At 71.6% G+C, this 55,727-nt stretch carries 52 protein-coding genes, 1 tRNA gene and 1 other RNA gene (2 of these 54 cut by a window edge); 30 read left to right on the forward strand and 24 right to left on the reverse strand.

The window, feature by feature from the left end:
• The 3 genes from lpdA to LQF12_RS08965 form a co-directional block, all read left to right on the forward strand.
• Nucleotides 1-1,114 carry the 3' portion of a dihydrolipoyl dehydrogenase gene (gene lpdA / locus LQF12_RS08955; protein ID WP_231052596.1) on the forward strand. It extends 281 nt beyond the left edge of the window, so only the last 1,114 of its 1,395 coding nucleotides appear in the window; its start codon lies off the left edge, out of view; the stop codon is at nt 1,112-1,114.
• 33 nt (nt 1,115-1,147) lie between these two features.
• A complete protein-coding gene (gene sucB / locus LQF12_RS08960; RefSeq protein WP_231052597.1) occupies nt 1,148-3,025 on the forward strand; it encodes a 2-oxoglutarate dehydrogenase, E2 component, dihydrolipoamide succinyltransferase in 1,878 nt (625 codons plus the stop codon).
• 128 nt (nt 3,026-3,153) lie between these two features.
• Nucleotides 3,154-4,059 carry a TIGR01777 family oxidoreductase gene (locus LQF12_RS08965; protein ID WP_231052598.1) on the forward strand — a complete coding sequence of 302 codons (906 nt, stop codon included), beginning with the start codon at nt 3,154-3,156 and terminating at the stop codon, nt 4,057-4,059.
• Here the strand turns inward: LQF12_RS08965 and LQF12_RS08970 are convergent.
• Nucleotides 4,056-5,366: a protein kinase domain-containing protein gene (locus LQF12_RS08970; RefSeq protein WP_231052599.1), complete on the reverse strand. Its 1,311-nt coding sequence runs from the start codon at nt 5,364-5,366 to the stop codon at nt 4,056-4,058. The genes LQF12_RS08965 and LQF12_RS08970 overlap by 4 nt on opposite strands.
• A gap of 117 nt (nt 5,367-5,483) precedes the next feature.
• Between LQF12_RS08970 and lipB the strand changes: the two genes are divergently transcribed.
• The 3 genes from lipB to LQF12_RS08985 all read left to right on the forward strand — a co-directional run bounded on the left by lipB (nt 5,484) and on the right by LQF12_RS08985 (nt 7,957).
• Nucleotides 5,484-6,152, forward strand: coding sequence for a lipoyl(octanoyl) transferase LipB (gene lipB / locus LQF12_RS08975; RefSeq protein WP_231052600.1), 669 nt, complete (start codon nt 5,484-5,486; stop codon nt 6,150-6,152).
• 26 nt (nt 6,153-6,178) lie between these two features.
• Nucleotides 6,179-7,180, forward strand: a complete 1,002-nt coding sequence (gene lipA / locus LQF12_RS08980) for a lipoyl synthase (RefSeq protein ID WP_231052601.1) — start codon at nt 6,179-6,181, stop codon at nt 7,178-7,180.
• 66 nt (nt 7,181-7,246) lie between these two features.
• On the forward strand, nt 7,247-7,957 hold the full coding sequence (locus LQF12_RS08985; protein WP_231052602.1) for a DUF4191 domain-containing protein: 711 nt from the start codon (nt 7,247-7,249) through the stop codon (nt 7,955-7,957).
• A 9-nt stretch (nt 7,958-7,966) separates the two neighbouring features.
• On the opposite strand, the gene LQF12_RS08990 is transcribed toward LQF12_RS08985, so the two are convergent.
• Nucleotides 7,967-8,320, reverse strand: a complete 354-nt coding sequence (locus tag LQF12_RS08990; protein ID WP_231052603.1) for an RDD family protein — start codon at nt 8,318-8,320, stop codon at nt 7,967-7,969.
• Nucleotides 8,321-8,485: 165 nt separating this feature from the next.
• Between LQF12_RS08990 and glnA (LQF12_RS08995) the strand changes: the two genes are divergently transcribed.
• Nucleotides 8,486-9,910 carry a type I glutamate--ammonia ligase gene (glnA, locus tag LQF12_RS08995; protein ID WP_231052604.1) on the forward strand — a complete coding sequence of 475 codons (1,425 nt, stop codon included), beginning with the start codon at nt 8,486-8,488 and terminating at the stop codon, nt 9,908-9,910.
• Between the two features lie 75 nt (nt 9,911-9,985).
• Here the strand turns inward: glnA (LQF12_RS08995) and LQF12_RS09000 are convergent, their stop codons facing one another.
• Complete coding sequence (locus tag LQF12_RS09000; protein ID WP_231052605.1) at nt 9,986-12,508, reverse strand: polysaccharide lyase family 8 super-sandwich domain-containing protein; 2,523 nt, start codon at nt 12,506-12,508, stop codon at nt 9,986-9,988.
• 340 nt (nt 12,509-12,848) lie between these two features.
• Here LQF12_RS09000 and LQF12_RS09005 point away from each other — a divergent pair, with 340 nt between their 5' ends.
• Genes LQF12_RS09005 through LQF12_RS09015 form a run of 3 tightly spaced genes read left to right on the forward strand, consistent with a single transcriptional unit; the run spans nt 12,849 to nt 16,385 of the window.
• Complete coding sequence (locus tag LQF12_RS09005) at nt 12,849-14,552, forward strand: glycoside hydrolase family 3 protein (RefSeq protein WP_231052606.1); 1,704 nt, start codon at nt 12,849-12,851, stop codon at nt 14,550-14,552.
• A gap of 30 nt (nt 14,553-14,582) precedes the next feature.
• On the forward strand, nt 14,583-15,917 hold the full coding sequence (locus LQF12_RS09010) for an exo-beta-N-acetylmuramidase NamZ family protein (protein ID WP_231052607.1): 1,335 nt from the start codon (nt 14,583-14,585) through the stop codon (nt 15,915-15,917).
• Between the two features lie 57 nt (nt 15,918-15,974).
• Nucleotides 15,975-16,385 (forward strand): hypothetical protein, encoded by a 411-nt coding sequence (locus tag LQF12_RS09015; protein ID WP_231052608.1) that lies wholly within the window; start codon nt 15,975-15,977, stop codon nt 16,383-16,385.
• 22 nt (nt 16,386-16,407) lie between these two features.
• On the opposite strand, the gene LQF12_RS09020 is transcribed toward LQF12_RS09015, so the two are convergent.
• The 3 genes from LQF12_RS09020 to LQF12_RS09030 all read right to left on the reverse strand — a co-directional run bounded on the left by LQF12_RS09020 (nt 16,408) and on the right by LQF12_RS09030 (nt 22,999).
• Nucleotides 16,408-19,452, reverse strand: coding sequence for a bifunctional [glutamine synthetase] adenylyltransferase/[glutamine synthetase]-adenylyl-L-tyrosine phosphorylase (locus tag LQF12_RS09020; RefSeq protein ID WP_231052609.1), 3,045 nt, complete (start codon nt 19,450-19,452; stop codon nt 16,408-16,410).
• 43 nt (nt 19,453-19,495) lie between these two features.
• On the reverse strand, nt 19,496-20,830 hold the full coding sequence (glnA, locus tag LQF12_RS09025; protein ID WP_231052610.1) for a type I glutamate--ammonia ligase: 1,335 nt from the start codon (nt 20,828-20,830) through the stop codon (nt 19,496-19,498).
• A gap of 63 nt (nt 20,831-20,893) precedes the next feature.
• Nucleotides 20,894-22,999 carry an NAD(+) synthase gene (locus LQF12_RS09030; RefSeq protein WP_231052611.1) on the reverse strand — a complete coding sequence of 702 codons (2,106 nt, stop codon included), beginning with the start codon at nt 22,997-22,999 and terminating at the stop codon, nt 20,894-20,896.
• Nucleotides 23,000-23,038: 39 nt separating this feature from the next.
• Here LQF12_RS09030 and panB point away from each other — a divergent pair, with 39 nt between their 5' ends.
• A complete protein-coding gene (gene panB / locus LQF12_RS09035; protein WP_231052612.1) occupies nt 23,039-23,893 on the forward strand; it encodes a 3-methyl-2-oxobutanoate hydroxymethyltransferase in 855 nt (284 codons plus the stop codon).
• A gap of 68 nt (nt 23,894-23,961) precedes the next feature.
• On the opposite strand, the gene LQF12_RS09040 is transcribed toward panB, so the two are convergent.
• Together LQF12_RS09040 and LQF12_RS09045 are read right to left on the reverse strand one after the other, a co-directional pair.
• Nucleotides 23,962-24,762 (reverse strand): N-acetylmuramoyl-L-alanine amidase family protein, encoded by an 801-nt coding sequence (locus LQF12_RS09040; RefSeq protein ID WP_231052613.1) that lies wholly within the window; start codon nt 24,760-24,762, stop codon nt 23,962-23,964.
• 52 nt (nt 24,763-24,814) lie between these two features.
• The gene (locus LQF12_RS09045; protein WP_231052614.1) at nt 24,815-25,036 is read right to left on the reverse strand and encodes an SPOR domain-containing protein; all 222 of its coding nucleotides are present in this window, start codon (nt 25,034-25,036) and stop codon (nt 24,815-24,817) included.
• A gap of 118 nt (nt 25,037-25,154) precedes the next feature.
• Here LQF12_RS09045 and ppgK point away from each other — a divergent pair, with 118 nt between their 5' ends.
• On the forward strand, nt 25,155-25,943 hold the full coding sequence (gene ppgK / locus LQF12_RS09050; RefSeq protein WP_231052615.1) for a polyphosphate--glucose phosphotransferase: 789 nt from the start codon (nt 25,155-25,157) through the stop codon (nt 25,941-25,943).
• A gap of 37 nt (nt 25,944-25,980) precedes the next feature.
• Here ppgK and rnpB read toward each other — a convergent pair.
• An RNA gene (gene rnpB / locus LQF12_RS09055) (RNase P RNA component class A) lies at nt 25,981-26,348 on the reverse strand.
• Between the two features lie 63 nt (nt 26,349-26,411).
• On the opposite strand from rnpB, the gene LQF12_RS09060 reads away from it, so the two are divergent.
• Nucleotides 26,412-27,200, forward strand: a complete 789-nt coding sequence (locus LQF12_RS09060) for a YaaA family protein (protein WP_231052616.1) — start codon at nt 26,412-26,414, stop codon at nt 27,198-27,200.
• A gap of 13 nt (nt 27,201-27,213) precedes the next feature.
• Here LQF12_RS09060 and LQF12_RS09065 read toward each other — a convergent pair whose 3' ends face one another.
• From LQF12_RS09065 to LQF12_RS09080, 4 genes are read right to left on the reverse strand one after another with little or no spacing between them, the layout of a single operon-like run.
• A complete protein-coding gene (locus LQF12_RS09065; RefSeq protein WP_231052617.1) occupies nt 27,214-27,957 on the reverse strand; it encodes a DUF1353 domain-containing protein in 744 nt (247 codons plus the stop codon).
• Nucleotides 27,957-28,616 carry a histidine phosphatase family protein gene (locus LQF12_RS09070; protein WP_231052618.1) on the reverse strand — a complete coding sequence of 220 codons (660 nt, stop codon included), beginning with the start codon at nt 28,614-28,616 and terminating at the stop codon, nt 27,957-27,959. The genes LQF12_RS09065 and LQF12_RS09070 overlap by 1 nt, the downstream gene beginning before the upstream one ends.
• Nucleotides 28,617-28,618: 2 nt before the next feature.
• On the reverse strand, nt 28,619-29,350 hold the full coding sequence (locus tag LQF12_RS09075) for a zinc ribbon domain-containing protein (protein WP_231052619.1): 732 nt from the start codon (nt 29,348-29,350) through the stop codon (nt 28,619-28,621).
• Complete coding sequence (locus tag LQF12_RS09080; RefSeq protein ID WP_231052620.1) at nt 29,347-30,504, reverse strand: Nif3-like dinuclear metal center hexameric protein; 1,158 nt, start codon at nt 30,502-30,504, stop codon at nt 29,347-29,349. Before LQF12_RS09080 ends, LQF12_RS09075 begins: the two co-directional genes overlap by 4 nt.
• A 31-nt stretch (nt 30,505-30,535) precedes the next feature.
• On the opposite strand from LQF12_RS09080, the gene LQF12_RS09085 reads away from it, so the two are divergent.
• From LQF12_RS09085 to LQF12_RS09105, 5 genes are all read left to right on the forward strand, one after another.
• Nucleotides 30,536-31,381, forward strand: coding sequence for an endonuclease/exonuclease/phosphatase family protein (locus LQF12_RS09085; protein WP_231052621.1), 846 nt, complete (start codon nt 30,536-30,538; stop codon nt 31,379-31,381).
• A gap of 116 nt (nt 31,382-31,497) precedes the next feature.
• Nucleotides 31,498-31,845, forward strand: a complete 348-nt coding sequence (locus LQF12_RS09090) for a PadR family transcriptional regulator (protein WP_231052622.1) — start codon at nt 31,498-31,500, stop codon at nt 31,843-31,845.
• Between the two features lies 1 nt (nt 31,846).
• Nucleotides 31,847-32,212: a DUF1048 domain-containing protein gene (locus tag LQF12_RS09095; RefSeq protein WP_231052623.1), complete on the forward strand. Its 366-nt coding sequence runs from the start codon at nt 31,847-31,849 to the stop codon at nt 32,210-32,212.
• Nucleotides 32,209-32,997 carry an ABC transporter ATP-binding protein gene (locus LQF12_RS09100; RefSeq protein ID WP_231052624.1) on the forward strand — a complete coding sequence of 263 codons (789 nt, stop codon included), beginning with the start codon at nt 32,209-32,211 and terminating at the stop codon, nt 32,995-32,997. Before LQF12_RS09095 ends, LQF12_RS09100 begins: the two co-directional genes overlap by 4 nt.
• Entirely contained in the window at nt 32,994-33,758 is a 765-nt protein-coding gene (locus LQF12_RS09105) for an ABC transporter permease (RefSeq protein WP_231052625.1), read from the forward strand. Before LQF12_RS09100 ends, LQF12_RS09105 begins: the two co-directional genes overlap by 4 nt.
• A 24-nt stretch (nt 33,759-33,782) precedes the next feature.
• Here the strand turns inward: LQF12_RS09105 and LQF12_RS09110 are convergent, their stop codons facing one another.
• Nucleotides 33,783-34,808 carry a sodium:calcium antiporter gene (locus LQF12_RS09110; protein ID WP_231052626.1) on the reverse strand — a complete coding sequence of 342 codons (1,026 nt, stop codon included), beginning with the start codon at nt 34,806-34,808 and terminating at the stop codon, nt 33,783-33,785.
• Nucleotides 34,809-34,854: 46 nt separating this feature from the next.
• Entirely contained in the window at nt 34,855-35,904 is a 1,050-nt protein-coding gene (locus LQF12_RS09115) for a zinc-binding dehydrogenase (protein ID WP_231052627.1), read from the reverse strand.
• A gap of 67 nt (nt 35,905-35,971) precedes the next feature.
• On the opposite strand from LQF12_RS09115, the gene LQF12_RS09120 reads away from it, so the two are divergent.
• Together LQF12_RS09120 and LQF12_RS09125 are read left to right on the forward strand one after the other, a co-directional pair.
• Nucleotides 35,972-36,565 carry a TetR/AcrR family transcriptional regulator gene (locus LQF12_RS09120; protein WP_231052628.1) on the forward strand — a complete coding sequence of 198 codons (594 nt, stop codon included), beginning with the start codon at nt 35,972-35,974 and terminating at the stop codon, nt 36,563-36,565.
• Nucleotides 36,562-37,350: an SDR family NAD(P)-dependent oxidoreductase gene (locus LQF12_RS09125; RefSeq protein WP_231052629.1), complete on the forward strand. Its 789-nt coding sequence runs from the start codon at nt 36,562-36,564 to the stop codon at nt 37,348-37,350. Before LQF12_RS09120 ends, LQF12_RS09125 begins: the two co-directional genes overlap by 4 nt.
• 14 nt (nt 37,351-37,364) lie before the next feature.
• On the opposite strand, the gene LQF12_RS09130 is transcribed toward LQF12_RS09125, so the two are convergent.
• A complete protein-coding gene (locus tag LQF12_RS09130; RefSeq protein WP_231052630.1) occupies nt 37,365-38,243 on the reverse strand; it encodes an alpha/beta fold hydrolase in 879 nt (292 codons plus the stop codon).
• 66 nt (nt 38,244-38,309) lie between these two features.
• On the opposite strand from LQF12_RS09130, the gene LQF12_RS09135 reads away from it, so the two are divergent.
• The 3 genes from LQF12_RS09135 to LQF12_RS09145 all read left to right on the forward strand — a co-directional run bounded on the left by LQF12_RS09135 (nt 38,310) and on the right by LQF12_RS09145 (nt 40,123).
• On the forward strand, nt 38,310-38,834 hold the full coding sequence (locus LQF12_RS09135) for a CGNR zinc finger domain-containing protein (RefSeq protein ID WP_231052631.1): 525 nt from the start codon (nt 38,310-38,312) through the stop codon (nt 38,832-38,834).
• Nucleotides 38,835-38,916: 82 nt separating this feature from the next.
• Complete coding sequence (locus LQF12_RS09140; protein ID WP_231052632.1) at nt 38,917-39,255, forward strand: nuclear transport factor 2 family protein; 339 nt, start codon at nt 38,917-38,919, stop codon at nt 39,253-39,255.
• A 40-nt stretch (nt 39,256-39,295) separates the two neighbouring features.
• Nucleotides 39,296-40,123 carry a MerR family transcriptional regulator gene (locus LQF12_RS09145; protein ID WP_231052633.1) on the forward strand — a complete coding sequence of 276 codons (828 nt, stop codon included), beginning with the start codon at nt 39,296-39,298 and terminating at the stop codon, nt 40,121-40,123.
• A gap of 25 nt (nt 40,124-40,148) precedes the next feature.
• Here the strand turns inward: LQF12_RS09145 and LQF12_RS09150 are convergent, their stop codons facing one another.
• The gene (locus LQF12_RS09150) at nt 40,149-40,598 is read right to left on the reverse strand and encodes a hypothetical protein (protein WP_231052634.1); all 450 of its coding nucleotides are present in this window, start codon (nt 40,596-40,598) and stop codon (nt 40,149-40,151) included.
• Between the two features lie 181 nt (nt 40,599-40,779).
• Complete coding sequence (locus tag LQF12_RS09155) at nt 40,780-42,264, reverse strand: cryptochrome/photolyase family protein (protein ID WP_231052635.1); 1,485 nt, start codon at nt 42,262-42,264, stop codon at nt 40,780-40,782.
• Between the two features lie 220 nt (nt 42,265-42,484).
• Between LQF12_RS09155 and LQF12_RS09160 the strand changes: the two genes are divergently transcribed.
• Genes LQF12_RS09160 through LQF12_RS09170 form a run of 3 tightly spaced genes read left to right on the forward strand, consistent with a single transcriptional unit; the run spans nt 42,485 to nt 47,156 of the window.
• On the forward strand, nt 42,485-43,507 hold the full coding sequence (locus tag LQF12_RS09160) for a 3-oxoacyl-ACP synthase III (RefSeq protein ID WP_231052636.1): 1,023 nt from the start codon (nt 42,485-42,487) through the stop codon (nt 43,505-43,507).
• On the forward strand, nt 43,504-46,188 hold the full coding sequence (locus LQF12_RS09165; protein ID WP_231052637.1) for an alpha/beta fold hydrolase: 2,685 nt from the start codon (nt 43,504-43,506) through the stop codon (nt 46,186-46,188). The genes LQF12_RS09160 and LQF12_RS09165 overlap by 4 nt, the downstream gene beginning before the upstream one ends.
• Complete coding sequence (locus LQF12_RS09170; protein WP_231052638.1) at nt 46,185-47,156, forward strand: NAD-dependent epimerase/dehydratase family protein; 972 nt, start codon at nt 46,185-46,187, stop codon at nt 47,154-47,156. The genes LQF12_RS09165 and LQF12_RS09170 overlap by 4 nt, the downstream gene beginning before the upstream one ends.
• A gap of 8 nt (nt 47,157-47,164) precedes the next feature.
• Here LQF12_RS09170 and LQF12_RS09175 read toward each other — a convergent pair whose 3' ends face one another.
• On the reverse strand, nt 47,165-47,734 hold the full coding sequence (locus tag LQF12_RS09175; RefSeq protein WP_231052639.1) for a dihydrofolate reductase family protein: 570 nt from the start codon (nt 47,732-47,734) through the stop codon (nt 47,165-47,167).
• A gap of 79 nt (nt 47,735-47,813) precedes the next feature.
• Here LQF12_RS09175 and LQF12_RS16490 point away from each other — a divergent pair, with 79 nt between their 5' ends.
• Nucleotides 47,814-47,987: a VOC family protein gene (locus tag LQF12_RS16490; RefSeq protein ID WP_354004707.1), complete on the forward strand. Its 174-nt coding sequence runs from the start codon at nt 47,814-47,816 to the stop codon at nt 47,985-47,987.
• Between the two features lie 15 nt (nt 47,988-48,002).
• On the opposite strand, the gene LQF12_RS09180 is transcribed toward LQF12_RS16490, so the two are convergent.
• From LQF12_RS09180 to LQF12_RS09195, 4 genes are all read right to left on the reverse strand, one after another.
• Nucleotides 48,003-48,076 (reverse strand) — tRNA-Val (locus tag LQF12_RS09180).
• 31 nt (nt 48,077-48,107) lie between these two features.
• Nucleotides 48,108-48,875, reverse strand: a complete 768-nt coding sequence (locus tag LQF12_RS09185; RefSeq protein ID WP_231052640.1) for a glycerophosphodiester phosphodiesterase family protein — start codon at nt 48,873-48,875, stop codon at nt 48,108-48,110.
• Nucleotides 48,872-49,357 carry a redoxin domain-containing protein gene (locus tag LQF12_RS09190; RefSeq protein ID WP_290370673.1) on the reverse strand — a complete coding sequence of 162 codons (486 nt, stop codon included), beginning with the start codon at nt 49,355-49,357 and terminating at the stop codon, nt 48,872-48,874. Before LQF12_RS09190 ends, LQF12_RS09185 begins: the two co-directional genes overlap by 4 nt.
• On the reverse strand, nt 49,354-49,782 hold the full coding sequence (locus LQF12_RS09195; protein WP_231052642.1) for a DUF3052 domain-containing protein: 429 nt from the start codon (nt 49,780-49,782) through the stop codon (nt 49,354-49,356). Before LQF12_RS09195 ends, LQF12_RS09190 begins: the two co-directional genes overlap by 4 nt.
• Before the next feature lie 283 nt (nt 49,783-50,065).
• Here LQF12_RS09195 and aceE point away from each other — a divergent pair, with 283 nt between their 5' ends.
• Complete coding sequence (gene aceE / locus LQF12_RS09200; RefSeq protein WP_231052643.1) at nt 50,066-52,825, forward strand: pyruvate dehydrogenase (acetyl-transferring), homodimeric type; 2,760 nt, start codon at nt 50,066-50,068, stop codon at nt 52,823-52,825.
• Between the two features lie 123 nt (nt 52,826-52,948).
• Here the strand turns inward: aceE and LQF12_RS09205 are convergent, their stop codons facing one another.
• Nucleotides 52,949-53,626, reverse strand: a complete 678-nt coding sequence (locus LQF12_RS09205; protein WP_231052644.1) for a hypothetical protein — start codon at nt 53,624-53,626, stop codon at nt 52,949-52,951.
• 120 nt (nt 53,627-53,746) lie between these two features.
• Here LQF12_RS09205 and LQF12_RS09210 point away from each other — a divergent pair, with 120 nt between their 5' ends.
• Nucleotides 53,747-54,922, forward strand: coding sequence for a PucR family transcriptional regulator (locus LQF12_RS09210; RefSeq protein ID WP_231052645.1), 1,176 nt, complete (start codon nt 53,747-53,749; stop codon nt 54,920-54,922).
• Nucleotides 54,923-55,037: 115 nt separating this feature from the next.
• Nucleotides 55,038-55,727 carry the 5' portion of an ACP S-malonyltransferase gene (locus LQF12_RS09215; protein WP_231052646.1) on the forward strand. Its footprint extends 273 nt past the window's final position, so 690 of the gene's 963 nt are visible here — the first part of the coding sequence; it begins with the start codon at nt 55,038-55,040; the stop codon falls past the right edge of the window.

Here is a 55,727-nt window from a genome sequence, read left to right on the forward strand (position 1 = left end):
CGCCCGGCTGCACCGTGGGCTGCAGGGCCTGATCCGCGCCGGTGGGATCGAGGTGGTCCGGGGCACCGGTCGCCTGGTCGCACCGGACACCGTCCGTGTCACCACCCCCGACGGCGCAGCTCACGACCTGCTCGGCCGTCACCTGGTGCTGGCCACCGGTTCCCGCAGCAAGGTCCCGGACGTGTTCCCCCGCGGCGCGCGGATCCTCACCTCCGAAGACGCGCTGCGCCTCACCGACATCCCGCGGCGCGTGGTCGTGGTGGGCGGCGGTGTCATCGGCGTGGAGTTCGCGAGCCTGTGGCGCTCCTTCGGCGCCCAGGTCACGATCCTGGAGGCACTGGAGCGGCTTCTGCCGGCCGAGGACCCCGCCATCTCGCGCGGGCTGGAGCGAGCGCTGCGGGCCCGGGGCATCGAGGTGCGCACCGGCGCGCAGGTGCGCAGCACCGAGGAGACCGGAGACGAGGTCCGCGTCCTGCTGGCGGAGGGTGAACTCACGTGCGACACGCTGCTCGTCGCCGTCGGCCGCGAGCCCGTCACCGACGGCCTGGGCCTGGCTGAGGCGGGGATCGCCCTCGAAGGCGGATGGGTGCGCACCGACCAGCACCTGCATACCGGTGTCGGCGCCGTCTACGCGGTCGGGGACCTGGTCGCCGGACCACAGCTGGCGCACCGGGGCTTCGCGCACGGGATCGCCGTCGCCGAGCGGATCGCCGGGATGGAGCCGGTCGTGGTCCCGGACGAGCAGATCCCGCGGGTCACCTACAGCGACCCCGAGGTCGCCTCGGTGGGTCTGACCGAGCCCGCCGCTCGCGAGCGGTTCGGCACCGACGGCGTCGAGACGATCGAGCACTCCCTGGCCGGCAATGGCAAGAGCCAGATCCTCGGGACGTCCGGGATGGTGAAGCTGGTACGGCAGACTGGTGGACCGATCGTCGGTGTGCACCTGCTCGGCAGCCGGGTGGGAGAGCAGATCGGCGAGGCACAACTCTGGGTGGGCTGGGAGGCCTACCCTCAAGACATCACCCCGTTCGTGCACGCACACCCCACACAGAACGAGGCGCTGGGCGAGGCCGCACTGGCCCTGGCCGGTCAGCCGCTGCACGCTCACTCGTGAGAAAGACCCTTCGAGAAGGAGACTGAAGAGGCCATGTCCCAATCCGTACAGATGCCAGCCCTCGGTGAGAGCGTCACCGAAGGCACAGTCACCCAGTGGCTGAAGTCCGTGGGTGACACGGTGGAGGTGGACGAGCCGTTGCTTGAGGTCTCCACCGACAAGGTCGACACCGAGGTCCCCTCCCCCGTGGCCGGTGTGCTCGAGAAGATCCTGGTCGAGGAGGACGAGACCGTGGAGGTGGGCGCCGACCTCGCCGTCATCGGCTCCGGCGAGGAATCCTCCGACTCCGGTTCCGACTCCGGTGAGCAGTCCGAGCCCGAGGACGCCCCGGCCGCGGAGTCGAGCGACCAGGCGCAGGCCGAGGAGGACGAGCCGGCCCCCACCCAGGAGTCGCCCCAGGCGAGCGCCGAGGACTCCGAAGACTCCGAGGACGCTGCCGAGGAGTCCTCCTCCGAGCAGGCCTCGAGCGGGTCCGACGACGGTGAGCGCACCGCGGTGACGCTTCCGGCACTCGGCGAGAGCGTGACCGAGGGAACCGTCACCCAGTGGCTGAAGTCCGTGGGCGACACGGTCGAGGTGGACGAGCCGTTGCTGGAGGTCTCCACCGACAAGGTCGACACCGAGGTCCCCTCCCCGGTCGCCGGCACCCTCCTGGAGGTCGTCGTCTCCGAGGACGAGACGGTCGAGGTGGGCGGGACGCTCGCCTACGTCGGGTCCGGGCAGCCGGCGTCCGCGTCCGAGGGCCAGCCCGAGGAGAAGGCGGAGCAGAAGTCCGAGCCCGAGCCGAAGGCCGAGGAGAAGGCTGAACCGGAGCCCGAGCCGGAGCCGCAGGAAGAGGCGGAGCCGCAGGAGAAGTCCGAGCCGGAGCCGCAGGAGAAGCCGCAGCCGCGTGCCGAGCAGGCACCTGAGTCCAAGGCCGACGAGAAGCAGGGTCCGGGTGAGGAGGGCGGCTCCCGCGACAGTGGCACCCCCTACGTCACTCCCCTGGTCCGCAAGCTGGCCGCCGACAAGGGCGTGGAGCTGAGCAGCCTGACCGGTACCGGCGTCGGGGGCCGGGTGCGCAAGCAGGACGTCCTCGACGCGGCCGAGAAGGCAGCGGCACCGTCCGAGTCCGCTCCCACCGAGCAGGCCTCGTCCGAGCAGTCCGAGGGCCAGCGCTCCCAGGCGCCGGCACCGAAGGTGGAGGTCTCGCCGCTGCGCGGCACCACCGAGAAGATGTCCCGGCTGCGCAAGATCGTGGCGCAGCGGATGGTGGAGTCCCTGCACACCTCCGCCCAGCTGACCACCGTGGTCGAGGTCGACGTCACCAAGGTGGCGCGGCTGCGGGCGCGCGCCAAGGACGATTTCCAGGCCCGCGAGGGCGTCAAGCTCACGTTCCTGCCGTTCTTCACACTGGCGGCGACCGAGGCGCTCAAGCAGTTCCCGAAGCTCAACGCGAGCATCGACGGTGACGAGGTCATCTACCACGGCAGCGAGAACGTGGGTATCGCGGTCGACACCGAGCGCGGTCTCCTCGTGCCCGTGATCAAGGATGCGGGCGACCTCAACATCGCCGGGATCGCCCGGAAGATCTCCGACCTGGCCGCGCGCACCCGCGACAACAAGGCCACCCCGGACGAGCTCGGCGGTGGGACGTTCACGATCACCAACACCGGTTCGGGTGGTGCGCTGTTCGACACCCCGATCCTGTTGCAGCCGCAGGTCGGGATCCTGGGCGTGGGCACCATCGTCAAGCGTCCGGTCGTGGTGAGCGACGCGGACGGAGCCGAGGTGATCGCCATCCGGTCGATGGTCTACCTGGCCCTGTCCTACGACCACCGCCTGGTCGACGGCGCCGACGCCGCCCGCTTCCTCACGGCGATGAAGGGCCGCCTCGAGGAGGGCCGGTTCGAGTCGGCCCTCGGCCTGTAGTTCCGCCGCCTCCGGGCGGATGAGCGACTGAGCATCAGGGTACCCGCGGCCGGCGCCGCGGGTACCCTGACTCATGTCACCGCCGCCCGGGAACCCGACGGTTCGGTGACCGACGCTGGGAGGATGTCGTGGCAGTAGTACTCATGGCCGGATCGTCGGGATTCCTCGGCACGTCACTGATCGAGCGGTTGCGCGCAGGCGGGCACGAGGTACGCCGGCTCGTGCGCCGCGAGACCCGCGAGCCGGACGAGATCCGCTGGGACCCGGCCGCGGGTTCCCTCGACGCGGCTGCGCTCGAGGGCGTCACCCATGTGCTCAATCTCGCCGGTGCCGGCGTCGGCGATCGCCGGTGGACGCCCGCGCGCAAGCAGACCATCCTGTCCTCGCGCGTGAGTTCGACCACGCTCCTCGCCCGGCGCATCGCCGAGTGCGGCAACCGCGAGCTCGCCCTGGTGAACGCCTCGGCAGTCGGCTTCTACGGTGACGCCGGAGAGCAGGTCTGCACCGAGGACACGCCAGCCGGGGACTCGTTCCTGGCCGAGGTCTGCCGAGCCTGGGAACAGGCGGCCGACCCCGCGCGCGCGGCCGGGAACCGGGTGGTGCACCTGCGCACCGGCATCGTGCTGGACCCCTCCGGTGGCGCGCTCGCGAGGATGATGCCGCTGATCCGCTTCGGGCTCGCCGGTCCCCTGGGCAACGGGCGCCAGTGGTGGCCCTGGATCACGCGCGAGGACGTGCTCGGGGCGATCGAGCACCTGCTCCTGAGCACCGAGACCGCGGGACCGGTCAACCTCAGCGCACCCGAGTCCCTGCGCAACCGGGAGGTCGTCGCCGCGCTGGCCGCTGCGGCCGGGCGGCCCGCCGTACTTCCCGCACCACGGCCCGCGCTGCGACTCGCGCTCGGTGAGTTCGCCACCGAGCTCACGGCCTCCCAGCGGGCGGTGCCGGCGGCCCTGCAGCAGTCCGGGTATGAGTTCGTCTGGCCGGAGATCGGCCCGGCCGCCGCGCACCTGATGTCGGCGCGGTCCACCTAGCAGTCGCGCACCTCGGCCACCCGCCACGCCCCCTGGAGCCGGGAGAGCTCCATGGTGGCGCAGCGGGGCTGCGTGGCGTCGACCGTCTCCGAGCGTCCGCCCGGTGCATCTCGGCGGTAGTCGCTGTGCGCCACCTCCAGCCGCACCCGGGCCGAGGCACTACCGAGCTCGAGGAGCTCGACCTCGCTCACGTGGCTGGTCAGCCCGTCGAGCTCCACGCCGGCCGCGACCAGGCGGGCCAGCACCGCCGCATCCGCCTCGGCGGCAGCCGAGCCGGGCACGGAGACCTCGGTGAGCAGCTCCCGGTCTCCGCTCTCGAGCGCCCGGTCACGCAGGTCGGTCAGCTCCACGACGCGCTCGAGGACGTCTCCCGGCGACGAGGGCACCACGACCTGGCGAGCAGCCGGAGCCGGGTCGGTGGTCTCGGAGGCGACCAGGGCGCCGACGGCGATGACGACCGCGGCCAGGATCGCCACCGGGCGGACCGCCCGCCGGCGGTGGCGGGCCCGCCGTCGCCGGGCCGGCGCCCTCGTGGTGCGGGTGCGAGACGCGTGACTGCGCAGGGTCGCGGCGGCGAGGAGACGAGCCTCGGCGGCACGGACCGGCGCCTGCTCGGTGGCGAGTGAGCGGGCCGCGTCCCGAGCGCTCGGGCGTGAGCTCGGGTCCTCGCTGAGCAGGAGCTGCAGCGCCTCGTGCACCCGCGGCCGGTCGGCCGGCCGCGCGGCACCGACGGCGAGGGCACCCACGGCGTAGACGTCCGCCTGGGCGCTCAAGGCCCTCCCCTGGGCGAGCTCGGGGGCCGTGAAGCCGGGAGTGCCGCGCTCGCAGCCGGGTATCGGGGCGACGTCGATGAGGACGGGTCGCACCGAGGCGGGATCGCCCTCCTCGGGCGCGAGCACCACGTTCGACGGCGCGACGTCCCCGTGCACGAGGCCGGCCGCGTGCATCGCGGCCAGCGCGCTCAGCAACCGGCGGGCCAGGGCCAGACACTCCCCCTCCGTCAACCCCTGACGGGCGGTCAGCATCGTTCCCAGCGTCGGACCGTCGATGTGCTGGCAGACGGTGGCAAGCTCCCCACCGGACATGTCCACGCAGGCGAGTGCCCGCGCCACGCCGTCGGAGGCGACCGAGGCGAGCGCCTGCCAGCGGCGTTCGAGGCGCTCCCGCTCGGGTGCGGTGGCAGGCCGGACGATCCGGATCACCACGCGCTCACCGTTCGCGGCACGAGCGGACCAGACGGCCTGGCCACTGCCGGCACCGGCCACCCCGGTCACCTGGTAGCCGGGGACCTGCGGATGCCTGTTCATGCTGCACAGCCCACCACAGCCGCGACTGATCCCGCTGCGGCCATCCACAGGGCCGCATGGCGGACGGCGCGCGGGCGGCGCGAGCGTGGGCGCGGCGGTCGGCCTAGAGTGGTCGGCATGCGCACCTACCGGTGGGATCTGGGAACGCGTCTCGTCCCGTACCGCGAGGCATGGGCCCACCAGCGTCGGGTGCACGCAGGCGTCGTCGCGGGCCAGGGCGAGGAGCTGGTGCTGGTCGAGCACGAGTCCGTCTACACGGCCGGTCGCCGCACCGCCTCCTGGGATCGTCCGGGCGGTGATCTCGAGGTCGTCGACGTCGATCGTGGTGGCCGGATCACCTGGCACGGGCCGGGTCAGCTCGTCGTCTACCCGATCGTCCGGCTGCGCGAGCCGGTGGACGTCATCGCCTACGTCCGCGCCCTCGAGCAGGCGGTCATCGATGCGCTGGAGCAGCAGTGGGGGATCCGCGCGACCCGCGTGGAGGGCCGGTCCGGGGTCTGGCTACCGGGCGCCCGGGGCGAACAGGATCGGAAGCTGGCCGCCGTCGGGGTCCGCGTGGCGAAGGGGGTGACGATGCACGGGGTGGCGCTCAACGCCTGTCCGGACCTGGGGTCCTTCTCCGCCATCGTGCCGTGCGGGATCAGCGATGCCGGCGTGACCTCGATCTCCGAGCTCACCGGTGCGCACGTGAGTGTGTCGGCGTGCGCGGACGTACTCGAACTCCATCTGCGCGACCGGCTCGCGCCGCTGCGGTCCCAGCCGCGCCTGCCCCACCCCATAGGCTGACAGCACACGCGACGAAGGGAGCGCCGGTGGCACTCGCCCCGGAAGGACGACGGATGTTGCGCGTGGAAGCACGCAACGCCGCCGTACCGATCGAGAAGAAGCCGTCCTGGATCAAGACCCGGGCCACGATGGGCCCGGAGTACAACGAGCTGCAGTCGCTGGTGCGGCGGGAGGGCCTGAACACCGTCTGCCAGGAGGCCGGCTGTCCCAACATCTTCGAGTGCTGGGAGGACCGGGAGGCCACCTTCCTCATCGGAGGGGACCAGTGCACCCGCCGATGCGACTTCTGCCAGATCGACACCGGCAAGCCCGCCGCTTTCGATGCCGACGAGCCCCGCCGGGTCGCGTCCTCGGTGCAGGCGATGGGTCTGCGGTACTCGACCGTCACGGGTGTGGCGCGGGACGACCTCGAGGACGGCGGAGCCTGGCTCTACGCCGAGACCGTGCGCCAGATCCACCAGGTGAACCCGGGCACCGGCGTCGAGCTCCTCATCCCGGACTTCAACGCCGACCCGCAGCAGCTCGCCGAGGTGTTCTCCTCCCGCCCGGAGGTCCTCGCGCACAACCTCGAGACGGTGCCACGCATCTTCAAGCGGATCCGCCCGGGGTTCCGCTACGACCGCTCACTGAGTGTGCTGACCTCGGCGCGTGCCGACGGCCTGGTGACCAAGTCGAACCTCATCCTCGGCATGGGTGAGACGGTCGACGAGGCGGCCGAGGCACTGCAGGACCTCCATGACGCGGGCTGCGACCTCGTGACGATCACCCAGTACCTGCGACCGAGCCCTCGTCACCATCCCGTCGACCGGTGGGTCCGGCCCGAGGAGTTCGTCGCGCTGTCGGAGGAGGCCGAGCGCATCGGTTTCGCCGGCGTCATGGCCGGACCGCTGGTGCGATCGTCCTACCGGGCGGGGCGGCTGTGGGCACAGGCCAAGACGCGCCGGGGCGAGACGGTCCCCGACTCTCTGGCCCACCTGACCGAGCCCGGCAGCGCCCGTCAGGAGGCGGCCACCCTGCTCGGCCGCTGAGCGCGGCCGGCGACGACCGGCCGGGGGACACTGCAGCGTCCCCCGGCCGGTAGGCTGTGGGCCATCATGGCGAAGAACACCTCAGACTCGGCCACGCCGAAGCCCAAGAAGCGCCGCTGGTACCACCAGATCTGGGAAGTCTTCCAGATGGTCCGGCGGGCTCAGCCCTCGATCGTGCTCTGGCTGGCGCTGGTGCTGGTCGGTGTGGTGGCGATCGGTGTGCTCATCGGTCTGCTCTTCGATCAGGTGCTCTACTTCTCCCTGCTCTCCGTGCCGTTCGGCCTGCTGGCTGCGATGTTCCTGCTGGCACGACGTGCCGAGACCGTGGCCTATGCGCGCATCGAGGGCGAGCCCGGCGCCGTCTCGGCTGCGCTGGGCACGATCCGGCGCGGCTGGAACGTCCAGGAGGAGCCGGTCGCCGTCGATCCCCGGACGCAGGACATGGTCTTCCGCGCCGTCGGTCGTCCCGGCGTGGTGCTCATCGGGGAGGGCCCGGCGCATCGTGTCCCCAAGCTGCTCGAGGGTGAGCGCAAGCGCGTCGCACGCGTGATCCCGAACGTGCCGATCATCCTGCTGCAGTGCGGCAACGACGAGGGCCAGATCCCGCTGACGAAGATCGCGAACAAGGTGCGGCGGCAGAAGGCCACGCTCACCCGCAACGAGGTCGCCGAGGTCTCCAAGCGGCTGCGGGCGCTGCGCTCCAACACCCTGCCGATCCCCAAGGGCGTCGACCCACGCCGCGCCCGGCCCGACCGCAAGGGCATGCGCGGACGCTGACGCCCGCGGTCACAGCCGCCGGATAGTGGTGCCGGCCGCCCGGTCGTGAACTCCGCGTCCGTCGGGGCCGGTCACGACGGCCGGGATCACCAGGCAGAGCAGGAGCGTGCGGACCAGCCCCCGCAACGGTCCGGGCAGCCCGCCCCCGGGCCCGCGCACGCCCAGACCCAGCAACCGGTGCCCGATCGAGGACCCGAGGCTGCCGACGAGCAGGAACGTCATGGCGGCGAACACCGCGACGGTCGCCAGCGGGTGGTAGTCGAAGAATCCTGCGCTGATCGCCGAGGCGATCAGCCAGTCGATGGCCAGGGCGGCGACCCTGCGCCCCCAGAACGTCTCGTGGCGCTGGTCATGGGTGGTCACCGCCTCAGCGTACGTGGCCGGGCCGGTCCAGATGCAGGACGTGCCCGCGGCGCAGGAGGGCCACCGTTTAACATGGCCGACACATTGCGGTCACGGTGGAGAAACGACCGACCCCTACCGTGATGGCGTCGAGGATACGTGTGTCCCACCATCAAGGAGCAATGGATGTTCAGTAGTGCCGAGGAAGCCATCGCCTATACCAAGGAGCAGGACGTCAAGTTCGTCGACGTGCGCTTCTGCGACCTGCCGGGGGTGATGCAGCACTTCAACATCCCGGTCGAGGCGTTCAACGAGGACGCCTTCAAGGACGGCTTGATGTTCGACGGCTCGTCGATCCGCGGATTCCAGGCCATCCACGAGTCCGACATGAAGCTCGTGCCGGATGTCACCAGCGCCTTCATCGACCCGTTCCGCAAGCAGAAGACGCTCGTGGTGAACTTCTCGATCGTCGACCCGTTCACGGACGAGGCCTACTCCCGCGACCCGCGCAACATCGCCGCCAAGGCCGAGGCCTACCTCGCCTCGACCGGGATCGCGGACACGGTCTACTTCGGCGCGGAGGCCGAGTTCTACATCTTCGACGACGTGCGCTTCCAGACGACGCAGCACTCGTCGTTCTACTACATCGACTCCAACGAGGCCGCCTGGAACACCGGCCGCTCCGAGGAGAACGGCAACCAGGGGTACAAGACCCGCTACAAGGGCGGCTACTTCCCCGTGGCGCCGAACGACCAGATGGCCGACCTGCGCGACAGCATGGTCACCGTCATGCAGCAGAACGGCCTGGAGGTCGAGCGCGCCCACCACGAGGTCGGGACCGCGGGCCAGCAGGAGATCAACTACCGCTTCAACACGTTGCGCTCGGCCGCCGACGATCTGATGAAGTTCAAGTACATCGTCAAGAACGTGGCCTGGGAGGCCGGCAAGTCCGCCACCTTCATGCCGAAGCCGCTGTTCGGTGACAACGGCTCGGGCATGCACTCCCACCAGTCCCTGTGGAAGAACGGCGAGCCGCTCTTCTACGACGAGCGCGGCTACGGTGGCCTCTCGGACATTGCCCGGTGGTACATCGGTGGTCTGCTCGCGCACGCCCCGTCCCTGCTCGCGTTCACCAACCCCTCGCTGAACTCCTTCCACCGGCTGGTGCCCGGGTTCGAGGCTCCCGTGAACCTGGTCTACTCGGCGCGCAACCGCTCCGCCTGCATCCGCATCCCGGTCACGGGCAACTCGCCGAAGGCCAAGCGCGTCGAGTTCCGCGTGCCGGACCCCTCGTCGAACCCGTACCTGGCGTTCTCCGCCATGCTGATGGCCGGACTCGACGGCATCAAGAACCGCATCGAGCCGCCGGAGCCGGTCGACAAGGACCTGTACGAGCTGCCGCCGGAGGAGCACGCGCAGATCGCCCAGGTGCCGGACTCCCTGCCGGGCGTCCTCGACGCGCTGGAGGCCGACCATGACTACCTCACCGAGGGCGACGTGTTCACGCCGGACCTCATCGAGACCTGGATCGACTACAAGCGCACGAACGAGGTGGACGCGATCCGGTTGCGTCCGCACCCGCACGAGTTCGAGCTGTACTACGACCTCTGAGTCGTCACCAGCACCCTCTGAGGAGTGAGCGCAGCGAGCCCCCGGATCCCTCGACGGATCCGGGGGCTCGCTGTGTCAGGACAGTCGCGCGGTGAAGGTGGCGCCGTAGGCCTGATGGGTCCGAGCGCTCACCCTGGTCCCGCCCGGTACCCGGCTGACCGTGACGCCGTCGTCAGCGATATCGAGGCCGAGCGGGCGGCCGCGCACGATCACGGACACGCTCTCGCGCGCCATCGTCGGGTCGGAGAGCGCCAGCTCGACCGCCCCTGCGTGACGCCGCATGATCACCGAGGCCGGGCCCTCGACGGAGAGCCGTTCGGCCTGCTGGTTGCCGGCCACGAACACGTTCGCGGCCACGAGGTCGAGTCCCGTGTGCTTGATGGCCTGGATTCGCGGGGTGTTCCGCAGGACGGACAGCGGCCCCGGGTAGGAGGTCAAGGTGCGCTCGTCCGCGTGCGGGACCAGCGCATAGGCGATCGCCGCCGGGCGGGCGGCGGCGGGATGGTCCACGCTGAGGCCGAAGACCTGCTTGGTCACCCGCGTGTTGGGGTTCGTGAGCCGGATGGCTCGCCGGCTCCGCGTGACCGAGTCCAGGGTGAGGTCCACGTCCTGCTCGTCGAGCAGGACGTACCCGACGGCGGAGCCCTGGGTGGCGTTCAGGTAGCGCACCCATGCCAGGGGTGCGCTGCCGGTACCGGACCAGGGGCTCCCGTCGCGGTGCGCCCCGCTGATCTCGACCTCGTCCTCCGGCGCGGCGATCCGGGAGTCGAGGGTGGTGACCGCGTCCCGGCGGGAACGTCCCTCGATGCCGGCCGCGAGCACGACGATCTCCTCGTCGAGCATGAACCAGGACTTGGTGGCCCGGACGTTCTCATACACCACGAAGTCCTCCGGGAGGATCCCGGCCTGCTTGTCCACGTACGGGACGTCGTCGGAGATCACCATGCCCGCGATCCCCAGCCCGCCGAGCGTGGCCCCGCCGGAGTGCGGGTTCGTCGCCTGCGGGAAGTAGACGTAGGTGTTCTGCGACTCGGAGGAGGAGGTGAAGCCGAGCGGGTGGTCGGGGTTCTCGTACCAGCGCTCACCGTAGAGCTCGGGGATGCTCTGGCGTTGCTCCACGGGTGCGGTCACGCCGGCGAGCCTGTCCGGCGCCACGGTCGTGTAGTGATCCACGCCGTAGCACTCACGCTGGTCCATGCCGCTGAGGTAGAGCTGGTAGGCCCCATCACCCTGGAACCAGGGCAGGAGGTTCTCGCCGTTCATGTACTCGTACTTGCTGATGCGCTCGGAGCTGCGCGCCAGTGCGAAGGCGTAACCCGGACGACGATGCACGGTGCGGTCCATCGCGTCGAAGCCGACCGAGTGCTCGTCGGGGTTCAGGTCCGCGGCCGCGATGGATGTGTCGCCGACGATGTCCGCGAACCGGGCGATGCTGACCGGGGAGGCGAACCCGCTCGAGTCGAGCGTCTCCGGCGAGCTCTCGTCCAGGTGCTTGACGTAGGCCGCCAGGGCGCGGGCGTCCTCGGCCGGCGCGTAGGCGCTCAGGTCGACGATGGCCTCGGCGACGATGCGCACGTCCGTGTACCCGGTGGTGGTCCGGGAGACGGCTCGTCCCTTGACCGCCTCCATCATCCAGCCTTCGTAGATCACGGGAGCGAACCCGTGGCGCACCCAGCCGGTGACGACCTGGACCAGGTCGGCGCTGCTGGAGCGGGAAGCGCCGTCGAGGATCTTGACCGTCTGCACCACGCGGGTGAGCAGGCCCTTGCCGTAGGAGCCGGTGTAGGCCACGGAGTGGTGCTGGATGAACGACCCGTCCGCGTAGTAGCCGTCGGTGACACCGTGCCGGAGGTCGTAGGGGTCGATGGTGGCGAAGACCGTCGCCTGGTCCGTGATGGCCTTCGCGATCCGGGCGTCGTCCCCGGTCAGCGCGCCCTGCAGGATCCGGTTCGTGGTGATGTCGGCCAGGTTCGCACCGGTGTGGAACCGGGAGTCGAGGTCGACGTCACCGTCGACGCCGGCGCGCAGATAGGCATCCATGGTGGCGACATAGGTGCCCACGAGCCCGGGCCGGTGGGCGTCGACCTCCTCGGCGAGCAGCACGAGCGCGCGGGTGACATCGGTCGGGAACCCGATCTCCCAGGTGAACCAGTTCCCGTAGTAACCGGCGTCATGGTCGGCGAGGTGGTGCTCGTGCAGCCACGCGAGGCCGTCGATCACCTGCCGCTGCACGGCGAGGTCGCCGTAGAGCTCCGAGCCGGGTGCGCGGGTGGCCAGAGCGATCTCGTACAGGAAGGTGGTGGTACGGCGCAGCGTGGTGTCGTCGGAGCCGAGGGGCACACCCTCGAAGAGCTCATCCGGCCCGGCGGCGGACAGCGCCGCCAGTCGGCTGCGGGCGGTGGACTCGATGGCTGCCACCTTCGCAGCCACCTCCGGGCGCGCATTGGTGGCGGTGGTTCCCGCCAGCATCGCCACGGCGTTGGTCAGCAGCCGGGCGTGGTCGGCCGGTGCCTCGGCGTGCGCGGCCAGCGGTGCGCCCACCCCCAGCGCTCCTGCGGCGGGGATCATGGCGAGTACCTGGCGGCGGGTGAGCTGCATCGTTGCGGTTCCCTGGGTAGTCCGGTGCGGCGGGTGAAGCCTCTGTTCATTCAACCAGGTCGGGCCGCCCCGCCCAAGGCTTGACGACTCTGCCGTGGACGACCCGCTCCATCACGCTGCACGCTCTTGCGCCGACGAAAATCATTCTCAGCCGCAGCCGATCGACACGGTAGACCTTGACAGTGACCTACCTCACACCTAGCGTGCCTGTCAGTGGTGCACGGGCGCAGCCGCACTCGGAGCAGGTCTGCTGCTCAGCGGTATCGCACCCGCACATGCGGACGCGGACCCACCGCCACCGGAGCCCACGGCTCACGACGTCACTGCGATGGTCGAGGCCATGACAGTACGGCAGAAGATCGGCCAGATGACGTGGACCCACGTCTACGGCTCGTCGGCCGACGACAGCTCGATGGCCGCCAGCAACCAGGCCCGGTACGGCGTGGATACGCCGGCGCAGGTGGTCGAGAAGTACGACCTCGGTGGCGTGCTCTACTTCTCCTGGTCGGGGAACACGAGCAGCCCCTCCCAGGTCACTGCCCTCTCCAACGGACTGCAGGACGCGGCGCTGGGAGAGGACGGCCCCGGCGTCCCGCTCGCGGTGACGATCGACCAGGAGGGCGGGCTCGTCGCCCGGATCGGGCCGCCGGCAACCGAGCTACCGGGGAACATGGCACTGGGGGCCACCTTCGACACCGACCTGGCCCGGGCCCAGGGCGAGATCCTGGGTTCGGAGATGCACGCCATGGGCATCAACGTCGACTTCGCCCCGGTCATCGACATCAACTCCAACCCGGACAACCCGGTGATCGGGATCAGGTCGATGGGAGAGGACCCCGACGCCGTGAGCAGGCTCGGCGTCGCGCAGATCGAGGGCATCCAGCAGTACATCGGCGCCACGGCCAAACACTTCCCCGGCCACGGTGACACCGAGACCGACTCCCACCTCGGGCTGCCCGTCGTCAGCTACGACCGCGCGACGCTCGACGACCACCTGGAGCCGTTCGAGGCGGCGATCGACGCCGGGGTCGACATGATCATGACGGCGCACATCATCGTCGAGGCGATCGACCCCGACCTGCCGGGAACCCTCTCGCCGGAGGTGCTCACCGGGCTGCTGCGCGAGGACATGGGCTTCGAGGGGATCATCACCACGGACGCCCTCGACATGGGGGCCATGACCGATCACTGGTCCCAGGAGGAGATGGCGGTGCTGGCGATCCAGGCCGGCTCGGACATCCTGCTGAACTCGCCCGACGTCGATGCCTCGATCGGTGCGGTGGAGCAGGCCGTCGCCGACGGTGTCATCTCCGAGGAGCGGCTGGACGAGTCGGTCACCCGGATCCTGGAGTGGAAGGCCGAGCGCGGCGTTCTCGACGATCCCCACGCCGACCCCGGTGCGGTGGACTCGGTGGTCGGCAGCGCCGAGCATCTGGTCACCGCAGCGACGATCGCGGGCCGGTCGATCACGCTGCTACGCAACGAGGACCGTGCCCTGCCGCTCGATGCCGACTCGGATACCGTTCTGGTGGTCGGAGCCGGGTCCGCCTGGCCGGAACGGCTGGGGCCGATGCTGGCCGATCGAGGATTCGACGTGATCGAGGAGTACGAGAACGGCAACTCGCCCTCGGCGGCCTACCGGGCGCGGGCCGTCGAAGCGGCTGCCGGGGCGGACGCCGTCGTCTTCACCTCCTACAACGCCGGCGCCAACAGCGCACAGCAGCAGATGGTGGCCGAGCTCGGCGTCACGGGCACACCGGTGATCGTCGTCGCCGCGCGTAACCCCTACGACATCAATGCCTTCGACGAAGCCGACGCGGTACTGAACAGCTACGGCTACAATCTCGTCAACTATGCGGCAGTGGTGCGCGCAATCGCCGGTGACATCAATCCTTCCGGTGAGCTCCCGGTGGACGTACCGACGGCGGACGGCACCGAGACGCTCCTGCCGCTGGGCTATGGGCGTCACTACCCCGGCCCACCCGACCACGCCGGCCCACCCGACCACGCCGGCCCACCCGACCACGCCGGACGTGGACACTGATTCCGCCGACCTCAGCGGAGAGGAGATGTGATGAGCAGACGTACCTGGCGAGGACTCGCGGTAGGCGCAGCGCTGGCCATCGGCGCGGCGGGATCGCTCGCGCCCATGACACCGGGCGGGCGACCCGAGACGCCGCCCGGCCTCGACCGGCCGCTCGAGCTCGGGGTGGAGGTCCTTCTCGACGACCTCAGCGAGCTGGAGGACCAACGGGTCGGCATCATCACCAATCCGACGGGTGTCACCTCGGACCTCACGCACACTGTCGACGCCCTCATCGCCGGCGAGGCCTCCGGCGGGTATGAGGTCACGGCCCTGTACGGCCCGGAGCACGGAGTGCGCGGCGGTGTGCCGGCCGGCGCTTACGTGGAGAGCTACGTCGACGAGCGCACCGGTCTCCCGGTGTACTCCCTCTACGGCCCCACGCGGAAGCCCTCGCCGGAGATGCTCGCCGACGTCGACGTGCTGGTCTTCGACATCCAGGACATCGGTGCCCGTTTCTACACCTACATCTGGACGATGTACTACGCCATGGAGGCCGCCGCGGAGAATGACTTGCAGTTCGTGGTCCTGGACCGGCCCAACCCACTCGGCGGCCGTATGGACGGCCCGGTGCTGGAGTATCCCGAGCTCAGTTCCTTCGTCGGACTGCGCGAGATCCCGCTCCAGCACGGGATGACGGTGGGAGAGCTCGCCCAGTACTTCAACGGCGAGCTGCTCGAGGCCCCGGCTGATCTCCGCGTGGTGGAGATGTCCGGATACCAGCCGGACGAGATCGTGGCCGACTGGGACCTGCCGTGGGTCCTCCCCTCGCCCAACATCCCGACGCGCGAGACGGCTCTGGTCTACCCAGGTACCGGCCTGATCGAGTCGATCAACGTCTCGGAAGGCCGCGGCACGACCAAGCCGTTCCTCTGGTTCGGCGCGCCCTTCATCGACGAGACCGAGTCGTGGGAGTTGGCCGAGGACCTCAACTCGCGTGGTCTGGAGGGCGTGACGTTCCGACCCGCGTCCGCCACCCCGTCCTCGAGCAAGCACGCCGGGGAGTTCTCCGGCGGTCTGGAGATCCACATCACGGACATGGCCACCTATGAACCTCTGCGGGTGGGCATCCACGTTCTGGATGCTCTGTTCGCCCACATCGAGGAGGTGGACTGGCGTGAGGGCGGTGAGTGCCGCACCGCGCAGGACAGCTGCTGGATCGACCTTCTCTCGGGGACCAAGGACCTCCGCGCCCAGGTGGAGGCCGGGGTGGACCCTGATGAGATCGTCGACGGATGGGACGAGGAGTTGGCCGCCTTCGCGGCCACCGCCGAGCCCTACCGGCTGTACACCGACGATCATCCGGGCAGGGGCCGCAACCACTGACCATGAGGTGGGGAGTCCGCGCGCCCAGTGCCCGGGCTCCCCGCTAGCATGGCCGCCGTGACCGACGCAGCGGACCTGGTGACCCTAACGGTGACGATGGCGGCCTCGCCGGTGGTCCTGGTCCTTACCAACCTGCTGTGGGTGGTGGTCGTCGTTGGGGCCATCGTCGGCAGCGTCATCGTCCTGCGCCGCCGGCGCAATCGGCCCGACCCATCTTTCGTCGGCGCACCGCTCGCCCACGCCGTCGTGATCGAGCAGAAGTTCCGGTACCGGATGGTGGGTGAACGGCGCTTGTACCGGATCACCTATCAGGTCCACACCGCCGACGGGCGGGGCTTCCTCGGCTGGGAGCAGAAGTATCTCTCGCTGCTGCGGGACCAGCCGAGGTTTGCGGCCGGCACACAACACCGGGTCGCCTACCTTCCGGCGGGCACCGACGAGGTCAGGTCGACGACGCCCACCAGCTGACCACCGAGCCCGTCGGGCAGGCTCAGCCGTAGAAGACGCGTTCCATGACGGCGCGCGCCCGCCGGGCCGCGCGCAGCCAGTCCTCCTCGAGGTCCACCGCGTGCCCCGGTTCGTAGCCGAGCAGCCGGGAGACGGCTGACAGCGACTGCCGCTCCTCGGGGAGCACATCCACCCGCTGGCCTCGCACGCGGCCGGTGGCCAGGACGATGGCATTGCGCAGCCGGGTGGCTAGCTCCCACGCCTCGATCAGCCGATCGGCGTCGGATCCGGAGAGCAGTCCCTCGTCCCGGGCGGCCAGCAGCGCCTCACGGGTCCCCGTCACGCGGAGCGCCTCGTACCGGCCGGCGTGCTGGAGCTGCAGCAGCTGCGCGGTCCACTCCACGTCCGAGAGGCCGCCACGGCCGAGCTTGAGATGGTGCGTGGCCGGCACGCCCCGGGGCAGCCGCTCGGACTCCACCCGCGCCTTGATGCGCCGCAGCTCGCGCAGCTCGGTGGTCTCGATCCCCTCCTGCGGGTAACGGTGGGGCGCGATGAGGTCGGCAAATCGCGCGGCGAGCTCGTCATCCCCGCACGCCACCCGGGCGCGCAACAGCGCCTGCCGCTCCCATCCCAGCGCCCAGCGCTGGTAGTACTTCGCGTAGGAGTCCAGGGTGCGCACCATCGGGCCCTGCTTGCCCTCCGGCCGCAGCGCGGCGTCGACCTGGAGCTGCGGCTCGCTGCTCATGGTGCCGAGCAGCGAGGTGATCGATCCGGCGACCTCCGCCGCCCACTCGTTCGCCACCTGCGGATCTGCCCCGGCCACCGGCTCGTGGACGAACATCACGTCCGCGTCACTGGCGTATCCGATCTCCTCGCCACCGAGTCGGCCCATCGCCACCACCAGGAACGCCGACGGCGCCCGGTCCAGCCCGCGCTTGGTGTTGGCCTCGTAGGTGGCCACCCGTAGCGCTCCGTGCAGTGCCATGTCAGCCGCGGGCGAGATCACCTCGCGGCAGGTGCTGACCGGCACGGTCTCGAGCACGTCCCGGATCGCTCCCCGGGTCAGCTCCCGGCGGCGCAGGAACCGGATCGCCGAGGCCGCGGCCTTCGCCTCATGCCGGCGCACCAGCATGGCGTCCATGTGCCCGGCCAGGACCTCCGGCGAGCGTGGGGCGAGGTCGGCGTCGTCGTCGAGCCAGGCGATCGCGTCGGTGAGCCGGGCCAGGTTCTCCGCCACATAGCCGGACGCCGAGAGCAGGTGCGCGAGCCGGTCGGCCGCGGCGCCGGAGTCGCGCAGCAGCTTCAGGTACCAGTAGGTACTGCCCAGCGTGTCGGAGAGCTTGCGGAAGGCGAGCAGGGCGCCGTCGGGGTCGCTGCCCTCGCCGAACCAGCCCAGCATCACCGGCAACAGCTGGCGCTGGATCGAGGCACGCCGGGAGACGCCTTCGGTGAGGGCCTTGATGTGGCGGGTGGCGCCCTCGGGGTCGCGGTAGCCGATCGCCCGCAGTCGCGCGCCCGCGGCGGGCGCGTCGAGGGAGGCGTCGTCGGCCGACAGTCGTGCGGTGGCGGGCAGCAGCGGGCGGTAGAACAACTCCTCGTGCAGGCGCCGGACCTGACGCCGCGTCGCCCGCCACCTGCTCTCGATCCCGTCGCCGCCCTCGACCGGGACCCGCGCGGCGCGGGCCAGGCGGCGCAGATCGTCGGCGCCGGTGGGCATCAGGTGGGTGCGGCGCAGCCGCGCGAGCTGGACCCGGTGCTCGAGCACGCGCAGGAACCGGTAGCAGCCGGCGAGCTCGGCGGCGTGGTCGCGGCCCACGTACCCGGCCGCGGAGAGCGCAGACAGCGCCTCGAGGGTGTTCGCGGACCGGATCGTCTCGTCCACCCGGCCGTGCACCAGCTGCAGCAGCTGCACGGTGAACTCCACGTCCCGCAGCCCACCGCGACCGAGCTTGATCTGCCGCTCGGTCTCGGCGACCGGCACGTGCGCCTCCACGCGCCGCCGCATGGCCTGGGCGTCCTCGACGAAGTTCTCCCGGCCGACGGCGTCCCACACCATGGGGCGGGTCGCCTCCAGGTAGGCGCTGCTCAGCTCCGCGTCGCCGGCCACGTGCCGGGCCTTGAGCAGGGCCTGGAACTCCCAGGTCTTGGCCCACCGCTCGTAATAGCTGACGTGGGAGTCCAGGGTGCGCACGAGCGGACCGTTCTTGCCCTCCGGCCGCAGGGCGGCATCGACCTCCCACAGCGGCGGCTCGTGCGCGGGCATCGAGCACATCCGCGCCATCGTCCCGGCGAGCTTGGCTCCGGTCCGCAGCGCCTCCCCCTCCTCCACGCCGTCGGCAGGTTCGGCCACGTAGATGACGTCGACGTCGGAGATGTAGTTCAGCTCCTGCCCGCCGGTCTTACCCATGCCCAGCACGGCGAGCCGCACCTGCCCGGCGCGGTCCCCGATCTCGGCCCGCGCCAGCGCCAGGGCCGCCTCGAGCGAGGCGGAGGCGAGGTGGGCGAGGGTGGCGGAGACGGCCGGGAGCACGGTCTGCGGGTCGGTGCTGGTGAGGTCCTCGGTGGCGATGGCCAGCAGGATGCGCCGGTAGGCCCGCCGCATCTCGTCGAGGACCCCGGTGGCGGCGGTCCCCGAGGCCACGGGCGCCTCAGCCTGCGGGTCCGCTCCCACCGCAGCGAGCATCCGGGCCCGCACGGCCGGTGCCGTGGCGCCGACGCCGATCCCGTCGACGCGGGCCGAGGCGACGATCTCGACGTCCGTGGGGTGGGAGATCAGCCAGTCGCCGAGGGCCTGGGAGGCTCCGAGTACGGCGATCACGCGCTCGCGCTCGGGCCCGTCCGTGGCGAAGATCTCGGCGAGCCTGGCCCCGTCGACGCCATCGGCCTCCCCCAGGCGCACGAGCGCAAGCAACGCGCGGTCGGGGTCGGCGGCGCGGCCGAGGGCGCTGACCAGCGCCGTCCTGCCCGCGGCGTCGGCGTCGTCGTAGACCGCGGCGAGGAACGAGGAGCACAGCAGATCGGCGTCGCGCTCGGCGTCGTCGAATCCGGCGCGCGCCAGCATCCCGGTGAGTGACACCGCCCGGCTCATCTCGACCGCCCTTCGGATCGCAGGTGGGCTGATGGCGTCCGGCTCAGATCAGGCCGACCCGTGCCAGCTCGTACGGGGTCACCTGCGCCCGGTAGTCGGTCCACTCCTGGCGCTTGTTGGCCAGGAAGTGGGTGAAGACCTGTTCCCCGAGCGTCTCGGCCACCAGCTCGGAGCGCTCCATCACGGCCACGGCCTCGTTGAGGCTACCCGGCAACGGCTCGATGCCGAGGGCTCGGCGTTCGTTGTCGGAGAGCTCCCAGACGTTGTCCTCGGCCTCCTCGGGCATCTGGTAGTTCTCCTGCACGCCCTTCAGGCCCGCGCGGAGCATGACGGCGAAGGCCAGGTAGGGGTTGGCCCCGGTGTCCAGCCCGCGGTACTCCACCCGCGCCGACTGACCCTTGTTGGGCTTGTACATCGGCACCCGCACCAGCGCGGAACGGTTGTTGTGCCCCCAGCACCGGTAGCTCGGCGCCTCCTGCCCGCCCCACAAGCGCTTGTAGGAGTTGACGAACTGGTTCGTCACGGCCGTGATCTCGGGTGCGTGGTGCAGCAGGCCGGCGATGAAGGCGCGGCCGGTGGCGGAGAGCTGGTACTCGCCGCCGGGCTCGTAGAAGGCGTTCGTGTCCCCCTCGAACAGGGACAGGTGCGTGTGCATGCCCGAGCCGGGCTGGCCGGCGAGTGGCTTGGGCATGAACGAGGCGGTGAAGCCCTGCTCGATCGAGACCTCCTTGACCACCGAGCGGAACGTCATGATGTTGTCGGCCGTGCTCAGCGCGTCGGCGTAGCGCAGGTCGATCTCGTTCTGCCCGGGCCCGGTCTCGTGGTGGGAGAACTCCACCGAGATCCCCATCGACTCCAGCAGCGTGATCGCAGCGCGCCGGAAGTCGTGCCCCTGGCCGCGCGCGACGTGGTCGAAGTAGCCGGCGTTGTCGATCGGGATCAGCGGATCGGTCTCGCTCTCGAGCGCCTTGAACAGGTAGAACTCGATCTCCGGGTGGGTGTAGAAGGTGAAGCCAGAATCGGCGGCCACCTCCAGGGAGCGCTTGAGCACGTTGCGCGGGTCGGCCGGCGAGGATTCACCATCGGGAGTGAGGATGTCGCAGAACATCCGCGCCGTGCCGTGCTTGCCACCTCGCCACGGCAGGATCTGGAACGTGCTGGGATCCGGGCGCAGGATGAGATCGGACTCGGAGACGCGGGAGAGTCCTTCGATGGAGGATCCGTCGAACCCGATGCCCTCGATGAAGGCCCCTTCGAGCTCGGCCGGCGCGATCGCGACCGACTTGAGCACACCCAGGACGTCGGTGAACCAGAGCCGGATGAACCGGACGTCCCGCTCCTCGATCGCCCGGAGGACGTACTCCTGCTGCTTGTCCATGCGACTGCTCCCGATCGTCTGGCCTTCGGACCGCCCGGGCGCCATCGCTCCCGGGTGGCCCCATCATGTCAGGTTCGCCGGGCCGCCCGGGCCGTCAGGTCCGGCGTCCGCCGTCGGGACACGCTCGAGGTCGGCCAGCCAGGCGGCGGCGTTGCCGTCGGACGGGGCGCGCCACTCCCCCCGCGGCGAGAGCGCTCCCCCGGCCATCACCTTGGGACCGTTGGGCAGCGCGCTGCGCTTGAACTGACTGAAGCCGAAGAAGCGGCGCACGAAGACCTCGAGCCACCCTCGGATCGTCGCCAGGTCGTACCCGTAGCGGTCCTCGGCCGGGAATCCCGGTGGCCAGGCCCCGCGCTCGGGATCCGACCAGGCGTGGTGGGCGAGGAAGGCGATCTTGCTGGGGGTGAAGCCGTACCGCAGCACGTAGAACAGGCTGAAGTCATGCAGGGCGTACGGGCCGATGGCGTCCTCGGTGCTCTGCACCTCGCCGTCCTCGCCGCTGGGCACCAGCTCCGGCGTGATGCGGGTGTCGAGCACCGAGCGCAGCACCTCGCTGGTGTCCGCACTGAACTCCTCGGAGGAGATCACCCAGCGGATCAGGTGCTGGATGAGGGTCTTGGGCACCCCGACGTTGACGGCGTAGTGCGACATCTGGTCACCCACGCCGTAGGTGCACCAGCCCAGCGCCATCTCCGACAGGTCGCCGGTGCCGACCACGATCCCGCCCTCGGCGTTCGCGAGGCGGAACAGATAGTCGGTGCGCAGCCCCGCCTGTACGTTCTCGAAGGTGACGTCGTAGACCGGCTCACCCCCGGCGAAGGGGTGACCGATCTTCGCGAGCATTTCCTGGGCGGCTGGCCGGATGTCGATCTCGGCGAACGACACGCCCAGCGCCTCCCCGAGCCTCCAGGCGTTGGAGCGGGTGTGCTCACCGGTCGCGAACCCGGGGAGGGTGTACCCGAGGATGTCGGTGCGGGGGCGGCCCAGACGGTCCATCGCCTGGGCGGCCACCAGCAGGGCGTGCGTGGAGTCCAGGCCGCCGGAGACCCCGATCACGAGTTTCGGGCTGCCGATCGCGCGCATCCGCTGCTCCAGGGCGGCGACCTGGATGTTGAAGGCCTCGTAGCAGTCCTGGGCGAGCCGTTCAGCGTCGTCGGGAACGAACGGGAACCGGTCGACCGCGCGGCGGAGGCCGATGTCGCCCTCGGGCGGGTTCAACCGGAACCGGACGCTGCGGAAGGCGTCGGTCCGGGACGCATGCGTGCGGCGGTTGTCGTCGAAGGTCCCTTGCCGGATCCGCTCCTGGCGCAGCAGGTCCAGGTCCACATCCGCCACGGCACGCTCGGGGACCTCACTGAACCGGGGCGAGCGGGCCAGCAGCGTCCCGGCCTCGTAGATCATGGTCTGACCGTCCCAGGCGAGGTCGTTGCTGGACTCCCCGCGACCGGCCGCGGCGTAGACATAGGCGGACAGGTATCGCGCGGACGCCGACCGGCACATCAGGTGACGATCGGCGGCACGGCCCACCGTGACCGGGCTGCCGGAGAGGTTCGCGATCACGGTGGCGCCCGCCAGGGCGGCCTCCGCGCTCGGTGGGACCGGCACCCAGACGTCCTCGCAGACCTCCACGTGCAGGACCAGGCCGGGCTGGTCCTCGGCCTCGAAGAGCAGGTCCGGGCCGAACGGCACGCGGTGCCCGTCGATGGTGCACTCCTGCCCGCGCTGGTCGTCGCCGGGCGCGAAGTGCCGGCGCTCGTAGAACTCGCGGTAGGTCGGCAGCAGCGATTTCGGCGCCACCCCGAGCACGCGGCCCCGGTGGATCACCACGGCGGCGTTGTAGAGGCGGCTGCGGTGACGCAACGGCGCGCCCACCACCAGCACCGGGGTCAGCGAGGCGCTGGCCGTGACCAGCTCGCCGAGCGCCTCGTCGGTGGCCAGCAGCACCGGATCGGCCAGGAACAGGTCCTCGATGCTGTAGCCGGTGAGGCAGAGCTCGGGGAAGACCGCCACGGCCACACCGTCCTCGTGACAGGCACGCGCCTGCTCCAGCACCGCCTGGGCGTTGCGGGCGGGGTCGGCCAGGGTGACGTCGATGGTGCACGTGGCTACGCGGGCGAAGCCGTGACCGTAGGAGGAACCGAACGACGGGGCGCGGGTACCAGCACTCATGGCTCCAGTCTGTCAGCATCCGGCAGATACGCTGAGTGCATGGAACAGCCCGCAGGAGCCGACCGTCCGTCAGCGCTGCCCGAGGTGGGTGGTGACCGGCGCGTGCGGGTCCACCACCTGGCGGCGGCGAAGGCTGCCGGCGAGCGGCTGACGATGCTGACGGCCTATGACGCGCCCACGGCGCGGATCTTCGATGCCGCCGGGATCGACATGCTCCTGGTGGGCGATTCGATCGGGGACAACATGCTCGCCCTCGAGAGCACCATCCCGGTCACGGTCGACGAGCTCGTTCCGGCGGTGCGGGCCGTGACCCGCGCGACCCGCCGTGCCCTGGTGGTGGCCGACCTGCCGTTCGGCTCCTACGAGGCCGGCCCGCAGCAGGCGCTCGGCAATGCCGTGCGGATGCTGAAGGAGGGGGGCGCGCACGCGGTCAAGTTCGAGGGCGGGGTGCGGGTGGCCGAGCACGTGCGGCTGCTGACCAATGCGGGCATCCCCGTGGTCGGGCACATCGGCTTCACGCCACAGTCGGAGAACATGCTCGGCGGCAAGCGCGTCCAGGGCCGAGGCGATGATGCCGCGGAGCGGCTGTGCGAGGACGCCGTCGCCCTCCAGGACGCCGGGGCGGTGGCGGTGGTGCTCGAGATGGTGCCCGCACCGGTCGCGGCCAGGGTCTCCGAGATCCTGCACATCCCGACGATCGGTATCGGCGCCGGCCCGCAGTGCGATGGTCAGGTTCTCGTGTGGCTGGACATGGCCGGGATGGGTGACTGGTCACCCCGGTTCGCCAAGCAGTTCGCGCGCCTGGGTGCCGCCCTGCAGCAGGCGGCCTCGGACTACGCCGGCGAGGTGCGCTCCGGCACATTCCCGGCGCCCGAGCACTCCTACGAGGCCTGAGCAGAGCGCCGGCACGAACGGGGCGCGAACGCCACGAAGCCGGCCCCCTCCGCCGCTGCGGGGGTGGGTCAGTCGCGGTTCTCGATCCACTCCGAGACGCCCTGGGCGAGGGCGTCGGCGTAGGCGTGCCGGCCCTCCTCGCTCTCCATCTGGGCGGCGTCCTCGGCGTTGCGCATCTCCCCGAGCTCGAGCTGCACGGCGGGCCGGCGGGAGAAGTTCAGCGTGGCCAGGTCATCGCGCTCCAGCAGCCCGTCGGTGCCGATGTCGCTGGGCTCGAACCCGCCGTCCACCAGCGCCTCCACCATGGTCTGCGCGAGATCGTGGCTGGGCTCGGCCTGCGACTGCGACAGCGGCGGGTCGGCCACCACCGCATGGAACCCGGAGTCCTCGGCGTCGGTCGAGGCGTTCGCGTGCAGGGAGAGCAACAGCTCGACGTCCTGGTCCTCGGCGAAGGTGCCGCGGCGGTCCACGCAGGGGCCGACGCCGTCGTCCTCGGTGCGTGTCATCACCACGATCGCTCCCTGCCGGCGCAGCTCCGCTGCCAGGAGCATCCCGACCTCGAGCGTGAACTCGTGCTCGGCGTAGCCGGAGGTGGTGCCGTTCCCGGGGGTGTCGCAGGCGCTGCGTCCGCCCCGGCCGTCGGCCACACGGTGGGTCAACTCGCTCGGGTCCTCCGGCTCACCACCGTTGTGGCCGGGGTCGATACCGATCCGGATGCCGATCAGCGGGCGGTCTCCGAGGCCTTCACCCAGGGGCTTGCCCAGAGACGACCCGGCGTCGGCCACGGCAGCCGGCGCGAGGGCCAGCGTGCCGGCCAGTCCGAGCACGCAGGAGCCGGCGACGCGCGCTATCGCATACCGCACTGCCATTCCCTTCGCTCGTCGTGTCGGGCCCATCATGCCATCAGGGGCCGGTGGTGCGTCAGTCCTCGTCCGGATCGTCCTCGTCCCGCCACCGGCGCTCCGCCTCTTCCCAGGCTTCGTTGCGGGCACGTACCCGTTCCAGCGCCTGGGCCGCCTCGGCTTCGCTCGGGTACGGGCCGATCCGACTGGTCCAGTCGCTCACCTTGCCGTGCTCGACCTGACCTGTCTCCAGATTGTAGTAGTACCCCTCATCAGAGGTGCCGTCGTGTCGTGCGGGCATGTCGCCACCCTCCTTCCACGATGCGAGTCTCCCACGCCGGCGGTCCGCCACGGCTCTACACTTCCCCCGTGGTCGCAACGGCGGCCGCACGCCCGCAGGCTCCGGACGAAAGCGCCCCATGACCAACGATTCTCACGACGCCCTGATCGAGACTCCCGACGAGCGCATCGGGTTCGGTATCGATGTCGGGGGGTCGGGCATCAAGGGAGCGCCCGTCGACCTCGTCACGGGCAAGCTGCTCACGAAGAAGTACCGCCTCCCGACGCCGATCGAATCGAGCCCGGAGGCGGTCGCCGAGGTCCTCTCGGCCGTGGTGTCCCACTTCGAGCTGCCCGCCGGCGCCCACATCGGCGTGACCTTCCCCGGCGTCATCAAGAACGGTGTCGCCCAGACGGCGGCGAACGTCGACAAGCGCTGGATCGGGACCGACGTCGCGGGCGTCACCCGGGACGCGACCGGGCACTCCGCGTTCGTGGTCAACGACGCCGACGCCGCCGGCTACGCCGAGGCCGCCTATGGTGCGGCGCTGGGGCAGCAGGGCAGCGTACTGGTGCTCACGCTCGGCACCGGCATCGGCAGCGCGCTGATCCACGACGGCGTGCTCGTGCCCAACTTCGAGCTGGGACACCTCGAGCTGGACGGCTACGACGCCGAGAAGCGCGCCGCCTCCTCGGTCAAGGATCGCGAGGAGCTCAGCTATCCCGAGTGGGCCGAACGGCTGCAGCGCTACTTCGCGCACGTGGAGTTCCTCTTCTCCCCCGACCTGTTCGTCGTCGGCGGCGGTGTGTCCAAGGACCACAAGGAGTTCCTGCCGCTGCTGGACCTCACGACGCCGATCATTCCGGCGAAGCTGCGTAACAAGGCGGGCATCGTGGGCGCCGCCGCCCTGGCCGCCGAGAACGACTGAGCAGTTCGCGCCGGTCGCCTCGGCCCTGAGGGGCGGAGGGATGAGCCGGCCGGTACGCCGGGTTCTGTCCCGAGGACTTGCCTCGGTGGCGGCCATCCATCTACGACGTACGTTGCCGCACGCCTCCAGCGACCTACCCGGGAGCTCGGGCGGGCCGCCCTCGAACGCTCCCTGTCTGGTCTTGCTCCGGGTGGGGTTTACCGAGCCGTGCCGGTCACCCGGCACGCTGGTGGTCTCTTACACCACCGTTTCACCCTCACCGCCCGGCGGACCGGACGGCGGTCTGATTTCTGTGGCACTTTCCCGCGGGTCGCCCCGGGTGGGTGTTACCCACCACCCTGCCCTGTGGAGCCCGGACGTTCCTCGGCACGGGTCTCCCCGCGACGCGACCGCCTGGCCGACTCATCCACCACCAGGGTACCGGTGCGCGCGGACGGCAGGCGCCGTCCGCCGTCGTAGGCTGCCGGGGTGCTGATCCTGCTCCCGCCCTCCGAGGGCAAGACGCCACCCCCGCGCGGGCGCCCGGTCGACCTGACGGCCCTCGCCCGACCGGACCTTCGCCCGCACCGCATCCGGGCGCTGCGCGAGCTGTCCGAGGTCAGCCGCGCACCCGACGCCCACCAGCGGCTGGGGGTGGGCGACTCGCTCGCGCAGGAGGTGCGGCGCAACCTGGACCTGGCCGGCGCGCCCGCCGCACCGGCCGCGCAGGTCTACACCGGCGTGCTCTACGAGGCGGCCGGCATGGCCGGCCTGCGCGGCACCGCCCGACGGCGTGCCAACGCCTGCGTCCGGATCGTCTCGGCCCTGTGGGGCGTGCTCTCCCCCGCGGATCGGATCCCGGCCTACCGGCTGTCGATGACGGCCGGTCTGCCGGGCATCGGAGCACTGGCCCCGTACTGGTCGCAGGCGCTGGGGCCGGCCCTGACCGATGACGACCCCGGCGTCGTCATCGACTGCCGCTCCGGCCCCTACGTCCCGGCGTGGCGTCCGCCGCGAGAGCTGGACTGGCTGGCCGTGCGGGTCGTGGCCGAGCGGGACGGGGTGCGCACCGTGGTCTCCCACCACGCCAAGCACGCCCGGGGCGTGCTCACCCGCCACCTGCTCACCCGCGCCCCGGCGCCACCACGGTCCGTGCGCGGTGTGCGGCGCGCGGCCGAGGAGCTCGTGGGCTCGGTGCTGCAGGAGGTCACCGTGCTTCCCGGGCGCGGCTCGGGGCCGGACACCTTGGAGCTGGTGGTGCCGCCCGCACGGTCCTGACCTGGACGAGGCCCTACCTGTCGGCCGGCGCCACGCTCGGCGTGGGCCCGGAGACGAGGCGCTCGGCGAGGCGATACAGGCCGAACAGCGCGACGATGGCGAGCGTGACGTGCACGAGGAAGGCCAGCGCGACGCCGGTGATGATGCCCGCACGGGCGAAGCGACCCCAGCTCAAGGCGAGCACGGAGGGGACCACGACCGCGGCGGCCGCCCCGGCAGCCAGTTCGGCCGCCAGGCTCCGTTCGCCCATCCACGGCAGCACCGACCACAGGTCGAACAGGTCGCCGGTGGCGACCAGGCCGACCGCGGTGACCATCCCGATCAGCAGCACCACCGCACCGCGCCAGCGCCACCGCCGCTGCGGCATCGTCCACATCGTGGCGATGCTCACGGCTGCCCACATCAGCCAGCTCCGCAGCACCGGGGTGCCCAGCTCGCGCAGCGCCACGCGGAAGATCCGGTCGGCCTCGACCCGGTCGATCACCGGCCCGTCATAGTCCCCCTCGACGACGATCGCATCGTGCAGGACCGCGGCGGCGGCATAGCGGCCGCTCCGCGGGACCAGCCAGGTGAAGATCCAGGGCACCGAGGCGAAGTCGGTCCGGAACCTCTCCAGGTCGATGGGCACCACGAACGGCTGGTCGTAGTCGTCACTGAGATAGCCGATCCGCCGCAGCAGGGTGAAGTCCCGGCCGTCGACGCTGCGGACCTCCAGCCGCACCGGGCCGCCGTCGGCGACGTCGAAGAAGCGCCCCATCAGTCCTGCCCGGGCAGTCCGACGCCGAGGACCTGGGTGAAGGAGTCGGCGTAGCGGCGCAGCACGGTGGTCGACGCCGGCAGCAGCCGGAAGCGCCACCAACCTCCCAGTGGAGCCAGCAACGAGCTGCCGACCATCGCACGGATGCTCACGGCGTGGGCCACGACCACCACCGTGGTCCCGGCATGCTCGCGGTGCAGATCCGCCAGCAGCGCCTCGGTCCGCACGCCCACATCGGCCGTCGACTCCCCGCCGCCGGGGGCGGCGATGGTGCCATCGGTGTGCCAGGCTGCCCGTTCGCCGGGCCAGCGGGCGTCGATCTCCTCCGGACGAAGGCCCTCCCAGTCACCGAAGTCGCACTCCCGGGCACGTGCCTCGATCTGCGCCGGCAGGCCGAGGGCCTCGGACAGCACGGCCGCGGTCTCCTGCGTGCGCACCATCGGTGACGTGAGGAGCACCGACGGTGCGGCCAGGTCCGCGAACAGATCGGTACCGATCCTGCTGACGAGCCGCGCCGCGGCGTGGGCCTGCTCCCGGCCCGTCATGGTCAGGGACGGCCCCGGCACTCCCGATCCTGAGTAGGCACCGTGCGGGGTGAGCGGGGTCTCGCCATGGCGCACCAGGACCACGTCCACCGCGGTGCCGGACGGGCCGCTCACGCTCACGGGAGCCGGACGAGGATGTAGCCGTAGTCCTCGCTGCGCAGGACTTCATCGGGCGCGGCGGCGGCGATCGCGGCCTTCTCGGTGAGGCTGAGGGTGAGGTGGACCCCGACGGTCGACTCCCCCTGCAGCGCCACCACGCCCAGTCCTCCGGTCTGGGAGCGCACCCTGTCGTACAACGCCATCAGCGTCTCGTCGATGCCCTCGGCCGCCACCTGCCGGCGGCGGGTGACGTCGGCGAGGTCCTCGTCGATCCGGGCGAACGCGGCATCCCGCTCGGCCTCGACCTGCCCGACCTCGGCGCGGATGGCGGCGAGCTGCTCATCGATCGCCGCCGCATCCTTCTCGGCGGCCTCAAGCCGCTCCATCACCTCCAGCTCCACCTCCTCCAGCGCGGACTGGCGGCGGGCAAGGGACTCGAGCTCGCTGCTGAGTGCCTGCAGATCCTTGGGCGACCCGGCGCCGGATTCGAGCCGCTGGCGGTCCCGGGCGGCGCGGTTCTCCACCTGCTCCACGTCGGACTCCGCCTTGCGTAGTTCGCGACGCACATCCGAGACGAGCGTGTCGGTGGCGGTCTTGGCCCGGCCCAGGTCCTCGGCACGGCCCTCGAGCTCGGTGAGCGTGCTCAGGGTGGGGTGGGATCTACGCTGGTGGGAGAGCTTGGCGAGCTGGGTGTCGAGCGCTTGCACGTCCAGCAGACGTCGCTGATCGGCAGCAGGGGCAGTGGTCACAGGGTTCCTCCGGTCTCGGCTCCGCCCAGCCTAGTGGTCCACGGGTCGGTGACCCGGGTGCTGACGATCGTCTCCACCCGTCCGTCGCAGTCCCCGTCCAGGGCGCGGGCGGCGACCGGCAGCCATGGCCACTCGGTCGCCCAGTGCGCGGCGTCGATGAGCGCGGGGGCACCGTCCTCCTCGCGGGCTTCGCCGGCCCGGTGGTGACGCAGATCGGCGGTGAGGTAGACGTCCGCGCCGGCGCGGCGCGCCGCCTCGAGGTAGGAGTCCCCGGCGCCTCCGCACACCGCCACGGTATGCACCGGGCGATCGAGGTCGCCGCTCACCCGCACGCCCGCCGCGGTGGCAGGCAGTCGTTCGGTCACCATCGCGGCGAACCGGCGCAGCGTGACCGGCTCCTCCAGCCGCCCGATCCGGCCCGAGCCGACCGCTGGGGAGGGTGCGTGGGTGGCGAGGAACGAGAAGGCGGGCTCCTCGTACGGGTGGGCCCGGCGCAGTGCCTCGGTGACCCGGTCGCGCCGGCCGGGCGGGACCACCATCTCCAGGCGGCGTTCGGCCACCTGCTCGTGGGTGCCGACGCTGCCGATCGCCGGGCGTGCGCCCTCGCCCGGGGTGAACTCGCCCGTGCCGGTCACCGACCACGCGCACCCGCTGTAGTCCCCCACCGCGCCCGCGCCGGCTGCGGCCAGCTCCCCGCGCAGCGCCTCGGCGTCCGGCTCCGGCACGTAGACCACCAGCACGTCGAGCTCCGGGCCGGGTGCGGGGACAAGGGGCGAGGTGTCGGCCAGGTCCAGCACACCGGCGAGCGCGTCGTTGACGCCACCCGCGGCGATGTCGGCATTCGTGTGGGCGACGTAGAGCGCGATGCCCTCGGAGACGAGGCGATGAACCACCCGGCCCTTGGGCGTGGTGGCCGCCACCGAGGTCACCGGTCGCAGCAGCAGCGGATGATGGGTGACCAGCAGGTCGGCGCCGGCGGCCGCGGCCTCGGCCACGACCTCCTCGGTCGGATCGACGGCGAAGAGCACCCGCTCGACCGGCGCCTGCGGCTCCCCCACCACCAGTCCGACGGCGTCCCACGCCTCGGCCGTGCTCGGCGGGTAGCGCCTCTCCAGCAGCTCGATCACCTCGCGCAGGTGCAGCGGTGCGTCCATCCCCCGAACCTACCCGCCTACGCTGACACTCATGAGCCCGGGCCCGGCGCTGCGCGTGATGACCTACAACATCACGTGCGATTCAGCGGCATCCCCACGCACGCCCTGGTCTCCTCGTCGCGGCGCGGTCACGGCGCAGATCGCCGTCGGGGCGGCCGACGTCGTCGGACTGCAGGAGGTCCTGCCCCACCAGCTCGCGGACCTGCGGGCAGCGCTGCCCGGCTACGACGTGGTCGGGGTCGGCCGCGACGACGGCGGGACTGCCGGCGAGCACGGCCCGCTGCTCGTGCGGAGCGAGCGATGGACCATCGAGGACTGGGGGACGTTCTGGCTCTCCCGCACCCCCGAGGTTCCCAGTCTCGCTCCCGGCACCGAGTACCCGAGGATCTGCACCTGGGCCCGCCTGCGGCCGGAGGTCCCGCACGGGGCATCGATCGCATCGACTCCGCCGAACCCAGCTGCGACAGCCGCCCGCGCCGGGCTCACCGTGTGGAACGTGCATCTGGATCACCGGCGTGAGGACGCGCGCGTCCTGGGCATGCGCGAGGTGCTGGCGAGGATGGGCAACGCCGCCGGTCCGCACGTCCTCCTCGGCGATCTCAACGCGTGGCCGGGTAGCCCGCCCCTGCTCGCCGCCGGCCGAGTGCTGCGCGACGCGTGGGCCGGGGCGCCCGCCACCCGACCCGGTGCCACCTTCCACGGCTGGGATCTCGATCGCGTGATCGGCACCGCCCGGGACGACTCCCGCCGGATCGATCATGTGCTGGTCTCCCCCGGCGTCCGGGTCACGTCGGTCAGTGCTCCCCTGCCGGCGGGCGAGCCGCTCCCCAGTGACCACCTGCCGGTGATCGCGGATCTGGAACTGACCGCGTCCTGAGCAGCATCGGAACCGCGACGAGATGGCATATCCCTCCCGGTATTCAGTGTTGCCAAGTACCGGTACCTAGCGTTACTGTCTACCAGTAGTCAGCGACACTGAGTAGAGGAGCGCGCATGGGCAGCCAGATGACCGAGATGCTCAAGGGCACGCTCCAGGGCGTGGTGCTCGCCGCCCTGGCCGCACGCCCGGCCTACGGATACGAGATCACCGCGCAACTGCGCGCGCAGGGCTTCACCGACCTGGTCGAGGGGACCGTGTATGCCCTGCTGGTGCGGGTGGAACAACGCGGCCTGGTGGATGTGGAGAAGGTCCCGTCCGAGAAGGGCCCGCCGCGGAAGGTGTACAGCCTCAACGACGCCGGCCGCACCCAGCTCGAGGAGTTCTGGACGTCGTGGACTTTCCTCTCCGAGCGCATCGACACCCTCCGCGACATCGACACCTCACGAGAAGGAGACGGCTGACATGGCGGCCAAGTGGATCGAGGCCCTGACGGGGTCCCTGGAGCAGAAGAAGCAGTACAAGCAGTCGAAGGCGCGCCTGGACGCGCTCCCCGAGCCCTACCGGAGCACCGCGAATGGTCTGCACCGCTACCTCATGTACTACGGCGGCTACATCTACGGCGACACCATCGTCCAGATGTTCGGCGACCTGGCCGATCTGTGGGAGCGGGCAGCCCTCGACTCCACCCCGGTCAGCGACCTGGTGGGCGAGGACCCGGTGGAGTTCGCCGAGACGTTCGCCCGCGCCTACACCGGGACGCAGTGGCTGGACAAGGAGCGCACGCGCCTGCTCCGGACCTTCGACGCAGCCACCGGGAACCCGCGATGACCGCCCCACGCGAGGAAGGGGTCGCGATCAGCGTCCGTGGCCTCACCCGCTCCTTCGGCGAGGTGCAGGTGCTCCGCGGCGTCGATCTGGACGTCGCCGCGGGCACCATCGTCGCCCTGCTCGGGGCCAACGGCGCGGGCAAGACCACGCTGGTGCGGATCCTGTCGACCCTGCTGCCCGCCGACACCGGCTCGGCCACGGTCGGTGGCTTCGACGTCACCACCCAGAGCCGCGAGGTCCGCCGTGCGCTCAGCCTCACCGGCCAGTTCGCGGCCGTGGACGAGGTCCTCACCGGCCGGGAGAACCTCGAGCTCGTCGCCCGGTTGCGGCACCTGAAGGACCCCCGCTCGATCGCGGAGCGGATGCTCACCCGGTTCGACCTCACCGAGGCAGGCACGCGGCGCACGGCCACCTACTCCGGCGGCATGCGCCGGCGGCTCGACATCGCGATGAGCCTGATCGGCGACCCGGCGGTCGTCGTACTGGACGAGCCGACCACCGGGCTCGACCCGCAGGGCCGCCTCGAGGTCTGGGAGACGGTCCGCCGGCTCGCCCGGGGCGGGACCACCGTGCTGCTGACAACCCAGTACCTCGACGAGGCCGAAGCGCTGGCCGACCTCGTCGCGATCCTGCACGAGGGCCGGATTCTCCGCAGCGGCACGGTGGCCGAGCTCAAGGCGCTCCTGCCGCCGACGGCGGTCGAGTACGTGCCGAAGCTCCCCTCGCTCGAGGACGTCTTCCTCGCGCTCACCACCACCACGAACGACCGGAGGAAGGCCTCATGATCGCCCACGCGCTCAGCGACACCGGGGCGCTCACCCAGCGCTCGTTGCGCCACATCCTGCGCAGCCCGGACACCATCATCACCACCGCGATCACCCCGATCGCCCTGATGCTGCTCTTCGTCTACGTGCTCGGCGGCGCGATCGAGACCGGCACGGGTGAGCCCTACGTCAGCTACCTGCTGCCGGGGGTGCTGCTCATCACCATCGCCTCGGGCATCGCCTACACCTCCTATCGGCTCTTCCTCGACCTGCAGGGCGGCATCGTCGATCGCCTCCGGACGATGCCGATCGCCGGACCGAGCGTGCTCTGGGCCCACGTGCTCACCTCGCTGGCCGCGAACCTGGCCGCGGTCGCGATCGTCACCGTCGTCGCCGTGCTCCTGGGCTTCCGGACCGGGGCCTCGGTGGGCGCCTGGCTGGCCGTGGTCGCCATCCTCACCCTGGTGATCCTCGCGCTGACCTGGGTGGCGGTGATCGCCGGCCTGTCGGCGACCACGGTCGACGGCGCCAGCGCCTTCTCCTACCCGCTGATCTTCCTGCCGTTCATCAGCTCGGCCTTCGTACCCACCGCCTCCATGCCCGGTCCGGTGGCATGGTTCGCCGAGCACCAGCCCGTGACCGCGATCGTGGACACCGTGCGGGCGCTGTTCGCCGAGGAGCCCGTGGGCAACGAGATCTGGATCGCGCTGGCGTGGCTGCTCACGATCCTGGTGCTCGCCTCCCTCGTCGCGACCAGGCTCTATCGCCGCCGGACGCGCTGAGCATCTGTGCCCGGCCGCGCCACGTCAGGCCCAGACCATCAGCGCGATGATGCTGAGGTAGATCACCGGGATCGAGACGCCTTCGAAGCCGATACCGCGCCGGTGCCGTGCGAGCAGGCCCGCGATGAGGATCGCGGTGATCAGCAGCGTTCCGCCGACCAGGATGAGACTGTCCTGGCCGGCGGCGCTGTAGACCGATCCCTCCAGGTACGCCACGTCGGCGAGGGCGAGCATGAGCATGTCGTAGACGTTGCCGCCGACGATGTTGCCGATGCCGAGGGTGAGCTGGCCCATCCGCACCGCCGTCATCAGCACCACGAGCTCGGGCAGCGAGCTGATCGCCGTCGTGAACGTGAATCCCACCAGCCCGCCCTCGAGACCGGTGGCTGCCACCAGCGACAGGCCCGCCCGGCCGACGATCCAGCCCGCCACCCCGACGATCACACCGAGGCCGGCCAGCGTGAACCACAGGCGGCGCAGCGGCGGCTGGTCGCCGGCGGTCTCCTCCGGGTTCTCACCGGCACTGTCGTCGTCGGCGGTCTGGGCCGTCCGGGTCGGCTGCCACATCGGGTCGCGCTGCATCTGGCGCAGCAGGACGAGGCCGTAGCCGTACAGCAGCGGGATCGCTAGGGTCAGCACGTGGACCCAGCCGACCATCAGCGTGGGGGTGGCGTAGGCGATCACCGGCACGGCGAGCAGGGCCAGCAGCAGCACCGATTGCAGGACGTTCTGCAGCGACGCGGCGGCGTGCTCGAGGTTGACCCGCCGGTAGACGAGATCGGCGATGGCCAGCCACACCGTCTGCAGGGCCACCCCTCCGACGGGGTTGGCCAGGGCGAAGGCGGCATCACCGCTCAACGCACCCGTCGCGACCGTGACGTTGCCCGGCAGGGAGGTGACGGCTCCGAGCAGCAGGGCGCCGCCGATGGCGTCGCCCAGCCCGGTGCGCTCGGCCAGGGCATCGGCCACCCGGGTGAGCCGGACGCCGGCGACGACGATGACGGCGGCCATGGCGAGCAGGGCCAGGGCGCTCGGCAGCAGGGGCCACATCCGGTTACCCTACGCATCTGCTCCTGATCGCGCCGGGCGGGCGAGATCAGGGATGCAGCACGATCTTGCCGACGTGCGCGCGGCGGGCGAGCTCCTGCTGGGCCTCACGTGCGCGCCCCAGCGGGAAGGTCGCCGCGAGGACCGGACGGATCTCGCCCTCCCGTGCCAGCTGCATCAGCAGCGCGAAATGGCTCGGCGTGTGCATGGAGGATCCGATGAGCTGGGCGTTGTGCAGGTAGAGACGGCGCACGTCGAGAGCGACGTCGAAGCCACCGAGCGCACCGGCCACCACCCAGCGCCCGCCCTCGCGCAGCAGCGGCAGAGCCTCGGGGACCAGGCCACCGGCAACGACGTCGAGTCCGACATCGACGCCCTCGGAGGTCACGCTGCGCAGCTGCGCGCGCAGGTCATCGCCCCGGTCGACCACCGCGTCCGCGCCGGCCGCCCGGACCGCGGGGATCTTCCCGGCGCTGGTGATCGCGACCACGCGCGCCCCGCGAGCATGCGCGAGCTGTACCGCGGCGAGTCCCACGCCGCCGGACGCCCCGGACACGAGCACGGTCTCCCCCGCCCGGAGCCGGCCCCGTTCGATCATCCCCAGGGCCGTGCCGTAGGCGGTCGGCAGGCTCGCCAGCTGGTCGTCGGTGAGCGGTGAATCGCTCACATCGTGCACCTGCGCGGCGGGCGCCGTCACGTACTCGGCGTAGCCGCCGTCACGCTCACTGCCCATGAGGCCCACGGGGTTCGCGTCGGGCCCGTCGTCATCGTAGATGGCGGGGTCGACCACGACGCGCCGGCCGAGCAGGTCCTCGGCCACGCCCGCACCGACCGCGCAGACACGACCGGCCACATCCGCTCCTTGGATACGTGGGAAGTCGATCCGGCCACGCCATCCGCGCTGGGCACCCGGGTCCTCGGCACTGCCGTAGGCCCCCTCCCGGGTCCACAGGTCCGTGTTGTTCAGCGCGACGGCGGCCACGCGCACCAGGACCTCGCCTTCACCGGGGGCGGGCACGGCCACCTCAGCCACCTCCAGCGCGTCAAGCCCTCCGTGACGGGTCAGGCGTGCCGCGGTCATGGTGGTCGGGAGTGTCATCGCTACCTCCGGGTATACTGATCGGTGAACTCACCCATAGTACACAGATCTGTGAAGCAGGTGCCCCGTGCCGGACCTCTCCGCCGCCACCCCCGCCAGCCGGCGCATCCTTGCCACGGCCGAGGACCTCTTCTACTCCCGCGGGATCACGGCCGTCGGTGTCGACCTCATCGCCGAGCACTCGGGCGTCACCAAACGCACGCTTTACGACCGGTTTGGCTCCAAGGACGCTCTCGTGGCCGAGTATCTGGCCGGCCGGGACCAGCGCTGGCGCGAGGCGGTGCTGGCCGCGATCGAGGCGTGCGATGACGCCGGCGAGGCGGTGCTGGCCCCGTTCGCCGCCCTACGCACCTGGACGGCGACGAGCACGCGCGGGTGCGCCTTCATCAACGCACTCGCCGAGCTGCCCGATCCCGCCCATCCGGCGCACCGGATCGCCGTGGACCAGAAGCGGTGGCTGCACCGCCTGTTCGCCGATCTGGCCACCCGGGCCGGTTGCGCCGAGCCGGCCGCGCTGGCCACCCGGCTGCTCCTGCTGCACGAGGGAGCGCTGGCCACCCAGCCGCTCGGGCTGGGCACCGTGTCCGAGAGTATGGAGACGGCCCGCGAGCTCGTCCGGGCCAGCCTGTCCGAGAGCCTGTCCGAGAGTGAGGCACGATGACCCCCACCGAGAACGAGAAGTCCCCGCGGGGCGTCCTGGTCACCGGAGCCTCCGGCGGGATCGGGCGCGCTGTCGCCCTGGCGTTCGCAGCGCGGGGGGACCGCGTCGCGGTCCACTACGACCACAGTATCGGGGCCGCCGAGCGGACCCTCGCCGATCTCCCGGGCTCGGGCCACGCGCTGGTCCGGGGCGACCTCAGCCGACCCGGGACCGCGCGTCACGTCGCCGAGCAGGCAACCGAGGCACTGGGCGGCCTGTCCGTGCTCGTGAACAACGCCGCCACCGGACCCAGCTCAGGCAACGCCCACCCGATCCAGGACTCGACGTTCGAGGACTGGACCGCCGCCTGGGAGGCCATGGTCGCCGTCAACCTCCTCGGCGCCGCCCACCTGAGCTGGGCCGTGGCGCAGCACCTCATCGCCGCGCAGGCAGGTGGGGCCATCGTCAACGTCGGTTCGCGCGGCGCCCTGCGAGGCGAGCCCGACCATCCCGCCTACGCCGCTTCGAAGGCGGGGTTGCACTCGCTCGGGCAGTCGCTGGCGATCTCGCTGGCGCCCCACGGGATCTCGGTGACCTCCGTCGCCCCGGGGTTCATCGCCACCCAGCGGCAGGCAGCCAAGCTCCAGGGCCCCGACGGCGGAGCCATCCGGGACCAGAGCCCCTTCGGTCGCGTCGGTACGCCCGAGGAGGTGGCTGCCGCCGTCCTGCACCTGGCCTCCCCCGACGCCCTGTGGTCCTCCGGCACCGTCCTGGACGTCAACGGCGCCTCCTACCTGCACCCCTGACCTTCCGGAGGAGCTCACCGCAGCTCGGTCCGGCGCTCGAGGAAGTCCGTCATCAGCTCGGCGACCTCCGCCTGCGCACTCTCGAGCAGGAAGTGGCCGCCGTCCAGCAGGTGGATCTCCGGCTCGTGGGCGTCGCGGCGGAACGCCTCGGCGCCGGCCGGGCCGAAGATCTCGTCGTTCCTGCCCCACACGGCCAGGACCGGGACCCGGGACGTGCGCAGGTACTGATGGAACCTCGGGTAGAGGCGCACATTGCTGACGTAGTCCCGGAACAGCCGCAGCTGGATCAGGTCGTTCCCGGGCCTGGCGATCAGCGCCGCGTCATGCAGCCAGGTGTCCGGGCTGACCACGCTCGGGTCCGGGACGCCGTGCACGTACTGCCAGCGGATCAGGTCCGCGCCCAACGCCGGGCGGAGCGCTGCCTCGTTGTCCGGCCCGGGGTCGTCGGTGTAGTCCCAGATGCCCTGCCAGAAGTCGTCGACGAAGCCGTCCTCGTAGGCATTGCCGTTCTGGCTGACGATTGCCCAGACCTGGGCGGGCTCCCGCAGCGCGAGGCGCCAGCCGATGGGGGCACCGTAGTCCTGGACGTAGATCGCGTAGGAGTCGACGCCGAGCTGGTCGAGCAGCCGGGCGGTGAGGTCCGCGAGCGCGTCGAAGGAGTACGCGAACTCCTCCACGCCGGGAGCGTCGGAGAGGCCGAAGCCGAGTTGGTCCGGCGCGATGACGTGGAACCGGGCGGCGAGGCGGGGAATGAGCTCGCGGAACATGAACGAGCTCGTGGGGTAGCCGTGCAGCAGCACGAGCGTCGGAGCCTGCGGCGAGCCGGCCTCCCGGTAGAAGATCGTGTGCCCGTCGACCTCGGCGAACCGGTGGTGCGTCTGGGTCGAGATCATGATCTAACTCCTATGCGATTGTTTGGTGGTTACGCCACCCAACCACGGATCGGGTAACCTTTCAACATGCCCACGATGGTTAGGTCGACCCAGGACGACGAGCACCTCCTGCTCACGCTGCTGAACTCCACGCCCATGGAGGCAGGCGCGGTGACGGACCTGCTCGCGGACAGCACCTATACCCGGGCACTGGCCCGCGACCTCGGCGGCGAGGGCACCGAGGCCGAGGTGCGCGAGCTCCGCCGGATCCGCGAGCCCCTCCAGGCCTCCACCATCGACGGCGCCCCGCACCCGGACCTGGACCTCGCCCTGGCGCAGGTCGTGCAGCGACCGCTGCCACTCTCGGCAGACGGTCTGCGGTGGGAGCTCGAGGGCCCGATCGAGAAGCTCGTCGCCGCGCGTGTGGTGATCGCCTGGGCCCAGGTGACGCTCACCGAACCCAGGCGGCTTCGCCCCTGCGGCAACGACGAGTGCCGGCTCTTCCTGATCGACCACTCGAAGTCCAACACTGCGCGCTGGTGCTCGATGGCGGTCTGCGGCAACCGCATGAAGGCCCGCAGACACCACGCGCGGCAGCGTCCGCCGTCATGATCGCGGCGAAGGGCTTGAGTCTCGCCCCAGGAGAGGGTCCATGGTGAGGGCGACCCTCCCCATCGAGACGACAGGATCACCGATGTCCGGCAACGCCACGACCGTGCATGATTTCGCCGAGCGCTACCTCGCTGCGGCGACCGACCCCGACCCCGACCCCGAGCAGTACGTAGCCCTGTTCGCCGACGATGCCGTCGTGCGCGACGAAGGGCGCGAGCACCATGGCCCGGCGCAGGTGCGCGCCTGGCGGACCCAGGCCCCGGCGGTGCGCTACGTTCTGCATGAGGTCTCGGGCGGCCCGGAGGCGCCGACGGTGACGGCGGAGATCTCCGGTGAGTTCCCCGGCAGTCCGGTCGTGCTGCAGTTCGCCTTCCGGCGCGACCCGCAGGGGCAGATCACCGAGCTCGAGATCGCACCCTGAGAGCACGCGGGCCGGCCGGCGCGGGGAGAAGGACGCCACAGTGGGGGATCGACTGAGCATCGGCGAGTTCTCCCGTGTGACCCACCTGAGCATCCGGACACTGCGGCGCTACCACGACCAGGGGCTGCTGGTGCCTGCCGAGGTCGACCCCTGGAGCGGGTACCGCTGCTACTCGACCGCTCAGGTCGGCCCGGCGCTGACGATCCGGCGGCTGCGTGAGCTCGACCTCCCCCTCGCCGACATCCGCCGGTTCACCGGCGACGGCCGGGGCACCGGGGAGGATGAGGACGGTCAGCCCGCCGCCCGGCAGGTCGTCGTCACCCACCTACGCCGTCTGGAGGACCGGCTCGGCCGGACCCAGCGCGCGGTCGAGGCGCTGCGCGAGCTGCTCGATCCCGAGGCCGAGCGGGAGGTCACGATCGAGACCCTGCCGGCCCAGCGGGTGCTGGCCGTCTCCGTCGATGTCCCACCCGGCAGCGACCTGAGCTGGTACGACGAGGCCATGCGCGATCTCGACGACGCGGCCGGGACGCGGCCGGTGCAGCCGCCCGGCGGGCGGTACGCGCACCACCTGTTCAGCGAGGGCCACGGCAGCGCGACCGTCTACCTGCCCTCCCACACCCGCCTCTCCGACGGCGCACCGCCAACCGTGCGCGAGGTGCACCTGCCCGAACGGACCGCAGCCGTCGCCACGCACACCGGGCCGCACGACGACATCGACCTCACCTACGGTGCCGTCGGTGCGTTCGCGGCCCGCCGTGACCTCGCGCGCCAGGACCTGGTGGAGGAGATCTACCTCGTCGGTCCGCGCGAGACACAGGAGCCGAGCCGCTGGCGGACCCTCGTCGCGTGGCTCCTCGCGCCGTGACCAGGCTCCGGCGCGCTCCAGGCCCTCACTCCGCCACGGTGGCAGTGCAGGTCACCGGCTCGCCGGGTCCGCCGGACTCCTGCTCCTCGAGCACGTCGGAGCCGTCCTGGATGACCGTGCAGCTCAGCACCGCCTCGGGTACACCCTGGACGGCGATGGACACCTCGTCGTCGGCCATGCCCAGGGTCTCGAAGGTGGCGGGCGTCGCCTCGCCGGCGGAGACGGTGGCCCCGGTGGTCTCCTGCGGGCTCAGTCCCGTCTCCCGGCTGGTGTACTCCACGCGCACGTTGTCGGCGTCGCTACCTCCCGAGACCACCTCGACCTCGTAGGTCACCGCCGACGAGCTCTCCATGGCGCTGCACCCGGCCAGGCCGGCCACCGCGACGGCGCCGCCGGCCAGGGCCGCCCAGGTGCGGGCCGCCCGCCGCGCCGGTGCTCGCGATGGCGTCGTCTTGCTCGCGATGAGTTCACACATCACAGTCCTCATTCCGTTTCGTGTAGCCGGCCCGTACCGGGCCTCGGACACCAGCCTGACGGCGAGACGGGCCGCCGGCATCGCCCCGTCGGGGGACCTCGCCGTCAGCCAGTCGGTGGACGGCCGCCCGGGCACGTGGGCCCGTGCGGGGACACGCGCCATCACTCGGCAGCTACTGTGCTCAGCGCAACCAGGGCCGGGCCGCGGCCCGGTGTTCGCGCTTCTTGGCCGGATCCATCGCGGCCCAGCTGCGCGCCGCCATCGCCGCGCGGGGGTTGGACTCGAACACGTCCCGGTGATCGGCGACGAAGCTCCAGTACAACCCGTCCCACGCCTGGGTCCACTCCCCGGGCGGCAGATCGGACATCTTCCGCAGGTAGTTGCTGCCGGAGACATACGGCTTGGTGGTGATCGCCTCGGCGGCGGCGAACTGGCTCATCGCGTACACGTTGGGCACCATCACCCAGTCGTAGGCGTCGACGAACATCGCCATGAACCATTCCCACACCTCGCCTGGGTGGACACGCTGCAGGCACAGGGCGTTGCCGAGCACCATCAGGCGCTCGATGTGATGGGCCCACCCGCGTTCCAGCACCCGGCCGATCACCAGGTCGACCGGTCCCAGGCCGGTGGTGGCGTCCCACCAGCCCGGGGGCAGGTCCCGGGCGTGGTGAAGCACGTTGCTGGTGCGCATTCGCCGGCCCCAGAGCCGGTAAGTGGCACGCAAGTACTCGCGCCAGCCGATGAGCTGGCGCACGAAGCCCTCGACGCTGGGCAGGTCCAGTCGCTGCTCGTCGGCGGCGGCCAGCGCGCGCCGCAGCACCTGTGCCGGTTCGATCAGCCCGCAGTTCAGCGCCGGGGTGAGGGCGGAGTGGAAGAGCACCTCGTGCTCGGTGCTGATCGCGTCCTCGTAGGGCCCGAACTGGCAGAAGCGCTCGTCCAGGAAGCGCCCCAGCGCCGCACCGGCCTCACCGGGTGAGGTCGGCCAGCAGAACGTCTCCGGATCCCCGGGCGCCCCGGGGGCGTGTTCGGCGACCCACTCGATGGCCTCCTGCACCCGGTGGTGCCTGCGCGCCGGGCCGAGCCGGGGATCGGGCACGGGGTGACCGGCCGGGAGCTTCTTGCGGTTGTCGGTGTCGAAGGACCACCGCCCGCCCACCGGCTCGTCGCCGTCCATCAGCACGTCCAGACGCCGGCGCTGCCAGGTGTAGAAGCGCTGCATCCGTGCCGAGCCCTGCCCGAAGTGCTCGTGGATCTGCGCCCTGATGGTCAGGAACGCCGGGGTCTCCAGCACGTCCTCACCGCGCAGCTCGTAGCCGCCCTCGCGTAGCTGGTCTCGGCAGTCGCGGCCCAGCCAGTCGTCGGTGACGTCCAGGACCGAGACCTGCGTGGGCCGCAGCTTCTCGATCAGGGCCACCAGGCCCGCACCCGAGGTCCGCTCGGCGCGGGAGTCCACGATGTCCACGTCCAGGCCGCGCTCGCGTGCCCGGTCGGTGAAGCGGCGCACCGCGGCACGGTGGAGCACGAGCTTGTGGGAGTGGAAGGGCAGCTGCCGGTACAGCAGATCGTCCTCGACCACGACGATCCGGGTGCCCGCCTCGACGCCCAGGTGGGCCTCGTGCAGCTGGTGCGGGTAGACCAGCCGGACCGGGCGAGTGCTGCTCACGAGGCGATCATCCTCACCGTCTCCTCCCCGAGCCCGGCCGGTGTGAGCTCGGCGACCATCTCACCACGCCGGGTATCGGAACACACCTGCGCCGGTGGGCGTTGTCCCTCTAGCGCACGATGCACCCCTCGCCGATCCGGCTGGCGCCGGTATCCTGACGGGCTGGGCCCCATCGCGCGCCACGGGACAGACGCCGCCACCAGCTGCAGACAGGAAGACCTTGCACGGAAACAACACCGCCCGGTTCGCCCACGCGGCCATGCTCTCGGTCACCTCGGGTCTGCCGGGAGCGGTGACCACCTCGGCGCAGCTCCAGGAGGATCTGGCGGAGGTGCTGGACCGGCTCCGGCTGCCCCGGACCCTGCTCGAGCGCGTGGCCGGAGTGAAGGAACGCCGCACCTGGGCCCCCGACGAGGACATGTACTCCGGGACGATCGAGGCTGCCAACCGCGCCCTCGAGCAGGCCGACGTCGAGCCCGGGCAGATCGATCTGCTCATCAACACCTCCGTCTCGCGGCCCCACCTGGAGCCCTCGGTCGCGGCGCGCCTGCACCACGGCCTGGGTCTGCCCTCCTCGGCGCTGAACTTCGACGTCACGAACGCGTGCCTGGGATTCGTCAACGGGATGAGCCTGGCCGCGAGCATGATCGAGACCGGCCAGATCCGCCACGCCCTGGTCGTGGCCGGGGAGAACGCCGCCGATGTGCACGCGGCCACGATCGAGCGGCTCCTGACCACCGAGCCCAGCCGCGATGAGCTGATGCAGGAGTTCGCCACCCTCACCCTGGGGTCGGGGGCGGCCGCCACCGTGATCGGCCCGGCCGGGGACCACCCGGGTGGCCACCGCCTGCTCGGCGGGGTGACCCGCGCGGCCACCCAGTTCCACGACCTGTGCGTGGGCAGCGCGGACGGCATGTTCACTGACGCCGCCGGCCTGCTCCGGGGTGGTCTCGACCTCGTCGTCTCCGCCTGGCACGAGGCCGAGCCCGAGTGGCGTTGGTCACAGGCCGATCGGTTCGTCACCCACCAGGTCTCCCGCGCCCACACCGACGCCATCACCGAGGCCATCGACCTGGACCCCGTCAAGGTGCCGACCACCTACGCCACCCTCGGCAACGTGGGCCCGGCCTCACTGCCGATCACCCTGGCCGCGGAGCAGGACTCCCTCGAACCCGGTGATCGCGTGGTCCTCATGGGAGTCGGCTCCGGGCTGAACACCGCGCTCATGGAGATCACCTGGTGACCGGTGCCGGCATCCCCGCCCCGCTCCACGATGGCCTGCCCGGCCTGGACGCCGAATGGAGCCGGGTGGTGCAGGTCCCCGAGACCACCGGCCTCGAACCCGAGCCGGTGACGCGCTCGTGGCACGTGCTGGACACCGGCCCCGTCCTGGAGGCAGCCGGCCACGAGATCACCGGCACCGTGCTCGCCGTGCACGGCAACCCGACCTGGTCCTACCTGTGGCGGCAGCTGCTGACGGCGAGCCTCGCCCAGGCCGAGGCCGGCGGCCCGGCCTGGCGCATCGTCGCGGTCGACCAGCTCGAGATGGGGTTCTCCGAGCGCACCGAGGTGGTCCGCGACCTGCCCCAGCGCATCGCCGATCTCGGCGCACTCACCGACGTCCTCGACCTCGGGCCCGTGGTCACCCTCGGGCACGACTGGGGCGGGGTCATCAGCCTCGGCTGGGCCCTGGCCCACCCCGACCAGCTGGCCGGCATCGCCCTGCTCAACACGGCCGTGCACCAAGGCCCCGGGCCGATCCCCGCCCCGCTGCGGCTGGCAGGAGCCGCCGGCGTCCTTCCCGCCGCCACCCGGTGGACCACGGCCTTCCTGGACACCACCCTCGCCCTGGCGCACCCTCCGCTGACGGCGCCGGTCCGGGCCGCCTACCGCGCGCCCTACCGCACCGCCGCCAGGCGACGGGGCATCGGCGACTTCGTGGCCGACATCCCCGTGGGCGGGCAGCATCCCAGCACGGAGGCGCTCGCCAGGATCGCCGCCGGCGTGCGGGGCCTGCGCGTCCCCACGCTGCTCCTGTGGGGCCCGCGCGACCCCATCTTCGGTGACCGCTATCTCGACGACCTCCTCTACCGCCTGCCCCACGCCCGCGTGCACCGGTTCGAGGGCGCCGGTCACCTGGTGGCCGAGGACGCCCCATGGGCCGGCGCCGTCCTGGACTGGCTGCCCGCGCCGCAGGGGTCCGCGGGGCTGCCCACCCGCGAGGGTGCCCCGAGCGACCCACCCACCGGCAGACCCTCCGAGACCGGGCCTGCCTTCCGGCCGCTCGGCGCCGCTCTGGAGGAGCGCGCCCAGGACTCCGGCGTCGCCGTCGTGGACATGGCGGGCAGGGCCCCGGTCCGCGTGAGCTGGCGACTGCTGGCCCGCAACGTCGAGCGCCTGGCGGCGGGTCTGCTCGGCGCCGGCGTCCGAGCCGGTGACCGGGTCAGCCTGCTGGTGCCCCCGGGGCCGGACCTCACCGCGTGCGTCTACGCGTGCCTGCGGATCGGGGCCGTCGTCGTGGTGGCCGACGCCGGCCTGGGCGTGGACGGCCTCTCCCGCGCCGTGCGCGGGGCGCAGGCTGACATCGTGATCGGCAAGCAGCCAGGGCTCGCGGCCGCTCGCACGCTCGGCTGGCCCGGCCGCCGGATCTCCGTGGACGCCCTCCCCGCGCCGGTGCTCGCAGCCCTCGGCGTGACCGCCACGCTGCCGGCCCTGATGCGCGACGGCGAACGGACCCTGACCGAGGGAGTGCGCCTTCCGCCGCACCCCGGGCCCGAGGAGGACGCCGCCGTGCTGTTCACCTCCGGGTCCACCGGGCCCGCCAAGGGCGTGCGCTACACCCACGCCCAGTTGTCGGCGGTCCGGGACGTGCTGACCGCCGAGCTCGGCCTGACACCCGAGACCGGCCTCGTGACCGGGTTCGCTCCGTTCGCGCTGCTCGGCCCGGCCCTCGGGACGCGCTCGGCGACGCCGGACATGGACGTCTCGGCCCCGCGTACGCTCACCGCCCGTGCCGTGGCCGACGCCGTGGCCGCCTCCGGCGCCCGCACCGTGTTCCTCTCGCCGGCCGCGGTGCTCAATGTCGCCCGGACGGCCGACGAGCTCTCGGCGGCCGATCGCGAGGCGCTGGGCGGTGTCACGCAGTTCCTCTCCACGGGTGCGCCGGTCAGCGCCGCCGTGCTGGGCTCGGTGGCCGAGCTGATGCCGGCCGCGGTGGCGCACACCCCGTACGGGATGACCGAGTGCCTGCTGGTCACCGACATCACGCTGCCGGACATCCTCGGCGTCGCCGGCGCCGACGACGCCGGGGTGTGCGTGGGCCGGCCGGTGCACGCCGCCCAGGTGCGCATCAGCGCGCTCGATCCCGACGGCAGGGCAGCCGGCGCACCCACGCAGGACCCGGGAGTGCTCGGCGAGGTCCTCGTCAGCGCCCCCCATCTCAAGGACGGCTACGACCGCCTCTGGCTGACCGATCTCGCCGCCGCCCGCGACACCCCGAGCGGTGGCCGCTGGCACCGCACGGGTGACGTCGGCCATCTCGACGGCGCGGGCCGGCTGTGGATCGAGGGGCGGCTGGCGCACGTCCTCACGACGCCGGCGGGCCCGCTCGCCCCGGTCGGACCCGAGCAGCAGGTCGAGCGTGCCGAGGCCGTCCGACGCGCGGCGATCGTCGGCGTCGGCCCGGCGGGCATCCAACAGACTGTCGCCGTGGTGGAGACCCACCCCCGGGCGCGGCGCGCCGGCCTGGCCACGGCCGAGGTCACCGAGCAGGTGCGCGCGGCGTGCGCCACTCCCCTGGCCGCCGTGCTGTCGGTCCCGGAGCTGCCGACCGACGTGCGCCACAACTCCAAGATCGACCGCGGCGCCCTGGCGGCGTGGGCGGATCGGTTGCTGGCGGGCGAACGCGCGAGGGCTCCCCGATGAGGGTGCTGGTCACCGGTGCCAGCGGGTTCCTGGGCCGGGCGGTGGCGGCTCGGATCGCCCGCGGCGGTCATGAGGTCACCACGCTGCAGCGGCGCCCCAGCGGCGCGGCCGGGGTCGGTGACCTCCTCGGGACCGTCACCGACGCAAACGTGGTGCGCCGCGCCGTCGAGGGTCAGGACGCGGTGGTCCACCTCGCGGCCAAGGTCTCCCTGGCCGGTGACCCGGCCGAGTTCACCCGGGTGAACGTGGAGGGCACCCGGCTGCTGCTCGAGACGGCCCGGGCGGCCGGGGTGCGGCGCTTCGTGCAGGTCTCCTCGCCGTCGGTGGCGCACGTGGGTCGTTCGCTGGTGGGGGCAGGCGCCGAGCCCGCCGACCCCGAGCGCACGCTCGGGCACTACGCCCGGACCAAGGCCGCCGCCGAGCTGCTCGCCCTCTCCTACGACTCCCCCGGCCTGGCGGTACTGGCCGTGCGCCCGCACCTGGTGTGGGGGCCCGGTGATCCCCAGCTCGTGGGGCGCATCGTCGACCGCGCGCGGCGGGGCCGGCTGCCACTGCTGGACGAGGGTGCGGCCCTGATCGACTCCACCTACATCGACAATGCCGCGGACGCGATGCTCGCGGCGCTCGAGCGCGCCGAGGTCGCCCGTGGCCGCGCGTACGTGGTCACCAACGGTGAGCCACGGCCCGTGGGTGAGCTGCTCGGGGGCATGTGCCGCGCGGCCGGGGTGCCGGCGCCGTCGTGGCGTGTGCCCGGGCGGCTGGCCCGGGCCGCCGGCGGAGCGGTGGAGCGGGTCTGGGCGTGGCGCCCCGGGCAGGACGAGCCTCCGATGACCCGGTTCCTCGCCGAGCAGCTCTCCACGGCGCACTGGTTCGACCAGCGCGGCACGCGCGAGGCGCTGGCGTGGCAGCCAGAGGTCAGCATCGACGAGGGCATGGCCCGATTGGCGCAGTCCTACCGCGGCGGATAGGGCTCGCGTCAAGCAGAGGTGCTCGTGGGCCGGTAGCGCAGGGCGATCGCGCCGGACCGGAAATCCCGGCGATCCACGAGTTCGAGTTCGATGCGTTCGCGCAGGCCCGCGAGCAACGTGGGCCCGCGGCCGGTGAGCACCGGCTGCACCAGGAACTCGTACTCGTCGATGAGCCCTAGGTCAGCCAGGGCGAGCGGGAGCGTCACGCCACCCACCCGCAAGCCCTCGCCCGGTTCCTGCTTCAGTTCCCGGACCGTGCGCCCCAGGTCGCCCCGCACGAGCTCGGCGTTCCAGTCGACGTCGTTCAGCGTGCTCGACACGACGTATTTCCAGGTCCGGTCGATCGCCTCGGCGAACGGACGCTCCCAGTCGCTCATCCACTCCGGCCACTCCCCTGACGGCGGCCGGCGCCACGCCGACTCCATCATCGAGTAGGTCACCCGACCCAGCAGCAGGGCGTCAGCGCGTTCCATCTCCTCGGCCCAGTACCGCATCGACTCCTCGTCCGGCGGCATCCCCAGCTCGTGATGGCAGCAGCCGTCGATCGTCACGTTGATCGAGTACCGAAGCGGTCTCATCTCGCTGCCCTCCTCCGGGGCGTCGTGCGCATGCCCGACGGCGTGAGAGTACCGCCGAGACGAGGGCGGTGTCAGCGCAATCGGTCACGAGATCAAGCCCCAGCCGGCGCTGGACGAGTCCTACCGCCGAGCCGTCGACGCAGGCGCCACCAGTCACAGCGAGCCGGCCGACATACCGTGGGGAGAACGCCTGGTCCGGGTGAGCGACCCGGACGGGCTGACCATCAATCTCGGCGCCCCGGCGCCGGCGTGAACAACGATCGTCCGGTGGGCCCAGAGGGACTCGAACCCCCGACATCCGCGGTGTAAACGCGACGCTCTAACCAACTGAGCTATAGGCCCTGGCGAGCAGTCAGGATAGCAAGCGTGCAGGTCAGCCGGTCACCGCGCCCGGTGCCGGCCATTGCCCGCGCTCGAGCAGCACCTCGCGCAGCACGTCGATGCGGTCGGAGACGATCCCGTCCACGCCGCGGTCCAGCAGGGTGCGGATGGTGGGGGCGTCGTCGATGGTCCACACGTGCACCTGCAGGTGCTGGGCGTGTGCCCGGCGCACGAACCGCTCCGTGACGATCTCCACTCCCCGCCACCGCTTGGGTACCTGCAGGGCCACCGCACCGGCCCGTGCCGCGGCCCGCCCGCGTCCGAGCAGCATCGCGCGCACCTCCCGCGGGGAGGCCGACGTGGTCAGCTCGGGGGCCGTGCGCCGCACCCGCCGCAGGCGGGCGTCGTCGAAGGCGCCGACCACCACGCGCCCCTCGGCGCGCTGCTCGCGCAGCACCTGCACGGCCGGGTCGACCACGTCGTCGGACTTGACGTCCACGTTGACCCACAGCCCGGAGAACTCCTCCAGCAGTTCGGCCAGGGTCGGGATCGACTCGCCGCCGCTGAGCGTGGCCGCCCGCAGGTCCGCCGCCGACAGCTCCGCCACGGCGACGCTCTCCCCGGTCACCCGGCCCAGGTCCGGGTCATGGACCACGAACGGCACACCGTCGCGGCTGGCCCGCACATCGGTCTCGATGAAGGTGTACCCCAGCTCCACGGCGTGGCGCACCGCCGCCAGGGAGTTCTCGATCCCGGCGTTGGCCGGCAGGCCGGCCCCGCCCCGGTGGGCCAGGGCCAGCGGGCCCTCGGGCAGCCTCATGCCGCGGCCTCGAGAGCGTGGATCGCCGTCAGATACTCGTCCACGTCCCGCGCGACGCCGCGCGGACTGTGAGTGGTCCAGCGGACCATGCCGCCGGCGTCGATCAGCACGGTGACGCGCTCAGCAGCGCCGTCGGCGTCCTGGAAGGCTCCGTAGGAGCGGGCGATGTCGCCGTGCGGCCAGAAGTCCGAGACGAGCGTGAAGGGCAGATCTTCGGCCGCGGCCCAGGCCCGCAGCGTCATCATCGAGTCGCACGTGATCACCACCAGGTGGGCGCCCGCGGCCGCGATCTCACCGTGCCGTGCGCGCAGCGCAGCGACCTCGCTGCCGCACACGCGGGTGAAGGCGAACGGCACGAATACCACCAGCACCGGTACGCCCCGCAGAGCTTCCAGTGACACGGTGGCGCCGTGGGTGTCCGGCGCCGCGAAGGGCGGCGCCGGCCGGCCCTCGCGGGCACCTCTCCCGGAGGGGTGGGTCACCGGCCCCGTCCGCGGGTGGTGAGCCGGAAGCCGGACCAGTTCTCCGCCGCCGAGATCGTGCTGGTCGAGTGCAGGCCGGCGGTGCGGGCTGCCTCGTCGACCTCCGGTGGGCGCACGTGCCCCGGACGTCCGGGCTTGGGGGTGAAGACCCAGATCAGACCGCCGTCCTCGAGGGTCGTCATCGAGTCGGTCATGAGATCGGTGAGGTCGTGGACATCGCCGTCGTCCTCGCGCCACCACAGGATGGCGGCGTCGGTGACATCGTCGAAGTCCTCGTCCACGAGCTCGCTGCCCGTGGCCTGTTCGAGCTCCGCGCGCAGTTCCTCGTCGACGTCGTCGTCGTACCCGAACTCCTGGATGACCTGTCCCTGCTTCACCCCGAACCGGGAACCCTGATGGTCCTCGGTGCTCGCGGTCCCTGCCACGTTCGCCTCTCCTTCGCCGACTCCGCCCGGATGGCGGAGGTGTGGGACAACCGAACCGCACAACCACGCCCGAGCGCAACCGAACGGCGCTGATCGGACCCTCACGGCCGTCCCCGAGCACCGCGGCCGGTGCCTGTGTCGGGGATGTCACACCTGTCTACGATGGCGTGATCATGTCAAGGCAGGACAATAGGATCGTCAGCGCAGTCCCTTGTGGTGTACACACGCCATGCACGGATGATCGCCGAGCGCCGTGACCCGGTGCGGAGAGAAGAGAAGAGTCGTGACCTCACGCAACGAAGCCGGACCTCTGATCAACGGCCTGCTCAGCCAGGTGCCGGACATCGACCCGGACGAGACCGGCGAGTGGCTCGAGTCGCTCGATGGCCTGATCGAGGCCCGGGGCGGCCCTCGCGCCCGCTACATCCTGCTCAACATGCTCAAGCACGCCCGGGAGCGCGACGTCGCCGTGCCCTCGGCGATCACCACCCCCTACGTCAACACCATCGGCGTCCATGACGAGCCGTACTTCCCCGGCGACGAGGCCGTCGAGCGCCGCTACCGCTCCTACCTGCGGTGGAACTCCGCCGTGATGGTCACCCGGGCCCAGCGGCCCGGCATCGCCGTCGGCGGTCACATCTCCTCCTACGCCTCGGTGGCCACGCTCTACGAAGTGGGCCTGAACCACTTCTTCCGCGGCAAGGACCACCCCGGCGGCGGCGACCACATCTACTTCCAGGGCCACGCCGCCCCCGGCATGTACGCCCGTGCCTACCTCGAGGGCCGCCTGAGCGAGGACCAGCTCGACTCATTCCGCCAGGAGCTCTCCCGCCCCGGCGGCGGCCTCCCCTCCTACCCGCACCCGCGGAACATGCCCGACTTCTGGGAGTTCCCCACGGTCTCGATGGGTCTGGGCCCGGCCTCGGCCATCTACCAGGCCTGGGTGAACCGGTACATGCAGTTCCGCGGCATCAAGGACACCTCTGAGCAGCGGGTGTGGGCCTTCCTCGGCGACGGCGAGATGGACGAGCCGGAATCGCGCGGGATGCTCCAACTGGCCGCCCAGCAGAACCTGGACAACCTCACCTTCGTGGTCAACTGCAACCTGCAGCGCCTCGACGGCCCGGTGCGCGGCAACGGCAAGATCATCCAGGAGCTCGAGGGCTTCTTCCGCGGCGCCGGCTGGAACGTCATCAAGGTCGTCTGGGGCCGCGAGTGGGACGCCCTGCTCGAGGCCGACAAGGACCGCGCGCTGGTCAACCTCATGAACAACACCCCCGACGGCGACTTCCAGACCTATCGGGCCGAGGACGGCGCGTTCATCCGTGAGCACTTCTTCGGGCGCGACCCGCGCACCAAGCAGCTCGTGGCCAACATCAGCGACGACGACATCTGGGCGATGAAGCGCGGCGGGCACGACTACCGCAAGCTCTTCGCCGCCTACAACGCCGCCGTCAACCACACCGGCGCACCCACGGTGATCCTCGCCCACACCGTCAAGGGCTACGGGCTGGGTTCCTCCTTCGCGGGCCGTAACGCCACGCACCAGATGAAGAAGCTCAAGGAGAACGACCTCAAGGGCCTGCGTGACTCGCTGCGCCTGCCGATCTCCGACGAGGCCATCGAGGCCGACCCGTACCTGCCCCCGTACTATCACCCCGGCATGGACTCGCCCGAGATCGAGTACATGATGGACCGGCGCAAGAAGCTGGGCGGATTCCTGCCCGAGCGTCGCTCCAAGTACACCGAGGTCACCCTCCCGGCCGACAAGGCCTACCAGCGCCTGGCCAAGGGATCCGGCCAGCAGGAGGCCGCCACCACGATGGCCCTCGTGCAGCTGTTCAAGGAGCTCCTGCGGGACAAGGACTTCGGCCACCGCATCGTGCCGATCATCCCCGACGAGGCGCGCACGTTCGGCCTGGACGCGATCTTCCCGAGCCTGAAGATCTTCAACACCAACGGGCAGAACTACCTCTCGGTCGACCGCGAGCTGCTGCTCAGCTACAAGGAGGACGAGGCCGGCGGGCTGCTGCACACCGGCATCAACGAGGCCGGCTCGGCCGCAGCCTTCCAGGCCGTCGGCACCTCCTACGCCACCCACGGCGAGGCGATGGTGCCGTTCTACTTCTACTACTCGATGTTCGGGTTCCAGCGCACCGGTGACCAGTTCTGGGCCGCCGGGGACCAGCTCACGCGAGGGTTCCTCATCGGGGCCACCGCCGGCCGTACCACGCTGACCGGTGAGGGGCTGCAGCACGCCGACGGCCACTCCCCCGTGCTGGCCGCCACCAACACTGCGGTGGTCCAGTACGACCCGGCCTACGGCTACGAGATCCGCCACATCGTCAAGGACGGTCTGGAGCGGATGTACGGCGCCGAGGCCACCACCGGCGAGGGACGTGACCCGAACGTCATGTACTACCTCACTGTGTACAACGAGCCGATGATCCAGCCGGCCGAGCCGGAGGACGTCGACGTCGAGGGCATCCTCAAGGGCATCCACCGCCTCGAGACCCCCACCGACGGCGAGGGCCCGGTCGTGCAGCTGCTGGCCTCCGGTGTGGCCGTGCCGTGGGCCCTCGAGGCCCGCGACATGCTCGCCGAGGACTGGGGCGTACGCGCCGGCGTGTGGTCGGTGACCAGCTGGGGTGAGCTCCGCAAGGACGGCCTCGCCACCGACCGGGAGCGGTTCGTCAACCCCGGTGGTGAGCAGCGCCAGGCGTACGTCACCGAGAAGCTGGCCGACGCCGGTGGCCCGTTCGTGGGCACCTCCGACTACGACTTCCAGGTCCCTGACCTCATCCGCGCCTGGGTCCCGGGCGACTACTGGACGCTCGGCGCCGACGGGTTCGGGTTCTCCGACACCCGCCCGGCGGTGCGCCGCCACTTCCTCATCGACACCCAGTCGATCGTCACCCGCGCCCTGCAGGCGCTCGCGGCGCGCGGCGAGGTCGAGGCCGACGTCCCGGCCCAGGCCGTGGAGAAGTACCAGCTGCTCGACGTCAACGCCGGCACCACCGGCACGGCGGGCGGGGACGCCTGACTGGCGCCCTCACCGCGCACACACCACGACGGCGGACCTCACCCGGGAGGGTGGCTCCGCCGTCGTCGTGTGTGCCGTCCGACAGGTGCCCGGGACGGGTGCCTCAGTCCTGTAACAAGCGCCTCAGTGGTTCTCGGCCGCCTCGGCGCGGGCCACGAACGGCTCCAACTCGGCCACGATCCGTGAGGTGCCGGAATCCTTGCTCGACTCGGCGAGGTCACGCAGGTGGCGACGGGCCTCTCCGACCCGGCCCGCCTCCAGTGCGGCCTCGACGATCTGACGGCCCGCCTCCGGGGAGTGATCGGCCGGAGACCAGTGGCCCACGCCCAGCCCGAGGGCATCGGCGGGCAGGTGCGCCGAGCGCAGCATCCGGATGCCCTCGATCAGGGCGTGCCCGGAGGTGTCGCGCTCACAGGCGGCGCCGAGCCGGCGCATCGCGCCGTCCTTGTCGTCCTCGAGGGACAGCCGCGCCAGCTCGATCAGCGGGTACCAGCCGCGCGGTCGCCCGGCCAGCTCCTCGGCCAGAGCCCAGTGGGCGGTGTCGGCCGCGCGGGAGGAGGTCACCGGTTCCGCCTCGGCGCTCAGCGGGTCCGGGTGCTCGACCTCGGCGGCGCGCCGGCGGACGATCTCGGCAAGCGTGGAAAAGGCCTCGACGTCGTTGGGGTCCTCCTCCAGCCGCGCCCGGAGCCGGGCCTCGGCATCGGCGTCGGCGGGCGGTGGTGCGGAGGTGACCCGCACCGGAGCCGCACGCCGCCGGACGTCCGGTCGGAGGGCGTCTCGCAGGCGCTTCAGGAGGGACATACGACCAGCGTATCGGAGCACCTCCGTCCTCACCTGCGCTGCGCCGGGACCGGCTCCACCACCCTCCTGGCAGGGCGCGTTTGTGGGAATCCCACAATCGCACCGGCTAGCCTGGAGGCCATGACGAGTGCGCGCGAGGACGGCTCCACGCCGGAGATGGTCCGCCGGTTGCGCGGCGGCACCGACCTGCTCACCGCGGCGGCCATGCGCCGACTCGACGCCGACCTGCCCTGGTACCGAGCGCTGCCCGCCGAGGATCGTTCCTGGATCGGGCTGGTCGCCCAGTCCGGGATCGCGAGCTTCATCGCCTGGTACGAGAACCCCGGGCGCGGCTCCTACAACGCCGCGGAGATCTTCCGTGCCGCCCCGCCGGAGCTGACGCGATCGATCTCGCTGCAGCACACGCTGCAGCTGGTGCGCATCGTGGTCGAGATCGTCGAGGAGCACACCCACGATCTGGCAGCCCCGGGCCAGCAGGCGACGCTGCGCGAGGCGGTGCTGCTCTACTCCCGGGAGGTGGCCTTCTCCGCCGCGGAGGTCTACGCGCGGGCGGCCGAGAGCCGTGGCGCCTGGGACGCGCGGCTGGAGGCCCTCGTGGTGGACTCCCTGCTGCGCGGGGACCCGGACGACTCCCTGCACTCGCGGGTGGCCGCCCTCGGCTGGGCCGGGCGCGGCAGCACGCTGGTGATGGCCGGTACGGCCGAGGAGTCGATGGACGAGGTCGCCGCCGCCGACCTGCGCCGGGCCGCACGGCGTGCCGCCCAGGACGCGCTGGTCGGGATTCAGGGCGACCGGCTAGTCGTCGTGCTCGGCGGGGAGGGCAACCTGCGCGAGCAGGCGCACGCGCTGCTGGACCGGTTCGGTCCCGGACCCATCGTGATCGGACCGGAGGTGCCCGAGCTGGCCGACGCCGGCCGTTCCGCCCGCGCGGCACTCTCGGCACTCGATGCCGTGCGTGCCTGGCCGAGCGCCCCCCGCCCGGTGCTCGCCGACGAGCTCCTCCCCGAGCGGGTGCTGACCGGGGACCGGGACGCGCGGCGCACCCTGATCGCCCAGGTGTACACGCCGCTGCAGTCGGTCGGCGGGCCGCTGCTGCAGACCTTGAGCGTGTACCTGAACGAGGGCCGCTCCCTCGAGGCCACCGCGCGCCAGCTCTACGTGCACCCGAACACGGTGCGCTACCGGCTGCGCCGCATCGCCACGGTCACCGGATGGGACCCGGTCGATGCCCGCGAGGGCTTCGTGCTGCAGATCGCGATCGCCGTCGGCAAGCTCGCCGAGGGCGTGGCACTGTGAGCCAGCGCACTGCCCACACCGACCGCTGGTTTGTAGGGTGGACACAAACGCCCCCAGCCAACTCGGTGCGATCCGTCGTGCCCGGGGCAGCGCCCGCGAGGGAAAGGTGAGAACGGTGATCGCACTACTGAGTCCAGGACAGGGAGCACAGGCTCCCGGCATGCTCGCGCCATGGCTCGAGGTCGCCGGAGCACCCGAGCTGCTGGCCACCTTCAGCGAGGCCGCCGGGCAGGATCTGCACACCCTGGGCACGAGCGCCGACGCGGAGACCATCAAGGACACCGCGCTCGCGCAGCCGCTCATCGTGGCCGCCTCCCTGCTGAGCCTGCACGCCTTGCAGGCCGAACTCGCCGCCCGCGAGCCCGCCCTGACCGAGGCCGGGGCGTGGGTCGATGTCGCCGCCGGCCACTCCGTCGGCGAGTTCGCTGCTGCCGCCGCGGCCGGGGTCCTGCCGGCCACCGACGCGCTCCGGCTGGTCGGGGTGCGCGGCAGGGCGATGGCCGAGGCCGCGAGCCGGGCCGAGACCGGGATGAGCGCCGTCGTCGGTGGTGTGGCCGAGGAGGTCGAGGCCGCCCTCGCCGCTCACGACCTCGTCGCAGCCAACGTCAACGGCGGCGGGCAGGTGGTCGCCGCCGGGCTGCGCTCCGACCTGGCCGCGCTGGAGGCCGACCCGCCGGCGCGCGCCCGGGTGATCCCGCTGCCTGTGGCCGGTGCCTTCCACACCTCCGCCATGGCCCCGGCCGTCGAGACCGTCCGCGCCGCCGCGGGCAGCCTGACGCCGGCCGACCCCGCCGTCACGCTGCTC

It is taken from the genome of Ruania suaedae (assembly GCF_021049265.1).
GTDB lineage: Bacteria > Actinomycetota > Actinomycetes > Actinomycetales > Beutenbergiaceae > Ruania > Ruania suaedae.

Excerpts from the sequence above, each read along its gene's own strand:
- LQF12_RS09115 (WP_231052627.1), bottom strand. The coding sequence starts at position 35,904 with ATGACACTCCCGACCACCATGACCGCGGCACGCCTGACCCGTCACGGA.
- LQF12_RS09040 (WP_231052613.1), bottom strand. The coding sequence starts at position 24,762 with ATGGCAGTGCGGTATGCGATAGCGCGCGTCGCCGGCTCCTGCGTGCTC.
- LQF12_RS09030 (WP_231052611.1), bottom strand. The coding sequence starts at position 22,999 with ATGAGTGCTGGTACCCGCGCCCCGTCGTTCGGTTCCTCCTACGGTCAC.
- LQF12_RS09095 (WP_231052623.1), top strand. The coding sequence starts at position 31,847 with ATGGCGGCCAAGTGGATCGAGGCCCTGACGGGGTCCCTGGAGCAGAAG.
- LQF12_RS09105 (WP_231052625.1), top strand. The coding sequence starts at position 32,994 with ATGATCGCCCACGCGCTCAGCGACACCGGGGCGCTCACCCAGCGCTCG.
- LQF12_RS09185 (WP_231052640.1), bottom strand. The coding sequence starts at position 48,875 with ATGAGGCTGCCCGAGGGCCCGCTGGCCCTGGCCCACCGGGGCGGGGCC.
- LQF12_RS09175 (WP_231052639.1), bottom strand. The coding sequence starts at position 47,734 with ATGAGACCGCTTCGGTACTCGATCAACGTGACGATCGACGGCTGCTGC.
- LQF12_RS09010 (WP_231052607.1), top strand. The coding sequence starts at position 14,583 with ATGAGCAGACGTACCTGGCGAGGACTCGCGGTAGGCGCAGCGCTGGCC.
- LQF12_RS09085 (WP_231052621.1), top strand. The coding sequence starts at position 30,536 with ATGAGCCCGGGCCCGGCGCTGCGCGTGATGACCTACAACATCACGTGC.
- LQF12_RS08985 (WP_231052602.1), top strand. The coding sequence starts at position 7,247 with ATGGCGAAGAACACCTCAGACTCGGCCACGCCGAAGCCCAAGAAGCGC.
- LQF12_RS09110 (WP_231052626.1), bottom strand. The coding sequence starts at position 34,808 with ATGTGGCCCCTGCTGCCGAGCGCCCTGGCCCTGCTCGCCATGGCCGCC.
- LQF12_RS09100 (WP_231052624.1), top strand. The coding sequence starts at position 32,209 with ATGACCGCCCCACGCGAGGAAGGGGTCGCGATCAGCGTCCGTGGCCTC.
- LQF12_RS09125 (WP_231052629.1), top strand. The coding sequence starts at position 36,562 with ATGACCCCCACCGAGAACGAGAAGTCCCCGCGGGGCGTCCTGGTCACC.
- lipB (WP_231052600.1), top strand. The coding sequence starts at position 5,484 with ATGCGCACCTACCGGTGGGATCTGGGAACGCGTCTCGTCCCGTACCGC.
- LQF12_RS09080 (WP_231052620.1), bottom strand. The coding sequence starts at position 30,504 with ATGGACGCACCGCTGCACCTGCGCGAGGTGATCGAGCTGCTGGAGAGG.
- LQF12_RS09205 (WP_231052644.1), bottom strand. The coding sequence starts at position 53,626 with ATGTCCCTCCTGAAGCGCCTGCGAGACGCCCTCCGACCGGACGTCCGG.
- LQF12_RS09005 (WP_231052606.1), top strand. The coding sequence starts at position 12,849 with ATGACAGTACGGCAGAAGATCGGCCAGATGACGTGGACCCACGTCTAC.
- LQF12_RS09065 (WP_231052617.1), bottom strand. The coding sequence starts at position 27,957 with ATGGGGCGCTTCTTCGACGTCGCCGACGGCGGCCCGGTGCGGCTGGAG.
- glnA (WP_231052610.1), bottom strand. The coding sequence starts at position 20,830 with ATGGACAAGCAGCAGGAGTACGTCCTCCGGGCGATCGAGGAGCGGGAC.
- glnA (WP_231052604.1), top strand. The coding sequence starts at position 8,486 with ATGTTCAGTAGTGCCGAGGAAGCCATCGCCTATACCAAGGAGCAGGAC.
- panB (WP_231052612.1), top strand. The coding sequence starts at position 23,039 with ATGGAACAGCCCGCAGGAGCCGACCGTCCGTCAGCGCTGCCCGAGGTG.
- LQF12_RS09130 (WP_231052630.1), bottom strand. The coding sequence starts at position 38,243 with ATGATCTCGACCCAGACGCACCACCGGTTCGCCGAGGTCGACGGGCAC.
- LQF12_RS09020 (WP_231052609.1), bottom strand. The coding sequence starts at position 19,452 with ATGAGCCGGGCGGTGTCACTCACCGGGATGCTGGCGCGCGCCGGATTC.
- ppgK (WP_231052615.1), top strand. The coding sequence starts at position 25,155 with ATGACCAACGATTCTCACGACGCCCTGATCGAGACTCCCGACGAGCGC.
- LQF12_RS09150 (WP_231052634.1), bottom strand. The coding sequence starts at position 40,598 with ATGTGTGAACTCATCGCGAGCAAGACGACGCCATCGCGAGCACCGGCG.
- LQF12_RS09000 (WP_231052605.1), bottom strand. The coding sequence starts at position 12,508 with ATGCAGCTCACCCGCCGCCAGGTACTCGCCATGATCCCCGCCGCAGGA.
- LQF12_RS09140 (WP_231052632.1), top strand. The coding sequence starts at position 38,917 with ATGTCCGGCAACGCCACGACCGTGCATGATTTCGCCGAGCGCTACCTC.
- LQF12_RS09090 (WP_231052622.1), top strand. The coding sequence starts at position 31,498 with ATGGGCAGCCAGATGACCGAGATGCTCAAGGGCACGCTCCAGGGCGTG.
- LQF12_RS08970 (WP_231052599.1), bottom strand. The coding sequence starts at position 5,366 with ATGAACAGGCATCCGCAGGTCCCCGGCTACCAGGTGACCGGGGTGGCC.
- LQF12_RS09045 (WP_231052614.1), bottom strand. The coding sequence starts at position 25,036 with ATGCCCGCACGACACGACGGCACCTCTGATGAGGGGTACTACTACAAT.
- LQF12_RS09210 (WP_231052645.1), top strand. The coding sequence starts at position 53,747 with ATGACGAGTGCGCGCGAGGACGGCTCCACGCCGGAGATGGTCCGCCGG.
- LQF12_RS09135 (WP_231052631.1), top strand. The coding sequence starts at position 38,310 with ATGCCCACGATGGTTAGGTCGACCCAGGACGACGAGCACCTCCTGCTC.
- sucB (WP_231052597.1), top strand. The coding sequence starts at position 1,148 with ATGTCCCAATCCGTACAGATGCCAGCCCTCGGTGAGAGCGTCACCGAA.
- LQF12_RS09170 (WP_231052638.1), top strand. The coding sequence starts at position 46,185 with ATGAGGGTGCTGGTCACCGGTGCCAGCGGGTTCCTGGGCCGGGCGGTG.